The 56,305-nt window shown below is 74.2% G+C and carries 52 protein-coding genes and 2 pseudogenes (1 of these 54 cut by a window edge); 27 read left to right on the forward strand and 27 right to left on the reverse strand.

The window, feature by feature from the left end:
- The 5 genes and pseudogenes from BM414_RS28520 to BM414_RS17340 all read left to right on the forward strand — a co-directional run.
- Positions 1–153 (forward strand): annotated as a pseudogene (locus BM414_RS28520) (IS701 family transposase); the annotation flags it as partial.
- 549 nt (positions 154–702) lie between these two features.
- Complete coding sequence (locus BM414_RS17325) at positions 703–1,500, forward strand: AfsR/SARP family transcriptional regulator (protein WP_093581298.1); 798 nt, start codon at positions 703–705, stop codon at positions 1,498–1,500.
- Positions 1,501–1,787: 287 nt separating this feature from the next.
- A complete protein-coding gene (locus BM414_RS17330) occupies positions 1,788–2,012 on the forward strand; it encodes a hypothetical protein (RefSeq protein ID WP_093581300.1) in 225 nt (74 codons plus the stop codon).
- Between the two features lie 405 nt (positions 2,013–2,417).
- Entirely contained in the window at positions 2,418–2,852 is a 435-nt protein-coding gene (locus BM414_RS30905) for an AfsR/SARP family transcriptional regulator (RefSeq protein ID WP_245784797.1), read from the forward strand.
- A 310-nt stretch (positions 2,853–3,162) separates the two neighbouring features.
- Positions 3,163–4,314: a hypothetical protein gene (locus BM414_RS17340; RefSeq protein ID WP_093581302.1), complete on the forward strand. Its 1,152-nt coding sequence runs from the start codon at positions 3,163–3,165 to the stop codon at positions 4,312–4,314.
- Positions 4,315–4,565: 251 nt separating this feature from the next.
- On the opposite strand, the gene BM414_RS17345 is transcribed toward BM414_RS17340, so the two are convergent.
- The 8 genes from BM414_RS17345 to BM414_RS17375 form a co-directional block, all read right to left on the reverse strand.
- Entirely contained in the window at positions 4,566–4,796 is a 231-nt protein-coding gene (locus BM414_RS17345) for a hypothetical protein (RefSeq protein WP_139245927.1), read from the reverse strand.
- A gap of 119 nt (positions 4,797–4,915) precedes the next feature.
- Positions 4,916–5,092 (reverse strand): hypothetical protein, encoded by a 177-nt coding sequence (locus BM414_RS29500; RefSeq protein ID WP_175551651.1) that lies wholly within the window; start codon positions 5,090–5,092, stop codon positions 4,916–4,918.
- Between the two features lie 232 nt (positions 5,093–5,324).
- A complete protein-coding gene (locus tag BM414_RS17350; protein ID WP_175551652.1) occupies positions 5,325–5,816 on the reverse strand; it encodes a Gmad2 immunoglobulin-like domain-containing protein in 492 nt (163 codons plus the stop codon).
- A 131-nt stretch (positions 5,817–5,947) separates the two neighbouring features.
- The gene (locus BM414_RS17355) at positions 5,948–6,874 is read right to left on the reverse strand and encodes an acetoacetate decarboxylase family protein (RefSeq protein WP_093581306.1); all 927 of its coding nucleotides are present in this window, start codon (positions 6,872–6,874) and stop codon (positions 5,948–5,950) included.
- Positions 6,871–7,929, reverse strand: a complete 1,059-nt coding sequence (locus tag BM414_RS17360) for an alpha/beta fold hydrolase (RefSeq protein ID WP_093581308.1) — start codon at positions 7,927–7,929, stop codon at positions 6,871–6,873. Before BM414_RS17360 ends, BM414_RS17355 begins: the two co-directional genes overlap by 4 nt.
- On the reverse strand, positions 7,926–9,908 hold the full coding sequence (locus BM414_RS17365) for a metallophosphoesterase (RefSeq protein ID WP_093581310.1): 1,983 nt from the start codon (positions 9,906–9,908) through the stop codon (positions 7,926–7,928). Before BM414_RS17365 ends, BM414_RS17360 begins: the two co-directional genes overlap by 4 nt.
- Positions 9,905–12,325 carry a GMC oxidoreductase gene (locus tag BM414_RS17370; protein WP_093581312.1) on the reverse strand — a complete coding sequence of 807 codons (2,421 nt, stop codon included), beginning with the start codon at positions 12,323–12,325 and terminating at the stop codon, positions 9,905–9,907. Before BM414_RS17370 ends, BM414_RS17365 begins: the two co-directional genes overlap by 4 nt.
- 202 nt (positions 12,326–12,527) lie before the next feature.
- Positions 12,528–15,170: a galactose oxidase early set domain-containing protein gene (locus BM414_RS17375; protein WP_139245928.1), complete on the reverse strand. Its 2,643-nt coding sequence runs from the start codon at positions 15,168–15,170 to the stop codon at positions 12,528–12,530.
- Positions 15,171–15,417: 247 nt separating this feature from the next.
- Here BM414_RS17375 and BM414_RS17380 point away from each other — a divergent pair, with 247 nt between their 5' ends.
- Both BM414_RS17380 and BM414_RS17385 read left to right on the forward strand, forming a co-directional pair.
- Complete coding sequence (locus BM414_RS17380) at positions 15,418–15,675, forward strand: hypothetical protein (protein WP_139245929.1); 258 nt, start codon at positions 15,418–15,420, stop codon at positions 15,673–15,675.
- 129 nt (positions 15,676–15,804) lie between these two features.
- Positions 15,805–17,604, forward strand: coding sequence for a peroxidase family protein (locus BM414_RS17385; protein WP_093581318.1), 1,800 nt, complete (start codon positions 15,805–15,807; stop codon positions 17,602–17,604).
- A 370-nt stretch (positions 17,605–17,974) separates the two neighbouring features.
- On the opposite strand, the gene BM414_RS17390 is transcribed toward BM414_RS17385, so the two are convergent.
- Together BM414_RS17390 and BM414_RS17395 are read right to left on the reverse strand one after the other, a co-directional pair.
- A complete protein-coding gene (locus tag BM414_RS17390; RefSeq protein ID WP_093581514.1) occupies positions 17,975–19,648 on the reverse strand; it encodes a PHA/PHB synthase family protein in 1,674 nt (557 codons plus the stop codon).
- Between the two features lie 509 nt (positions 19,649–20,157).
- On the reverse strand, positions 20,158–20,517 hold the full coding sequence (locus BM414_RS17395; RefSeq protein WP_093581320.1) for a carboxymuconolactone decarboxylase family protein: 360 nt from the start codon (positions 20,515–20,517) through the stop codon (positions 20,158–20,160).
- 228 nt (positions 20,518–20,745) lie between these two features.
- Here BM414_RS17395 and BM414_RS17400 point away from each other — a divergent pair, with 228 nt between their 5' ends.
- On the forward strand, positions 20,746–20,988 hold the full coding sequence (locus tag BM414_RS17400; protein ID WP_093581322.1) for a hypothetical protein: 243 nt from the start codon (positions 20,746–20,748) through the stop codon (positions 20,986–20,988).
- Positions 20,989–21,025: 37 nt separating this feature from the next.
- Here BM414_RS17400 and BM414_RS17405 read toward each other — a convergent pair whose 3' ends face one another.
- A complete protein-coding gene (locus BM414_RS17405; protein WP_175551653.1) occupies positions 21,026–22,717 on the reverse strand; it encodes a cyclic nucleotide-binding domain-containing protein in 1,692 nt (563 codons plus the stop codon).
- A 162-nt stretch (positions 22,718–22,879) separates the two neighbouring features.
- Between BM414_RS17405 and BM414_RS28525 the strand changes: the two genes are divergently transcribed.
- Positions 22,880–24,049, forward strand: coding sequence for a PIG-L family deacetylase (locus tag BM414_RS28525; RefSeq protein WP_139245930.1), 1,170 nt, complete (start codon positions 22,880–22,882; stop codon positions 24,047–24,049).
- On the opposite strand, the gene BM414_RS17420 is transcribed toward BM414_RS28525, so the two are convergent.
- Positions 24,029–24,748, reverse strand: a complete 720-nt coding sequence (locus BM414_RS17420) for a DUF2652 domain-containing protein (protein ID WP_093581326.1) — start codon at positions 24,746–24,748, stop codon at positions 24,029–24,031. The two genes, BM414_RS28525 and BM414_RS17420, sit on opposite strands and share 21 nt — an antisense overlap.
- Before the next feature lie 231 nt (positions 24,749–24,979).
- Between BM414_RS17420 and BM414_RS31410 the strand changes: the two are divergent.
- The 3 genes and pseudogenes from BM414_RS31410 to BM414_RS17430 form a co-directional block, all read left to right on the forward strand.
- A pseudogene (locus BM414_RS31410) lies at positions 24,980–25,090 on the forward strand (VOC family protein); the annotation flags it as partial.
- A gap of 62 nt (positions 25,091–25,152) precedes the next feature.
- Entirely contained in the window at positions 25,153–25,347 is a 195-nt protein-coding gene (locus BM414_RS31415) for a VOC family protein (protein WP_281246748.1), read from the forward strand.
- Between the two features lie 146 nt (positions 25,348–25,493).
- Entirely contained in the window at positions 25,494–25,892 is a 399-nt protein-coding gene (locus BM414_RS17430; protein ID WP_093581328.1) for a nuclear transport factor 2 family protein, read from the forward strand.
- A gap of 49 nt (positions 25,893–25,941) precedes the next feature.
- On the opposite strand, the gene BM414_RS17435 is transcribed toward BM414_RS17430, so the two are convergent.
- The 3 genes from BM414_RS17435 to BM414_RS17445 all read right to left on the reverse strand — a co-directional run bounded on the left by BM414_RS17435 (position 25,942) and on the right by BM414_RS17445 (position 27,973).
- A complete protein-coding gene (locus BM414_RS17435) occupies positions 25,942–26,244 on the reverse strand; it encodes a hypothetical protein (RefSeq protein ID WP_093581330.1) in 303 nt (100 codons plus the stop codon).
- A gap of 361 nt (positions 26,245–26,605) precedes the next feature.
- Positions 26,606–26,791: an RGCVC family protein gene (locus BM414_RS17440; protein ID WP_093581332.1), complete on the reverse strand. Its 186-nt coding sequence runs from the start codon at positions 26,789–26,791 to the stop codon at positions 26,606–26,608.
- 300 nt (positions 26,792–27,091) lie between these two features.
- Complete coding sequence (locus BM414_RS17445) at positions 27,092–27,973, reverse strand: 3-hydroxyacyl-CoA dehydrogenase family protein (RefSeq protein WP_093581334.1); 882 nt, start codon at positions 27,971–27,973, stop codon at positions 27,092–27,094.
- A 384-nt stretch (positions 27,974–28,357) separates the two neighbouring features.
- Here BM414_RS17445 and BM414_RS17450 point away from each other — a divergent pair, with 384 nt between their 5' ends.
- Positions 28,358–29,722: a family 14 glycosylhydrolase gene (locus BM414_RS17450; RefSeq protein ID WP_245784798.1), complete on the forward strand. Its 1,365-nt coding sequence runs from the start codon at positions 28,358–28,360 to the stop codon at positions 29,720–29,722.
- 312 nt (positions 29,723–30,034) lie between these two features.
- Entirely contained in the window at positions 30,035–30,943 is a 909-nt protein-coding gene (locus tag BM414_RS17455; RefSeq protein ID WP_093581518.1) for an NAD-dependent epimerase/dehydratase family protein, read from the forward strand.
- 942 nt (positions 30,944–31,885) lie between these two features.
- Here BM414_RS17455 and BM414_RS17465 read toward each other — a convergent pair.
- Positions 31,886–32,845, reverse strand: a complete 960-nt coding sequence (locus BM414_RS17465; protein ID WP_093581340.1) for a DUF2867 domain-containing protein — start codon at positions 32,843–32,845, stop codon at positions 31,886–31,888.
- Positions 32,846–32,904: 59 nt separating this feature from the next.
- On the opposite strand from BM414_RS17465, the gene BM414_RS17470 reads away from it, so the two are divergent.
- The gene (locus tag BM414_RS17470; RefSeq protein WP_175551654.1) at positions 32,905–33,474 is read left to right on the forward strand and encodes a TetR/AcrR family transcriptional regulator; all 570 of its coding nucleotides are present in this window, start codon (positions 32,905–32,907) and stop codon (positions 33,472–33,474) included.
- A gap of 260 nt (positions 33,475–33,734) precedes the next feature.
- Here BM414_RS17470 and BM414_RS29505 read toward each other — a convergent pair whose 3' ends face one another.
- Complete coding sequence (locus tag BM414_RS29505; protein WP_175551655.1) at positions 33,735–33,908, reverse strand: hypothetical protein; 174 nt, start codon at positions 33,906–33,908, stop codon at positions 33,735–33,737.
- Positions 33,905–35,194, reverse strand: a complete 1,290-nt coding sequence (locus BM414_RS17480) for a glycerophosphodiester phosphodiesterase (protein ID WP_093581346.1) — start codon at positions 35,192–35,194, stop codon at positions 33,905–33,907. The genes BM414_RS29505 and BM414_RS17480 overlap by 4 nt, the downstream gene beginning before the upstream one ends.
- Before the next feature lie 980 nt (positions 35,195–36,174).
- On the opposite strand from BM414_RS17480, the gene BM414_RS17490 reads away from it, so the two are divergent.
- The 3 genes from BM414_RS17490 (at position 36,175) to BM414_RS17500 (ending at position 37,708) form a co-directional block, all read left to right on the forward strand.
- Complete coding sequence (locus BM414_RS17490; protein ID WP_245784799.1) at positions 36,175–36,879, forward strand: AfsR/SARP family transcriptional regulator; 705 nt, start codon at positions 36,175–36,177, stop codon at positions 36,877–36,879.
- 131 nt (positions 36,880–37,010) lie between these two features.
- On the forward strand, positions 37,011–37,214 hold the full coding sequence (locus BM414_RS17495) for a hypothetical protein (protein ID WP_093581352.1): 204 nt from the start codon (positions 37,011–37,013) through the stop codon (positions 37,212–37,214).
- A 71-nt stretch (positions 37,215–37,285) separates the two neighbouring features.
- The gene (locus BM414_RS17500; RefSeq protein ID WP_093581354.1) at positions 37,286–37,708 is read left to right on the forward strand and encodes a hypothetical protein; all 423 of its coding nucleotides are present in this window, start codon (positions 37,286–37,288) and stop codon (positions 37,706–37,708) included.
- Between the two features lie 15 nt (positions 37,709–37,723).
- On the opposite strand, the gene BM414_RS17505 is transcribed toward BM414_RS17500, so the two are convergent.
- The 3 genes from BM414_RS17505 to BM414_RS17515 are packed head-to-tail and all read right to left on the reverse strand — an operon-like array spanning position 37,724 to position 41,043.
- On the reverse strand, positions 37,724–39,616 hold the full coding sequence (locus BM414_RS17505; protein WP_093581356.1) for a M28 family peptidase: 1,893 nt from the start codon (positions 39,614–39,616) through the stop codon (positions 37,724–37,726).
- Positions 39,617–39,647: 31 nt separating this feature from the next.
- Positions 39,648–39,971, reverse strand: coding sequence for a protealysin inhibitor emfourin (locus tag BM414_RS17510; RefSeq protein ID WP_093581358.1), 324 nt, complete (start codon positions 39,969–39,971; stop codon positions 39,648–39,650).
- Positions 39,949–41,043, reverse strand: coding sequence for a M4 family metallopeptidase (locus BM414_RS17515; RefSeq protein ID WP_093581360.1), 1,095 nt, complete (start codon positions 41,041–41,043; stop codon positions 39,949–39,951). The genes BM414_RS17510 and BM414_RS17515 overlap by 23 nt, the downstream gene beginning before the upstream one ends.
- Before the next feature lie 324 nt (positions 41,044–41,367).
- On the opposite strand from BM414_RS17515, the gene BM414_RS17520 reads away from it, so the two are divergent.
- Positions 41,368–43,377: a cytochrome b5 domain-containing protein gene (locus tag BM414_RS17520; RefSeq protein ID WP_093581362.1), complete on the forward strand. Its 2,010-nt coding sequence runs from the start codon at positions 41,368–41,370 to the stop codon at positions 43,375–43,377.
- 56 nt (positions 43,378–43,433) lie between these two features.
- Here BM414_RS17520 and BM414_RS17525 read toward each other — a convergent pair whose 3' ends face one another.
- On the reverse strand, positions 43,434–44,846 hold the full coding sequence (locus BM414_RS17525; RefSeq protein WP_093581364.1) for a S8 family peptidase: 1,413 nt from the start codon (positions 44,844–44,846) through the stop codon (positions 43,434–43,436).
- Between the two features lie 47 nt (positions 44,847–44,893).
- On the opposite strand from BM414_RS17525, the gene BM414_RS17530 reads away from it, so the two are divergent.
- Positions 44,894–47,521 carry a CHAT domain-containing protein gene (locus BM414_RS17530; RefSeq protein ID WP_139245931.1) on the forward strand — a complete coding sequence of 876 codons (2,628 nt, stop codon included), beginning with the start codon at positions 44,894–44,896 and terminating at the stop codon, positions 47,519–47,521.
- A 140-nt stretch (positions 47,522–47,661) separates the two neighbouring features.
- Positions 47,662–48,114, forward strand: a complete 453-nt coding sequence (locus tag BM414_RS17535; RefSeq protein ID WP_139245932.1) for a hypothetical protein — start codon at positions 47,662–47,664, stop codon at positions 48,112–48,114.
- A 24-nt stretch (positions 48,115–48,138) separates the two neighbouring features.
- Here the strand turns inward: BM414_RS17535 and BM414_RS17540 are convergent, their stop codons facing one another.
- On the reverse strand, positions 48,139–48,711 hold the full coding sequence (locus BM414_RS17540; RefSeq protein ID WP_093581370.1) for an RNA polymerase sigma factor: 573 nt from the start codon (positions 48,709–48,711) through the stop codon (positions 48,139–48,141).
- Between the two features lie 145 nt (positions 48,712–48,856).
- Here BM414_RS17540 and BM414_RS17545 point away from each other — a divergent pair, with 145 nt between their 5' ends.
- On the forward strand, positions 48,857–49,423 hold the full coding sequence (locus BM414_RS17545) for a tyrosine-type recombinase/integrase (RefSeq protein ID WP_245784800.1): 567 nt from the start codon (positions 48,857–48,859) through the stop codon (positions 49,421–49,423).
- A 115-nt stretch (positions 49,424–49,538) separates the two neighbouring features.
- On the opposite strand, the gene BM414_RS17550 is transcribed toward BM414_RS17545, so the two are convergent.
- Positions 49,539–50,675 carry an ROK family transcriptional regulator gene (locus tag BM414_RS17550; protein WP_093581371.1) on the reverse strand — a complete coding sequence of 379 codons (1,137 nt, stop codon included), beginning with the start codon at positions 50,673–50,675 and terminating at the stop codon, positions 49,539–49,541.
- A gap of 92 nt (positions 50,676–50,767) precedes the next feature.
- Between BM414_RS17550 and BM414_RS17555 the strand changes: the two genes are divergently transcribed.
- The 5 genes from BM414_RS17555 to BM414_RS17575 all read left to right on the forward strand — a co-directional run bounded on the left by BM414_RS17555 (position 50,768) and on the right by BM414_RS17575 (position 53,887).
- Positions 50,768–52,072 (forward strand): DUF1479 domain-containing protein, encoded by a 1,305-nt coding sequence (locus BM414_RS17555; protein WP_093581373.1) that lies wholly within the window; start codon positions 50,768–50,770, stop codon positions 52,070–52,072.
- A gap of 71 nt (positions 52,073–52,143) precedes the next feature.
- On the forward strand, positions 52,144–52,500 hold the full coding sequence (locus tag BM414_RS17560) for a gamma-glutamylcyclotransferase family protein (RefSeq protein ID WP_093581522.1): 357 nt from the start codon (positions 52,144–52,146) through the stop codon (positions 52,498–52,500).
- A gap of 86 nt (positions 52,501–52,586) precedes the next feature.
- On the forward strand, positions 52,587–53,243 hold the full coding sequence (locus BM414_RS17565) for an HAD family hydrolase (RefSeq protein WP_281246755.1): 657 nt from the start codon (positions 52,587–52,589) through the stop codon (positions 53,241–53,243).
- 129 nt (positions 53,244–53,372) lie between these two features.
- Positions 53,373–53,702 carry an SDR family oxidoreductase gene (locus BM414_RS17570; RefSeq protein ID WP_093581377.1) on the forward strand — a complete coding sequence of 110 codons (330 nt, stop codon included), beginning with the start codon at positions 53,373–53,375 and terminating at the stop codon, positions 53,700–53,702.
- Positions 53,699–53,887, forward strand: a complete 189-nt coding sequence (locus tag BM414_RS17575; RefSeq protein WP_245784801.1) for a tyrosine-type recombinase/integrase — start codon at positions 53,699–53,701, stop codon at positions 53,885–53,887. The genes BM414_RS17570 and BM414_RS17575 overlap by 4 nt, the downstream gene beginning before the upstream one ends.
- A 740-nt stretch (positions 53,888–54,627) precedes the next feature.
- On the opposite strand, the gene BM414_RS17580 is transcribed toward BM414_RS17575, so the two are convergent.
- From BM414_RS17580 to BM414_RS17590, 3 genes are all read right to left on the reverse strand, one after another.
- Entirely contained in the window at positions 54,628–54,828 is a 201-nt protein-coding gene (locus BM414_RS17580; protein WP_093581379.1) for a DUF6186 family protein, read from the reverse strand.
- Positions 54,825–55,169: a hypothetical protein gene (locus BM414_RS17585; RefSeq protein ID WP_245784802.1), complete on the reverse strand. Its 345-nt coding sequence runs from the start codon at positions 55,167–55,169 to the stop codon at positions 54,825–54,827. The genes BM414_RS17580 and BM414_RS17585 overlap by 4 nt, the downstream gene beginning before the upstream one ends.
- Positions 55,170–56,087: 918 nt before the next feature.
- Positions 56,088–56,305, reverse strand: partial view of a hypothetical protein gene (locus BM414_RS17590; protein ID WP_093581381.1) — the 3' portion only. Its footprint extends 88 nt past the window's final position; only the last 218 of its 306 coding nucleotides appear in the window; the start codon falls outside the window, past its right edge; its stop codon occupies positions 56,088–56,090.

The following is a 56,305-nucleotide window of genomic DNA, read 5'->3' on the forward strand; positions in this document are numbered from 1 at the left end:
GAGGCCGGGCTGGCCTCCTACCAGGTGCGGGACTACACCGCCTGGTATCGGCACATCACCCTGGCGATGCTCGCCCACGCCTATCTGAGTGCCACCCGCGCCAGCGCGGAAAAGGGGGGTCTGCAGCCGCAACCGAGCAGCTCATCGCGCTGACCGTGCCCGAGCTCCGCCGCCTGCTCAACACCCTCATCCATACACCGCGGCCCGACCTCGACCACACCGCCGACTGGTCCTGGTGGCGCCGACGACGCCAGGCCCAGGCCCGCGCCGCCCACTACCGAGCCCGCGGACAGGCACCGCCATAACTGCCGTTGCAGTACTAGGGGGAGCCATGTCGGGCAGCGTCGGACACCCACGACCGAGGAGCACCATCGCGGACGGCAGCGACCCGGGTGGCCGGGCGCCCGGGTGTCGCATCACCTGAACCCGCCGGTCGTCCCCCGACACGGGGAGCGCGACCCCGTCCACGTGCGGCTGACGCCCACGTCCCGGAGCCGGCTGTGCCGCGACCGACGTGGCGCAGCACTGCTCCGGCATCTCCGGGTCCCCGCCGGCGGCGACGCCTGACCCGTGCGGGGCCCCGCACGGTCGGTGCCCGCGGCTGCCCCTGCACGGTCGTCCGAGCGGCGTCCTCAGGAGGCGGCCGAGGTGGCTCCGGCTCCCGCTCCCCGCCACTCGTCCCGCAGAGGGAGGACCACGTCCGTGGACCGTCCACCAGCCGCACGCGTCACGCTGCTCGGCGGCTTCGAGCTCGACCTGGTCGGCCGCGGGCGGTCGACCGCCGACGACCTGCCACGTGCGGTGCAGCGGCTGGTCGCCCACCTGTGCCTGTCGACCCGGGCGACCCGGACGGCGACAGCCGGTCACCTCTGGCCCGACGTCCCCGAGGACCACGCGCACGGCAGCCTGCGATCGGCCCTGTGGCGGCTCAACAAGGCAGCGCCCGGCCTGGTCGAGGTGTCGGGGAGTGCCCTGCACCTGGCGGCGGACGTCCGGGTCGACGTGCGTGACCTCGGTGCCTGGGCGCGGCGGGCGATGGCGCCGACCGGTGTCGAGGACGTCGTCCTGCCGGACGCGGCCCTCCTCGGCGACCTCCTCCCCGGGTGGTACGACGACTGGGTCCTCCTCGAACGGGAGCGACTGCGTCAGGTGCGCATGCAGGCGCTGGAGGCGGTGGCTGCCCGGCTCGCCTCCCTCGGCCGCCCCTGCGAGGCCCTGCAGGCGGCGCACGCAGCGGTCCGCGCCGAACCGCTGCGGGAGAGCGCCCACCGGATGGTGGTGAGGATCCACCTGGCCGAGGGGAACGTGGCCGAGGCGGTGCGGGCCTACGAGTTCTTCCGGACCATGCTGGAGGACGAGCTGGGCGTGGCCCCGACCGAGCAGATGACCCGGCTGGTCCAGCACGTCCCGCGGGTCCGCCGGGCGTCGTCGACCCAGCACCGGGACCGCCGGACGAGTTGCGACCCGGTCCGGGGCGGTGCGTCCTCGGAGGCCGGGTGACGTCCGAGGGCACGCTCAGGCGCTGACGAGCACAGCCCGGCACCCCCGCTCGTCCGGTCCTCCACCGGAGGGGCGCCGGCCGCGGACGAGGAGCGGCGGCACGTGCCCGGAGGTCCGGACGACGTCCGCGGTCGCCTGCGGTCCCCCGTCGTCACCGGCAGGTCATCCGTACGGGGGACTGCGCCACGCAGCGTGACCTCCGAGCATGGGTCGACGCACCTCGTCCGCGCCGCGGGTCCCCGGAGGGCGGGCAGTGCGACGCTGCGTGGTGTCCCATAGGAGATGACGTGGCCGACCGACCGAGTGCGACACTTCTCATCCGCGTCTGGCTCGAGGACGCCGGTGAGTTCCGGGCGCGGCTCCTGACCCTCGGGGACGTCACCGCGGGGACTCCGGCGGAGGAGGTGACGGTCGCCGTCGCGTCGACTCCCGGTGCCGTGCTCGACGCCGTCCGGACCTGGCTCGACGGCTTCGCCGGGCAGGCCACGGACCCGACGGACACGGACGCGTGACCCACCGGACTCGACGGCGCCGGGACGGATCCACCGAGCCGCAGCGGGGTCGATTGACACCGTTCAGGAACTGACAGGACCCTCTCGACACGGCTCGTCCCGGATCTCCGTCCTGCGGGCACGCACGAGGACGCGGAGGGGGAACTCGACGTGGGGTCAGCACCGGCTGCGCGCGTGCAGTTGCTCGACGGGTTCGCCCTCCGGGTCGGGACGTCGCAACAGGGAGCGGCCGACGTCCTCCCTCGCGGCATCCAGCGTCTGGTCGCCCACCTGAGCCTCGCCCCCCGACCGGCACGGGCGGTGATCGCCGGACAGCTCTGGCCGAACGTGCCGGAGCACCACGCCAACGGGAGTCTCCGTTCGGCCCTCTGGCGGCTCCAGAGGATCGCCCCGGGTCTCGTCCGCATGCACGGGGACACCCTGTCGCTCGCCGAGGGCGTCGCGGTCGACGTGCGTCAGCTCGCGGGCTGGGCCCGGCGGGTGCGCGACCCGGAGTCGGACCTGGACGAGCTGTCCACCACCGACCTGCGGCTCGGCGGGGAGCTGCTGCCCGGCTGGTTCGACGAGTGGGTGCTCCTGGAGCGGGAGCGTCTGCGGCAGTTGCGCATGCACGCGCTGGAGGCGCTGGCCGACAGGCTCGCCGTCGTCGGGCGGTACGGGGAGGCCCTCCAGGCGGCGTACGCGGCCGTCCGCGTCGAGCCGCTCCGTGAGAGCGCCCACCGGACCCTGATCCGCGTGCACCTCGCCGAGGGCAACACCCTCGAGGCGATGAGCGCCTACGAGGCCTGCAGGACACTGCTCGCGCCGATGAGCTGGGTGTCTTCCCGAGCAGGCAGCTGAGCGACCTGGTGCGTGACCTCCCCCTCCCACGGCGGCCGCGCCACCTCTTCCCCCTCCAGCGGGTCGCCGAGCGCGTGCCCTCGGATCGGCTCCCTGTGCCGCTGTCCACCGTGTTCCCTGGGGCGTCGCGGCTGTGACGGGACCGTGACGGCCCGTCCCTAGCGTCGGACGGGCCGAGCACGGAGGGTGAGCATGGACGTGGAACCGGTCGTGGTGCCGGGTGGGCCGCCGGCAGCAGGTGCTCCGGACGCGCACCTGGGGCGCGCTCCCGCAACGCCTGAGCGGACGACTCTCCCGGTGGGACCCTGACGTGCAGGGCGACACACGGACGGGACTGCTGGAGACGATCCGGGACAGGCGCGCCGCCATCGAGGTCTACGTCCGGGAGAAGGAGCCGGCCAGCCGACGACTGCTGACGATCAGCATCGTCAGCAGCGCGCTGGCCGCGGCCCTGACGGCAGGGCCGGCATTCGGAGGTGAGCCCTTCGCCGAGACCGTGCGAGCGGGACTGTCCCTCGACCGGCCGTCGAAGGTGTGGGGACTCCTGTGCCTGGGGGCGCTCGTGGTCTCCGTGACCGCGGCGGTGTCGGCGCAGTTGGACAAGTCGCACGACCTGAGGTCCCGGATCGGCGCCGCGGAGGCGGCCGGCGTGATGCTGGACGGACTGCGCACCCGGCTCGAGTTCGGCGGGATGTCGATCCCGGACGCCGCGCAGGAGTACCAGGACATCCTCGCCGGCATCCCCTTCGTCCACGAGTCGTCGGCCGATCCGACCGGCGACCCGCAGGGCGACGGAGGCTTCGGGTCGACGCGCCGCCGGGCGCGCCTCCGCGGATGGCAGTTCGGCATCGTGGCGGTCCTCGCCGCGCTCCTGCTGGCCGCCACGTTGGTCGGGTACGTCAGAGGCCTCGCCGGCCCGGCGGACGGCGATCCCGGGACGACCTCGACACCCACGGTGTCGGGGACCCCGAACCCCTCGCCCTCGCCCTCGCCCTCGGTGCAGGAGGCGGTGTTCGCCGGCCGGACGGGGGACGGGAGGGCCAGTCTGGCCATCGTCGTCCTCGCCGGGCGGGCGTCCGCCTACCTGTGCGACGGAAGGGAGCTCGAGGCCTGGTTGGAGGGCTCCGTCGACGACGGCCGACTCGACCTGACCGACGCAGCGGGCACGACCCTCACCGGCACCGTGGACGGCGACACCCTCGCCGGCGACCTCGTGGCGCCGACCCTGTCCACCCGGTTCGTGGCGACCGTCGCGACCGAGCCCGCAGGGGTGTACCGGGCACGGACGGTGATCGACGGCGTGGAGGCCCTGATCCGCTGGGTCGTGCTTCCCGACTGGAGCCAGGTCGGGATCACCAACCTGGACGGTGCCCCGAGCGACGCGCCTCCACTGCAGCTCCCGGGGGGCACCTTCACCACGGCGGACGGCACGACCCATCGAGCCGAACGCATCAGCCCTTGAGCGCCTCCCGCACAGCGCTGGTCGCCGTCGAACGCCGCGGCGACGAGTCGCGGGACCGGGCCGTCGTCACCGTCGCCGTCCACGCGGTTCCCTCGTCCCCCGGGTCTGCGACAGCGTGGTGGCCTCGCCGTGGCGGTCCGGGGCACGGCACCGGTGTCCCACCGGTCCGGGCCGGGGACGGCTCGGACCGGTGGGGACGACGGCTCAGGCCCGGGTCACGCACGGGCTCGGGGTGCGCGGCCGGCGACCGGTCACGAGACGGCGGACGCGTGACGGGACCGGGAGCCCCGGGACTCTCGACCCACGAGGACGAGGGCCGCGCTGATCAGCACCAGGTTCTCGACGACGAACGTGCCGTCGGCCGTGAGCAGGAGCGGGTTGCCGTCGACGGGCACGAACTCGGGAGCGGTGACGAACGACAGGAACGTCCCGGCGAGGTGCCCGGCGAGGACGAGGAGCACCACCCGGGGAGCCCTGCCCACGGCCGCCAGGTCCGGGGCATCGGAGGGTCGGGCCGAGTCGCGTCCTGAAGCCGACGCGCGGACCCGGGCCCACGTGACACCGCGGTCGTGGCGGTCGGGTCGCGGGCAGTGCCGGGGTGTCAGTCCACGCAGGGGAGCCGCGCCGGCCTGTGGTCCGCCGGGCGGACGAGCGCGGTCAGCCGGACGCTGACGCGGCCGGCCAGCTGCGCCCCGAAGCGGATCGGCTGGCCGTCGGCCCTGGCGTCCCCGACCGCGTGGCCCCGTTCGGCCGGGACGGCGTAGCTCGCGCGGAGCACGTGGCCCGGGCGCCCCGCTCGACGGTCCAGAAGGGCGCCGGTCTCGCCCCGTCGGGGGTCTCCATCCCGCCGACGAGGAACCGGTGGAGGTGGAGCCCCGTGGGGTCGGCGAGGGAGATCTCGGCACCCCGAGCCGCCGCGTCGTGGGCCGCGCTCGCGATCTGCGGGTCGCTGTTCCGGAGGGGTTCGCCCGGACCACCGCACTGGGTGGGGCGGCCCACGGGTGTGGTCCTCACAGCAGCGGGACGCGCAGGACCTGGCCGGGGAAGATGCGGTCCGGGTCCATCACCGTGTCCCGGTTGGCCTCGAAGACGTCGGTGGCCGTCGTGTCCTGCCCGTGGTCGCGCGCGATGGCGGTGAGCGTGTCCCCCCGGACGACCTCGTGCAGCCGGAAGCCGCTCAGCCCGGTGAACAGGGTCACCCGGACCTGGTCCAGGTCCGGCCCGGGCGGGTTCTCCCCGGACGGGTCGTCACCGAAGACCTGGAGGAGGACGTGGGTCCCCCGGGCGTCGGTCCCCGGGGGCAGGGAGACGTCGTGGCCGAAGTCGTCGACCACGCCCATCGACCCCGCCCCCTGGACCAGTCCCTCGCCCAGGACGTCGCCGTCGGTCTCGACCAGGCGCCAGAGCACCGTCCCCTCGAAGCCCGAGGCGAAGCCGGCGATCGTGAAGGTCCTCGCGACGAGGTCGTGCTGCCGGGGCTGGCGGACCTCGATGAGACGCACCACGGTCTCCTCCGTTCCTCGGCGTGGGACGGTCGTCCCGCGTGGGTCCCGTACACGGGGAAGCCTCGCGGCGGGGCGTCACCGGGCCGTCACCGGGCACCGGTCGGCCGCGCGACGGGTGGCGGGGTCGTTCAGGAGCGGCCCGGCACGGCCGTCGGCGGCTCGAGCCACGCCGTGGACAGCCCCAGTCCGACCACGCTCTCCAACGGCTCGCCGAACACCCGCCCGGGCTCCTCGGTGGTGACGAACCAGCACTCGAGGTGGTCGTCGAGGACTCCCCGGGTCGTGGGCAGGAAGGCGGTGAAGACCGGGTCCGCCGCGATCCCCAGGGAGTGCAGGGGGGCGACGTACGGGCTGTCGCCGAGGACCAGCCGGGCACTCGCCCGCCGGCCGAGCGCGACGTCCGCGGCACCCTCCACGTACACGGACGACCGCATGAGCATCCCGCGGAACACGCAGTAGTTCACCGCCCCCACCCGCAGGGGCAGGCCGGTCGGCTCCGGCCGGTCGACCTCGATCCGTGCACCCAGCAGGCCGTCGACGTCGTACTGGCTGCAGACGGTCGTGTCGGTGACCACGAAGTCGAGGTTGGCCTGGTGCTTCGGCATCCCCCAGATGCCCTTGCCGCCCTTCACCGAGATCTCGCTGCTGACCGGCAGGTCCAGCACGAACTGCCCGGTCCCGAAGGTGCCCGGCAGCAGGCCGGGCAGCAGGCGTGGCGCCGGGCGGGGGCCGTGGGTGCAGGCCAGGGCGAGCGAGAACTCCACGTAGGTGCCGATGTCGGTGCTGGTGTAGTCGACGACGGTCACCACGAGCAGTCCACGGCCGTCGAGCAGCCGCAGCGGGTGCACCTCGCCGCCGGGCAGCAACCGCGCCGCCGCTGCCGCCTCCACCGGGAAGCCGGCCATGAGCGCGGGGGTGTCGGTGGAGTCGACGGGCATCGTGAACGGGATGCCGTCGACCAGCGCGTGCCGGCCGGCCAGCCGTCGCTGGCGGCGCGGCACGGCCGACGGCAGCACCGACAGCGCGGCCCGGACGAGGGGGAGCACGGAGGTCATCGGGCGAGCTCCTCGAGGATCAGTGGGTGGGTGTCGCGCCAGGCGTCGCGGCCGAAGACGACGTCGAGGTGGCCGTAGCCCCGGATGCGGTGCAGCGTGTCGCGGCCCGGGCGGTGCCGGGCGAAGAACGCGTGCGAGCGGCGTTGGCTCTCGGGCAGGAAGCAGTGGTTGTCCTCACCGGCCAGGAAGACGAAGCGGGCGTCGGTGCGGGGCGCCTCCGCCACGTAGGACTCCGGCAGTCCCGGCAGCGCCGAGACGGGGACCAGGTGACCGGCGCGGATGCTCCGGTCCATCTGGGCGAAGAAGGTGAAGGGCACCTCGGCGAACTCGCCGCGCACCCAGTCGTGCGTCGCGTCGTCGAGGTTCGCGTGCGACCACAGCGCCGGCCAGCCGCTGCCGTAGGTGAAGCTCACCATCCGGCACACCGTGTTGTCGCACTCCCAGTGGGTGGCACGGACGAGGCCGACAAGCGCCCGGGACAGCGGTCCGGCGGGCCGGTCCCCCCAGCCCGGCGACACGTAGGGCAGGACGCGGCCGATCAGCGGTGACAGGCGGCCGATCTTGAGGGTGGACAGGCGGGGCACGACCGGGTGCAGTGACACGGCGTTGCTGACGACGGTGTCCACCTCGGGCATCAGCCCGGACACCGCCGCGATGGTGAACGACGCCGAGCCCTGGCAGTGGACGACGGCCTTGAGCCGGTCGGCGCCGGTGGCCCCGAGCACGTGGCGGACCGCCGCGGGGTGGTCGTAGGCCGCTGCCTGGTCCAGGGTCCACGGGACCGGGTCGAGGTCGATGGACGCCCGCCAGTTGAGCATCCACACGTCCCACCCGTCGTCGAGCAGGGCGTCGACGAGGGTGCGGGGGAGCGGGGGACGGAAGAGCTCGGCGCGGACCCCGGCGCCGTGCACGAGCAGCACCGGGCCGCGCGTCGGTGGGTGCCGGCCCTGCACGTGCACCACCGTGAGCGGCCGGCCGTCGAGCGCCGCGAGGGGGACGACCTCGGTGACGTGGTCGGCCCGGGTGGTGGGCCGTGCCGGTGCTGCGGTGGTCACGTGGCACCTCCGGTGGGGGCGATGACGACGGGGTCCTCGAGCAGGCGGGGGACCGGCAGGTCCCCGGCGGGCACCGCCCGGCGGCAGCGGGGGTCCTCCCCGCCGCGTGCGTCGACGTCCGGGACGAGCGTCCAGTCCCGGCACACCTCGTCCACGACCAGCGGGTGGAGGGTGAGGGTGCCGGTGTGGTCGACGTGCATCCGCACGAAGCCCTTGCCGTCCTCGACCGCCTGCCCGGACATCTGCCACCCGAAGACCTGGCCCGAGCCGGCCAGCAGGACGAAGACGGCGAAGGCCTCGCTCCCCAGGAACCAGCCCACCGCCGCGGCCCACGCGCAGCCGGCGGCCAGGACGAGCCATCCCGGGGCGGTCGCCGGGACGTCCACGGCCACCGCGGTGAGCAGGACGCCGTCGGCGACGAGCAGCTGCAGCAGCACGCCTGCGACGACCGGCGAGGGGGCACGCAGCGACCGGGTCCGCGCCGGCCGCCGGCCGGCGGCTCTCCCGGAAGGGGAGGACCGGGCGGCCGCCGGGGACCGGCGCGTCGGCCTGCGCAGCCAGGGGACCAGCAGGGCGACGACGGGGAGGACCGTGACCCAGGCGAGGAGGGGCAGCACGTCGGGGACCTCGGCCGTCCGCAGCGCGGAGACCGGGCCCTGCCGCGTGGTCCCGCCGAGCAGCCAGGAGAGGACGAGGAGGAGCACGACGTGCACCCCGGCGGCCAGCGCGCCGAAGTGGGGGTTGCGCCGCAGCAGCCAGTACCGCGACCACGGCAGGGCGAGCCGGCGGGACAAGCGTGCCGAGGTCGCGCGGTCGGGGTAGCAGACCTCGGCGCGGGCGAAGCCGGTCGGGTGGTCCTTCTCCCGCATGCGGGACCCCGCCGGCGGGAGGGCGAGGACCTCGGGCAGGCCGTGGGTCGCGGCGAGGTAGGCCCCGCCGAGGCCGCAGGTGACCAGCTGGCGCCGCCGCGGGTCCGGGCGGAGGGAGGGTGCCGTCCCGGTGTGACCCTCGGGCGGGTCGTCGGGATCGGTGGGCAGCCGCTCGGCGAACCGCGCGTAGTGGTGGCTGTCCCCCGTGATCCACAGCCGCACGCTCGCCCCGGTCTCTTCCCGGCCGCCGCGGCCGTCCGGGCGCCGGCGGACGTACTGGCGGTCGAACCAGTGCAGGGAGTTGAAGGCGTCGCGCCGCGCCTGTGCCTGCTCCTCGTCGTCCACCTCCTCCGCGCTCTCCACCCACGTGGGGGTGGCCGTGCAGAGGACGACGCTGTCGCCGGGCTCGAGGTGGCGCGAGACCTCCTCGTCGAACCAGCGCAGCTGCGGCTCGTCCAGGTCGTTGCCGAACTGGCTGTCCAGGCCCAGCAGCCACCACCCGTGCGGCAGCCGGACGGCGAAGTAGCTGCGCTTCTGCGCCGTGCGCCACCCGCCGATGAGCCGTTCCTGGGTGAACGTCCGCAGGAACGACGTGAGCCCGTCGTACCAGTCGTGGTTACCGGGGAGGACGACCATGAGCGGTCGATCGCCGTCCTGCCCGGCGCTGGACAGCGCGGACCGGTAGGGCCCCCGCATGCGGTCCTCGTAGGCGCGCGCGGACGCGGTGGGGTACACCTCGTCGCCGCCCAGCACGAGCAACCCCGCACGGGGCAGCGGCCCCGGGACCCCGGTCGCGCCCGGGGTGACCGTCGGCTCGAGCTTGTCCGCGGCGAGCAGCGAGGCGACGGTGCAGGTCGCGTCGAAGCCGTCGCCGAGGTCGGCGACGTAGTCGATCCAGAGGTCGGCGTCCGGCCCGCCCCGAAGGTCGAGCGCGGGTCCGGCGGGGAGCCCGGCCTGGATTTCGCGCTTGTCGGCGTAGTCGGCGAACAGCGAGGACAGCACGACCTTGACGCCGGCCCGCCACAGCTCGGCCGGCGAGAGCCACCGCACCGCCTCCTGCGGCCGGAAGCCGAGGGCGTCCTCGTGCTCACGGAGCTCGGTGACCCTCATCGCCCTGCCCTCTCCAGTTGCCGGCCGTAGACCTCCCACAGCTGGCCGAGGAACAACCGGCCGAAGGCCCCGACCGCTTCGAGCGGGTTCGGTCCCTCCGTGCGGAAGGTCGTCAGCTGCCGGGCGAAGTCCGCCGGGAGGATCTCGATCACGCCGGCGCCCACGACCCGCGCGCCGCCGTCACCGCCGGGTGCCACGTGCCCGGAGAGGACGCGGACGGACAGCGTCGAGGTGTCCCGCCACACGTCGAGGCCGGGGTCGTCGTGGACGTCCTTGACGCCCACCAGCGTGAGGGGGGAGCCGGTGCCGTCGGCGAAGTGCAGCCGGTAGAGCATCCGCCGGCGGGAGGGGTCGTCGTCCCGGGTGAAGAGGTTGAACCAGCCGCGGGTCACGGAGAGCCGGCCGCCCAGCACGTCGCTGTCCACCCAGCCCACCGCGACGCCCTCGTGGTCCCGGTCGGCGACGAACCGCTCGACGTCGTCCGCGGTGATCGTCAGGTGGAACGCGAGCCGCTGGCCGAGCTGCCGGCCGAGCGCGGCGCCCTCCACCGGGTCGTCGACGTCGAGGGCGAGGAAGCCCTTCATCTCCTCGGTGAACGACAGGCTGGTGGCCCCGACCCTCCGCCGGTCCGCCGGGGGGCCCGGCTCCGCGGACGGCGTCCCGCCGGCGGCGGTGGCGGCGACGGACCCCCGCTGCCGCGCCGGGGTCCACCGGGTCGACAGCAGGTGGTCGCAGGCACGGTCGGCCAGGGCGGCGATGGTCAGCGACGGGTTGGCGCCGACCGGACCCGGCATCGAGGAGCCGTCGAGGAGGAAGAGGCCGGGGAAGCCGAACACCTCCCCGTACGGGTCGCAGACCCCCTCCCCGGCGTGCCGGCCCATCGGCGCCCCGCCGAGCGGGTGGACGGTGACGACCCGTCGGCGCCACCACAGGGGGTTGTCCCGGAAGTCCGCTCCGAGGTCGTCGGCGATCCGGCGCATCGTGTCCCGGACGCCCTCGAAGTAGTCCCGGGACGTCGTGGTCGTCCAGTCCACGTCGAGGTGCCCGCCACGCAGCCGCATGACGCCGTCGGGGACGTCCCGTCCCATGCCGAGCAGGGGCAGGGAGCCGTCGGAGAGGCGGCCGGGTCCGAGCAGGGCGGCCAGTTCGGCGGACAGGCCGGTCTTGGGGGAGCCGCGCAGCCGCGCGCCCAGCCGGCTCAGGGCGAAGCGGGCGACCCGCCGGGCCGTGCCGGGCAGCTGGGTGGCCTCGACCAGCCAGTCGACGAAGACCGGGTAGCCGGCGTCCTGGACGTAGAACCCGCGGCCGCCGTCCCCCCGGCCGTCGACGGCGTCACCCACCCGGATGGCACTGGTGATCACCGGACCGCGGCTGGCCTCGATGCGGCGGTGCCGGTCGGGCGCGGACGGGTCCGAGGCGTCCAGCAGGAAGGTGAGCAGGTCGCCGTTGCCGCAGAACCGGGTGCCGAGCGCGCGGCTGAGGCCGGGCAGGGACGACCGGTTGCGCAGCAGCAGGTAGGTCGACCCGAAGGTGCCGGCAGCCAGCACCAGCCGGTCGCAGGTGACGCGGTGCTGGGGCAGCGCCCCGGTCCGCGTCCGGTGTCCCTCGGCGGCGGGGTCGTGGACCACGTAGCGGACCTCGTAGCCGCCGCCCACCCGGGGGGTGAAGCCGCGCACCTCGCAGCGTGTGCGGATCCGGGCACCGGCGTGCGCCGCCGCGGACAGGTACGTGTGGTCGAGGCTGTTCTTCGCGCCCTCGTTGCACCCGACGTCGCACTCACCGATCAGGCGGCAGGTGCGCCGGGGGAGGCCGTGCAGGTTCCCGTACGGCGGGTCGGGGACCGGTGCCCCGGGGACCGGCGGCTCGCCGGGGCCCGGGGCGAAGGTCACCGCCAGGTTCGGCAGCTGCCAGTCCAGGCCCAGCCGCCGCGCGCTGTCCCGCATCGCCGCCGTCTTGGGGGTGTCGGGGTAGGGGTGGGGCGTGGCGCCGAGCATCTGCTCGACGACGTCGTAGTGCGGGTCGAGGTCGGCCCGGCTCACGGGCCAGTTCTCGTACCCGCCGCCGGGGACGGGGGACTCGTGGACGAACCACTTCTCGTCCTTGCGCAGCAGCACGTTGGCGTAGACCAGCGATCCGCCGCCGAGCCCGCTGGAGACCACTCCCTCGAGGCCGCGGAAGGTCCAGACGTCGAACAGCCCGTGCAGACCCTGGCTGGGATCCCAGAGGTTGCGGCTCATGGCGGCCGGGGTCCGCGCGAAGCTCCCGGGCGGGTAAGCCTTCCCGCGCTCGAGCACGAGCACGCCGACCCCGGCCTCGGCGAGGCGGTACGCGGCGACGGAGCCGCCGAAGCCCGATCCCACGACCACGGTGTCGACGTGCTCGGGTGTACCCGGTGCCGGCGGGGCAGTGACCGTCATGGTCCCTCCACGACCTCTGGTCGGACCCGCGGCGACCGCTTCCGGTCGCCCGGGCGTGGCGGGGAGGCTCCTCCGGTCCCGTCGTCGCGGACAAGGGGCTTTGCGCCCTCCCGTCCCGAACCCAGGGTGCGTCCGGGCACGGCCACCTCCGTGGTGCTCCTGGCCCGGCTGCCGCCGGGTCCCGTCCTGTCAGAGGGCCCGGTCAGGGCGGTGATACGGGTGCGGCCGGACGGTGACGGGTGTCCCCGCCGGATCCCGGCCGCTGCGCTGCCACCACCGACCTCACGGCGAGCACGTACTCCGCGCCCTCCCTGGCCAGGGGTCCGGTGACCGTGGCGGTCGTGCCGGCGTCGAGCCGGTCGTGGGCCGCCAGCTCCTCGGGAGTCGCCGTCGCAGGCGAGCCGGTGGTGGTGTCCCACTGGACGACCGCAGCAGGGGTGAGGGGGACGAGGCGTACCGGAGGCCGCGGTCCGCCACTGTCCAGGACGAGCCCTCCTGCTCCGCCGGAGACCACGCCGGTGAGCTCGACCTCGACGCCGCGGAGCCGGTAGCTGCCGTTGGCCGAGGCGGCGAACTGCTCCCGCCAGCGGTCCAGCTCCGGCAGCCGCCCGTCCGCGAGGTGGACGACGGCCGTGGAGGTCGCCGAGTCGGGGTGGGGGTCCACCACCCGGACGCCGTCGAGGCGGCGCAGTGCCTCGTCCGCCCCTCCCCAGCACGCGCCGATCCCGTAGGGGCAGGTGCCCGTGATGCCGACGACCACGCGGGTGGCGCCCGGCGCCGGTGCGGGCCTGGTGTCCTCGACGACCGTCGCTCCCGGGGTCACCGTCGGCACCGCCGGGGCCAGCGGCGAGGCGGCGGGACCCACGGTGCCGCGTCCGGCGGGGAGCGCGATGCGCACCATCGCGGCCTCCGACGGGACGCCGGCGGCGTCCAGCACGAAGAGCATGTGCGGCCCCGGGGGGCAGGTCGTGGGCAGCGCGGGCGCGGTGACGGCGAGGGCGCCGTCGCGCACCGTGGACGCGAGGACGTCGATCCGCTGGCTCATGTCGTTGGTGTGCGTGACCGACGGCAGCCGGATCCAGGTCACCCGCCGGACGTCCTCGGGGGCGTCGGTCTCCACCCGGAAGGTCTCCCCGTAGGTCACCGAGGCCGGGGCGGAGACGATGGCGGGACGCGGGCCGCGGAACAGGTAGGGCGGCGAGAAGACCTGGGCGTCGCGGTGGCTGTCCAGCGGGTCGTTCGGCCCGCCCCCCGGGCCCGGCCCGTACTCGCCGCCGCCGGCGCTGAGCACCCGGCCGTCGGGGAGCAGGACCGCGGTGGAGTGGTAGCAGCGGTCCACCTCCTCCGCGGCCGGCTCGGTCCAGCTGCCCACCTGGCCGTCGGGCGCGGGGTCGGGCCCCGGGTCCCACAGCTCCGCCCGGTGCACGGGCTGCCCGGGGCGCAGGTCGTTGAAGCCGGGCAGGGCCTCCGAGGCGTCGCCCTCCCCGCGGGTCCCGCCGGTGACGAGGACCGTGCCGTCGGGCAGCAGCGTGGCGTCGTGCTGACGCCGGGGCACGTGCATCGGGGCGCCGTCCCGCCACCGCGGGTCGGCGTCGCGCAGGTCGACGACCTCCACGTCCGCGGTCGGCCGCGTCACGCCCTCGTCGGTCCCGCCGCCGATGTAGACGACGCGGTCGACGGCGTGGGTCACCGCCGGCGCGTAGTCCCGGCGGTGACCGTCGCGGGTCGGCCCCCGGGTCCAGGTCCCGCCGTCGGGGAGGGCGAGCGACCAGCTGTCGGCCAGCGGGCCGGACATGAAGACGGTGCCGTCGGAGCGCACGTGCATCCGGGGGTAGAGCTCCAGCGCCTGCCCGTCGGGCATGGCGGACAGGGAGGTCCAGGTGCCGTCCTTCCAGACCTGGGGCACGCGGTTGTTCTCGAACGGGGGCCGGCCGTCGCCGTTGACCGAGAAGCTCCCGGACACCAGGAGCACGCTGCCGTCCGGCAGGGCGGTCGCGGTGGGGTACCAGCGGCCGCGGTTCATCCTCGCCGTGGGGGTCCAGCGGCCGAGCCCGCCGGTGGCGTCGTCCCGGTCGCCGGGCTCGTAGAGCCATGCGGTGTCGAGTCCGGCGCTGTCGGTGACGTGCCCCCCGGCGACGAGCAGGCGCCCGTCGGGGAGGAAGGCGTGCCCCGCGCAGAAGAGGTTGTCCCGGGCACCGGTGCCGTCGTCCGGGAGGGGCACCTGGCCGACCTCCTGGCCCGTGGCGGGGTCCCAGAGGAAGGGCGTGCTGGGCGCCCGGTCGAACCCCCCGTCCGGGTCGTCGCGCCGGCCCCACATCAGCACCAGGCCGTTCGGGAGCACGGTGGTGTGGATGGCGACGTTCGACAGCGGGAACACCGGCCCGCACTGGCCGCTCGCGGCGGGTGAATCCAGGGTGAAGCGGAAGGGGGCGGCTTGCGCCGTCGCCTCGTCGGCCGTGGTCGCCGTTCCGGTGGTGTCGTCGGCGTGCACGAAGGTCGTGTCCCGGTCGTTGTAGGCGATCCGGAGGTAGTACTCGACGGCGTCGCCCGGTGAGGCGGTCTCAGGGACCTGGAACCTCGCGGCGAAGAACTCGTCGTTCCCCTCGTCCCGCAGGAACTCCAGCTGCACCGGGTCCCAGGTGGCGTCGCCCTGCGGTCGCACGAGGACGACGCTGCCGTCCTGCAGCTGGTCGCCGGGGACGCCGCCTCCGCCGGTGGACTGGTTGCCACTGATCACGGTGACGTGGGTCCCGTCCAGGATCGGCCCGACGGGATCGAGCATCCCGCCGCGGCCCCGCGGGCGGGGGTCCGAGGGGAGGTGCCAGGCGTTTCCGAGACTGGGCATGCGATCAGCCGATCCGGGTGACGGTCGGGCCCCGGGCGCCGTGTCGTCGCCGCGAGCGGAGCCGGGCGGGCTGCGAGATCGACGTCGGGACGGATGGCACCAGCACCTGCTCGTGCCTGCCCGAGCACCCAGCATCGCGAGCCGCACGCACCCGGTCAACGGACTCTGACGTCCGGTGACGGATCGGTGACGCCTGCTCGTCGACCATCGCTCCTGGCTCCGGTGAGCCCCGAGGAGAGGAGTGGTCATGTCAGCGCCCGTCGGGACAGAGCAGGGCACGGATCAGGGTGGGACGGGCCGGACGACGGCCGCGAAGGCCTGGGTGGCGGCTCTGTACAGCGCCGTCCTCGCGTTCCTGTCCGCGCTCGTCACCGCACTGGGTGGTGCGGAGACGGGCTTCGACTCCATCACCGCCGGCCAGTGGCTCACGGCTGTGGTGTCCGCACTCGTAGCCCTGGGCGGAGCCGCCGGTCTGACCTACTACGTCCCGAACAAGCCGCGCTGACCGGACGCGACCGTCCTCCCGTGACGGAGAGGTGACGCCGTCGTGACGGGGCCGCAGCACCCTCGGCGACGAACTCGGCCGCCAGCCGTCGAGGACACCTCCACCACCGACAGGACAGCGAGGTCACCCATGACCACGACACCGGACCGCCAGCGCGTGCTCGAGGGCATCCCCGGACAGCGCGAGGGGGCTGTCGAACGGCCGGAGGGCGGAGGCGGCGCGCCGGCGCGGACCTCCGAGGTCCCCCGCGTGCTGACCGACGTCCACCACGGCGGACACGTCCTCGCCGACGAGGTCCCCAGGGTCGACCCCGACCGCCGTTCTGCCGACGGCATGCGGTGGGTCGCGGTCGAGGAGAGGTCCACGCCGTTCGGGTACATGTTCAAGGACCTGCAGGGTCTCTACCCGGCCGCGCACCTGCCGGTCGAACCCTCGGCGGCCGTGGTCGCCTCGCTCAAGGCCCTCGGGGCCGCGATGGTCGAGCAACCGCCCTCGGCGGCCGGGGACTCCACCGTCCCGCCGATCTACACCTACTGGGGTCAGTTCGTCGACCACGACCTGACCGCGAACACCGACCGCGACGACGACCTCAGCATCACCGACCTCCCGCTGCAGCCCCTGCAGCCGGAGAAGGTCGTGCACAAGCTGCGCAACCTCCGCGAGCCCCAGCTCAACCTGGACTCCGTCTACGGCAACGGCCCCGACGCCTCCGGGAAGGAGGACCAAGTCCCCTACGAGGAAGACGGCCGACTCGCGATCGAGACCGGGTTGAGCCCGGTGGCGCCCGTGGCCGGACAGTCCGATCAGGCGCAGGTGCCTGGCGCCGACCTCAAGCGTGTGAACAAGAAGGCCCAGATCGGCGACGCCCGCAACGACGAGAACCTCATCATCGCCCAGCTGCACCTGGCCTTCCTCAAGTTCCACAACGAGGTCCTGAGGTGGTTGCCGGAGCACCCCGAGGTCACGGTCCCCGGAAACGGGACCTTCGCACGAACGCGGCAGCTCGTGGAGTGGCACTACCAGTGGATCACCGTGCACGACTTCCTGAAGAGGCTCACCGACGAGGAGGTCTTCACGGGGCTCGTGGTGGACAGGACCATCAAGCCGAAGCTGGAGCTGGACGAGGCCACCCTGCCCGACGAGGTCTTCATGCCGCTGGAGTTCTCGGTTGCCGCCTACCGCTTCGGGCACAGCATGATCCGCGGCGCGTACGACTGGAACGAGAACTTCGGCGCTCCGGGCACGCGATCCCCGTCCTCCCCGTTCGGGTTGCTCTTCCTCTTCACGGGCAACGGCGGTCTCGGCGGCAATCCGACGCTCCCGGACAACTGGCCGGCCAGGTTCGAGCGGCTCACTGGGGCCGAGCCGCGTCCGAGCGGTACGCCCGACAACGTGCCGGTGCGACTGGCTCGCAAGATCGACACCCGCATCGCCTCGCCGCTGGCCGACCTGTCCAACGAGGGCGCGAACGAGATCTCCGACCGCACCCGGCGGCTGCTCAAGCGACTGGCCGTCCGCAACCTGCTCCGCGGGTACCGGCTCGCGATCCCGACCGGCCAGGCGGTGGCGCGGTCGCTGGGGATCACACCGCTCACGCGGGAGCAGCTGATCACGGTCCCCGTCCCCGGCCAACGCCCTGTTCCGCCTTCACCGGTCGACGACGCGCTGATCGACGGGGGCTTCCTCGAGGACACCCCGCTGTGGTTCTACGTGCTCAAGGAAGCCGAGGTCATCGGGAAGGGCGAGCGGCTGGGACCCGTGGGCAGCCGGATCGTCGCCGAGACCATCCTCGGCCAGCTCCGCGCGGACCCGACGTCCTTCCTCAACCAGACCCCGGAATGGGACCCGAGCCAGGGCGTCACCCTCGACGGCGGCGCGCAGGTCGACAGCATCACCACCTTCCTGCAGTTCGCGAAGGTGCACCCCTGATCGGCCGGCGCACCGGCTGACCCGGGTCGCGTCCCCTCCGACGGCCACCCGGTCGGAGGGGACGCGGGAGACCGGCGCCTGCCCCGACCCGGACAGCGTGCCCCGGTCCTCGCTCGACAGCATCGACGTGATCGTCCCCACCAGGCGGACGAGACGATGGTGCTGCAGCTCGCTGAGCAGGCCAGGCTCGGTGCCGGTTACGCCGTGACGGGGCGGATCCTGCGTGGTGGAGGTCCAGGGGCGCCTCCGCCTCGGGCGCCTCCGCCTCGGGCGCCGCCGCGGAGGGGCCGGCGTACACCGCCGCGACCGAGCGGGGGCCGGCGTCCGGGAGATGCGCGAGGCGTTCACCTGGCGGAGCCGGCGACCGCCCTCAGCGCGGTCGACGGTCCAGGACGTAGGAGCCCGGGGCCGGTTCCAGGGGCGGGTGCGCCACGCTGCCCCGGGCCGTCGGCGCCGGCACCTCCTCGCCGGACCGCTCGAGCATCCACTCCGCCCACGGTTCCCACCAGCTGCCGGAGTGCCGTTCCGCCGAGGCGCGCCAGGCCTCGGGATCCGGTCCCGGCTCCCCGCCGGTCCAGTAGTGCGCCTTCGGGTTGTCCGGCGGGTTGACCAGGCTCTGGATGTGCCCGCTGTAGCTGAGCACGAAGGTGCTCGGTCCGGACAGCAGCTGCGTCGTTCGGTAGCAGCCGTCCCAGGGGGTGAGGTGGTCGGTGAGAGCCCCGGTGACGAAGGTCGGCACGGTGATCCGGCTCAGGTGGACCGGCGTGCCGAGCACGCGCATCGCTCCCGGCCGGATCAGGGCGTTGGTGCCGAAGATCTCCAGGAACTGCTCGTGCAGCCGCGCGGGGAGGTTGGTGCCGTCGGCGTTCCAGGCGAGGATGTCGAACGCCGGCGGGTCCTCGCCCATCAGCCACTGGTTGACCAGGTAGTTGAAGATCAGGTCGTCGGGGCGCATCCAGCTGAACACCGACCCCATCTCGCGGGCGCTGATGACCCCGCGCCGGCGTGAGTTCCGGCGGGCGAGCTCGATCAGCCGGGGGCCGGAGAAGGCGCCGAGCGGCGCCCGTCTGGAGAAGTCCAGGAGCGTCACCGCGTAGCCGGCGGCGGCCACCCGGTCGTCGCCGGTCGCGGCGAGGTGGTTGAGCGCCGTGGTCATCACCTGGCCGCCGGCGCACAGGCCGAGCACGGTTACGTCGGGGGAGCCGGTGATCTCGGTCGCGACGTCGATCGAGTCGACGACGCGCTGCGCATAGGTGTCCAGGCTCCAGTCCGCCTGCTCCCTGGTGGGGTTGCGCCAGCTGATCATGAAGACCTGCAGGCCCCGGCTCACCGCGTACTCGACCAGGCTGCGTCCCGGCCGCAGGTCCAGGAAGTAGAACCGGCCGATCGGTGGCGGCACGATGACCACCGGGCGCTGCCGGACACGCGGGGTCGTCGGCGTGTACTGGATGAGCTCGATGACCTCGTCGCGGTGGACGACCGCGCCCGGTGAGATCCCCAGGTCCTTGCCGACGGTGAACGCGCTGCGGTCGGTCTGGGTCGGCAGGCCGCCGTTGTGCCGCAGGTCGTGGAGCATGTGGCCGAGTCCGCGCAGGACGCTGCGGCCACCGGTGTCGAAGGCCCGCTTCACCGCGGCCGGGTTGCCGAGCAGCGTGTTGGTCGGCGCCAGTGCGCTGGTCAGTGCGTTGAGGGCGAACCGCGCCTGCTCCACCTCGCGCCAGTCGGCTCCGCCGGCCTCGTACGCGTCGACGAGGCCGTCCAGCGACCGGGTCACCGCCAGGTACGACTGGGCCAGCCGGCGGTAACCGGGATGGGTCGACCAGGCCGGATCGGCGAAGCGCTTGTCCCTGGGGGAGGGCGCGATCTCGTCGGTGCCGCGGACGATGCGCACCGAGTCCCGTCCGAGCCGGGCGGCCTCCCGGGCGAGGGGTCCCGGCTGGGCGAGGGTGGAGAGCACCGCCCGCGCCATGCCGCGCGAGGTGGGGACGCCGACCGGCTCGGCGCTCTCGACCGAGGCCAGCGCCTCGGACTCGGACTGCGGCACCCACGGCACCGGAGCAGCCCGTCCCCGGGCAGATCCGGCGTGGCGCGGTGCTGGCGTCGTGGTCGTCACGGAGGCCCCCTTGTGACGTGCGTCACTCGATGCCCTCGACGGTAGCCGGTGCGGCGGCGCTCGCGGACGGCACGCGGCGTGCGTCTCACCGTGGGTACCGAAGACGGCACACCACACGACTCGCGCCGCCGAGGCCATGCCCCTCGGACGGTCCCGGTGCTGCTGACGGCCCCACCGCCGACGACGAGAGCCACCGGCCGGGACCGCGGGACCGTCTCCGTGCACAGGGATCCCGGGTACCGGGCGGCCACCCGCGTCGGGCTCCGGGACGCCGCGCCACCACCGCGCTCACCGTCCGGCAGCACGTGCCCCCCGGCATGGGCCGCGAGGCCGCCGAGGGCCCCGCCGCAGTCCTCGACGGCTGACCCGCCCCGCGGAGTGTCCGACGGATCGTGGCGCCGATGGCACACGGCCCCGCCCCTGCCGAGGAGGTCACCGGGTCATCCCTGCGAGGGGGCGGCCTCCTCGGCGAACTCCCGGAAGGCGGCGAAGGCGCGTGCGCCGTACACGGTGCCCGGTCCGCCGTTCATCGCGATGGCGACGCCGAGCGCCTCGGCCACCTCGGACTCGGTGGCGCCGGTGCGAACGGCGCCACGAGCGTGCGACGCGATGCAACCGTCGCACTCCTTGCCGACCGCGATCGCGAGCGCGATCAGTTCCTTCGTCTTCTGGTCCAGCGCACCGGCGGCGTACGCGGCGGCGTGCATCGTGCGGTAGCCGTCGTAGACCTCGGGGATCGCGCGGCGCAGCGCGCGGCCCGGTTCGCGGAGTTCCTCCTGGACGGCGTGGCCGTGACCCATGACGCGATGGTGGCAGGCGGCGTACCGCAGGGCGCGGTGGCGCGGAACCCGGCATGATCCGCGTCCGGATCCGCCTCGCGCGCCGTGCTGCCCGGCGCTCCTCCCAGCCGCGTCGCCGGCGCGGGGGACCTCTGCATCGCGGGTGCCTGGTGACTTCCTGCGCGCGCAGGAACCGCCCGATCGGCGTCACGGTGTGTGACAGTCCTCCGCTGCGACGGGAGGAGTGACATGCGGACGCGGACGGTGTGGGGCGTCATGGGGATCGTGGTGGGACTGGTGGTGTCGATCGGCGGCATGGTGCTGGCGATCGTCGACCCCGGACGCGCCGCGCTGGGCGGGATCGGCTTCGGGGTCGGGATCCTGCCGTTCGTGGCCGGTCTGTTCCTGGTGCGGCACGCGCTGCCGGAGCCGGGGAACGGCGCCGGGCGGCCGTGGGACACGTCGGGCAGCTTCTGGGACCTCTTCCGATGAGGCGCTCGATCGCCGGCCGCTGAGCGGGCGCAGCCCGTCAGGGCGGAGCCGTTCCGCGCTCGGGGTCGGGGTCGGCCCGCGGTGGGTCCGCGTGCCGCTCGCGGTCCTCCGAGAGGTAGCCGATGACGAGCTGCTCGGCGGTCGAGGAGGTGGCGGAGGAGCCGGTGACCGCCGAGACGAACTGGGGTCCGCTGAGGGTGGCGAGCACGGTGTCCTCGAGGGCACGGACGGTCGCCGTCCGCGCGACCGCGCGGAGCAGCGCGATCTCGCCGAACGCATCACCGGGGCCCAGCCGGCGGATCTCGCGCCCGTCGTCGATCACGGCCACGCGGCCGGACTCGATGACGTAGAACCCGTCGCCGGGGTCCCCCTTCCGGAACACGTCGGTCTGCGCCGGGACGCGTGACCGCCCCAGGCGTTGCGCCAGGCTCTCGATGGCCGGGACGGGCAGGAGGCGGAACATGCCGACCCGGCGCAGCAGCACGATCCGGTCCTTGCGCACGCCGATGTCGGCATCGATGGCCCGCAGTCCGGCCCATCGCACCGCGACGGCCAGCGGCAGGAGGCAGCCGGTGGCGACGAGCGCACCGGTGTCGCCCAGCGCGGTGAGGACGAACGGGATCGCCAGGGAGCCGAGTGCCAGGGCCAGCGAGAACACCGCCTCGGTCAGGGCGAGGACGCGCGCCAGCGTCTGGTCGGGGACGAGGCGCTGCAGCAGGGTGAACCCGGCGACGTCGACGAGGGCGTTGGCGGCGCCGATGACCACGAACGCCGCGACCGCCACGGAGCTGCCCGTCAGCAGGCCGACGAGGACGATCGGCACACCCCACATCGCGATCCCGGCACCGAACAGCGTGCCGAGCCGGGCGCTCCCCGCGGCGCCGATCGACGCCATCGCCGCCACGAACCCGCCGACCCCGAACGCCGCCCAGAGGACCCCGACCCCCGGGCGGCCCAGGTCGGTGACCTGCACGGCGACCACCACCGCCAGCACGGTCACCGCTCCGCGGACCAGGCACTGCCCGCCACCCAGCACGATCACGTCCAGCGCCCGTGGGTGCCGACGGAGTTCTCGCAGGCCCTCGGCCACGTCGGCGACGACACCGGCCCGGTCGCCCTGGTCGTCGGCTGCCGCCGGGCGCGGCGACTCGTAGCGCAGCCCGGCAGCGAGCACGCCGGCGGCACCGGCGAGCAGGGCGACCGCGACGAACGCGGCTGCCGGGTCGTACGCCGCGAGCAGCGCGGCCGCGGCGAGGGGGCCGACGAGCGCGGCCGCACCGTCGAGGATGGCCCGGACCGCGTTCACCCCCGTGAGCTCGTCCGGTGTGGTGCACAGCGTGGGGAACAGGGCGGCGAGCACCGGCCGGTAGGCGGCATGGCAGACCGTCGAGAGGGTCAGCAGCGTGTACACCACCGCCGGCTGCGCGATGGCAGCCGCCGCCCCGGCCGCGGTCAGCGCCCGGAGAGCGCACGAGATCACCAGCAGCCGGCGGCGCGAGACCCGGTCGGCCAGCGCGCCCAGCCAGGGGAGCGCGACGGTCGCCGGCAGCACCCGCAGGAACCCGATGAGGCCCACACCGGCCGCGCCGTCCTGGTCGAAGGCGTACACCGTCATCGCCGACAGGAACAGGAACTCGCCCGTCCAGGCCGACAGCGACGACAGCTGCGCGAGCCGGAGGTTGCGATTGCGGGTCACCGATGCCCAGGCCTCGCGGTAGGAACCCGGCACGGCGCGCACGCTAACAGCGGAACCGGGCCACGGACGTCGACTCGGACGTGGCCAGCCCGCGCGGCGAGACGGTACGGTGCGCCCTCGACCGGCCGGCCCGATCGACAGGTCCCCCTCGGAACTGCCGGCGGTGGACTCGACGGGAATCGGTTGGCGCACGACATGTCGGTGAATCGCCTCGGTGGGAGGCCTCCGCGTCTGCTGGGGGTCTTCGCCCATCCGGACGACGAGACGATTTGTGCCGGCGGCACCCTCGCCAAGTACGCGAGATCAGGCGCCGAGGTCAGTGTGGTCGCGCTCACCAAGGGTGGAGCGGGCCAGATCCGAGACGCCGGCGTCGCGACCCGGGCGACCCTGAGGGCGGTTCGGGAGCGGGAACTCGACGCGGCCGGCAAGGAACTCGGGCTCACCCTGACGCGCTGTCTCGACCATCCGGACGGCGGCCTCTCCGAGGTCGGCGGTGAGCCCCTGCTCGAGCAGGCGTCGGAGCTCATCACCGAGTTCGATCCCGACGTGGTGATCACGTTCGGGCCCGATGGGTTCTCCGGTCACCCCGACCACGTGGCCGTCGGAGCAGCGGTCACCGCGGCCTGCTACCGGCTGCGTTCGGCCACGTCGCCCCGGCTCTTCCACTGCCACCTGCCGCGCAGCGGCATGCTGCTGCGCGACCGTCTGGCCGCGTGGGTCGTCGAGCTGACGACCCGCTTCAAGGGCACCAGGGAGTTCGTCCGCGCACTGTCGGTCTTCTCGCGCGAGACGGCAGCGCTGGGATACGCGGCCGACTTCGTCAGCGTCGAGTGGTACCCGGCCGGGTCCTACCTCGTCGAACAGGGTGAGGAGGCCACGGTGATGCACTTCCTCCTGTCCGGTTCCGTGGAGATCCGGCGCGAGGGTGCGGACGGTCGCGTGCGGGTCGTCGACCGGTCCGGACCGGGGGAGTTCATCGGGGAGGAGGGCATCGCCACAGGCCGGCCGCGCAACGCGCACGTGGTGGCCCTGGACGACGTCACGAGCCTGACGTTCCTGGCGTCCGGGCCCCTCTCCGTCGACGGACACCGGGACCAGGCGCTCCCGCTGCTGACGAGGACGCTGCCGTCAGGGGATCGGATCGACGCCAGGGTGAGCACCTGCATCGACGTCTCGGACTTCGTCGGCCACAAGATCCGGGCGACGGCCGCCCATCGCTCCCAGTACCCGATCGACCCGACGATGTTCCCCGACTCGATCCTCCGCGAGATGTTCGGCGTCGAGTACTTCATCCAGGTCCTGCCGGAGCGGGAGCTGGACTCGTTCCTCCTCGACGACGAGGCCTCAGCCGGCCGCGGCGAGTGACCGTGGGTGCCGACGGGGGAGGACGTGCGGGAGGCCCCGCCCGACCATGTCGAGGGTGGCGCCGATGCGCACGAGGAACGACGGCTCCGACGCGGGCGCAAGCGGTGCGGGGATGTCCTCGACGTCGACGTAGAAGGTCTGCACCCGCCCGATGCCCTCGAGGTCCTGCGCGACCTCCTGGGCCACCAGCTCGGCGGAGGCGGTGCCACCGTTGCGGAAGAGGTCGTCGGAGACCAGGAGGTACTCCGGCACCGTGACGGAGTTCTTGAGCAGGCGGTGGACGTAGATCACGTCCATGCCGACGAGCTTTTTCCGGCGCCTGATCGTCTGGGTCGCGACGTCGCCGACGTGCGCGACGAACTTCAGCTTCAGGTCGCTGGTCTGCGTGCAGCTCTGACAGGGGCACAGGTTCAGCTCGACGAGCCGGCGCTGCGTGTGGAACGCGCGGTGCATCGCGACGGCCGCACGGGTGACGGCGGACAGCGTTGCCGCTCCGTCCAGTCCCTCGGCGTCGCGCGAGAGGAAGGCCGCGTCGCCCTCGATCTCGATCAGGTCGAAGTCCCGCGCGGCTCCGACGATCTTGTCGAGCATGCGTCTCGTGGCCGCCTCCGCGTGCCCCAGCATGCTCCGGTGGTACTGCATGTACTCCGTGTAGCCGCCGATGTCGGCGATCAGGAGCAGCGCACGCCGGGTCGCCATGGGGGAGGCTAGCGCGGCACAGCGGTCGGTGGCGGTCTCCGATGTGTGCCGGCCCACCCGGCGTGGGATCGAGGCAGGGGGATCCGGACCCTCGCAGCAACACACCCGAGCGGATCCGACCCGGTGCCGGCACGCGGTGCCGGTCCCCTCAGGACTCCTGTCGCCATGGCCGGCCCGTCGGCGGTTCGGGCTAGCCCCCCCGCCATGCCGGAGCAGGTGACCTCCTTCCTGATGTCCACGGGCGACGCGGAGCGCGCCATCGAGCTCTACACGTCGCTCTTCGACGACGCGCGCGTCCTGAGCCCCACCCGGTTCGGGGCGGACGGGACGGGCGTGGAGGGGACGGTGCAGCAGGCCACCTTCTCCATCGCCGGCCAGGTGTTCCGCTGCTTCGACAGCCCCCGGTGCACGACTTCACCTTCACACCGTCGTTCTCGGTCTTCGTCGACGTCGCATCGGCCGAGGAGCTCGACCGGCGGTTCGCGGGCCTCTCCGACGGCGGTGGCGTGCTGATGCCGCTGGACGACTACGGCTTCAGCCGCCGCTTCGGCTGGGTGAACGACCGCTTCGGCGTCTCGTGGCAGTTGAACCTCGCGTAGCAGCGGGGAGGAGCGACGCGCTGTGTCGGACCGGACCGACGTCCTGGGCACGAGGGCCCCGCGGTCGGCGACCGCAGGCCGTCCCCGAGGGGCAGGATCCGTGCCGGGGCGCGACCGCGCGCCGCTGGGGACGACGAGGAGGCTCCGTGATCGACGACGCGATCGCCCGCTGGCACCGGTACCTGGGAGGGGAGCTCCCCGGCGGTCTCGACGAACTGCTCGCCGACGACGTCGTCTTCTACTCGCCGGTGGTCTACACGCCGCAGCGCGGGAAGCCCATCACGACGCAGTACCTCGAGGCAGCGTCCCGGACCTTGGTCGGTGGGGCCGAGGGGGCCTTCCAGTACACGAAGCAGGTCCTCTCCGGGGACACCGCGGTGCTCGAGTTCGAGACGAGCGTGGAGGGCAGGTACGTGAACGGCGTCGACATCATCCGGTGCGACGACGCGGGCCGGATCGTCGAGTTCCGCGTCATGATGCGGCCCTTGCAGGGGATCCGGGCCGTGCACGAGCAGATGGGCCGACGTCTGGCCGCCGGCGGCTGACGGCCAGGCCGGTTCCAGGAGCCACCGGCGGCGAGGACCCGCTGGGTCATCACAGCCTCGCGAGCAGTGCCCTCGCGAAGGCCTCGGCCGCCGGGTCGATCGGCTCGTGCGTCGCCGCGGCCCGCAGCCAGCTCGCCAGAGGCGCGGCCAACGCGGGGGACACAGTCGCGATCCACGCAGCGGTGCCGGCCCGCGCCTCGGCCACGTGCTGGGTGCTCCCCTCGGGGGAGTGCGCGACCACCTCGGGGCGGGTCGCCAGCAGTCCGGCGGTCCGCCAGTCGCCAGGAGTCGTCCGCGCGGCCAGCGCGTCCAGCCGGTCGGCTGCCGTCCGCAGCAGCTGCTCGGGGTCCACGGCCGGATGGTGCCCGACCCGGCGGTCACCCGGAGAGGGCCGGGGGTCAGGGCCTCCCACGGCGGCCCGCCGTGGTGGCCCGACGAGCACGCCGTGGAGGCCCGTCGCTCGCCCCTTCGGCCGGCGGCGCCGCTGCAGACCCGTCCGAGGAGTCGCCGGGCGCCGGGTGCGGGAGCTGTGTGCCGCGTGGTCCTGCGCTCCGGCAGTGCCGCCGACGCCGGACGTGGTGCCGGCCGACAGCGCTGCAGGCGCCCGACACGTCAGAGCCCGCGTCCCGTGTCCCGCCGTGCGGCCACCGGCAACTGCGGGCGATCGACCGGATCAGCGAGGTGGTCTCCAGTGACGACCCGACGACGTCTGGTCAGGACCGGCAGACGCACCCTCGCGCGATGGCGCCGTTGCCCGTTGCCGAGCAGAACCGCGCCGCGATCGCGTCGTGGTCGGCACGGACGTGCGGGCACACGCCGCACGCGGCGTCGGGTGACGACGCCTGCTCGAGGTCCCGGAGGTCGGCGGAGGTCGTGGTCAGGAGCAGGGGGGAGGTCATGGCGAACGGCCTGACTCCACCGCAGAGCGGCGGGATAGTGGTACGTCGGTCCCGGCGCTGCCATAGGGCAGTGAACGAGGAGGGACCGGCAACCCGACGCTACGCCCGGCACCGCGACCGGCGGCTGGACCAGCGAGCTCGCCGTCCGCGATGTGGCCGGTCGGGGGCGCTGTGGACGTGCAGTCGGTGGCGACGTGCTCGCCCGGATCGGGTGCCGGGAGCGCCTGTGATCCGGTCGATGACCGGAGTGGAACGAGCGAGGCTCAGACGGACCGTGTCCGCCGGCTCACGTCTGCCGGCTCACGTCTGCCCAGGAGTGGGGGCGGGGTAGTCGTCGTAGAAGCCGCGCCCGCTCTTCGCGCCGAGGTGGCCGGCGTCGACGTACCGGTGCAGCAACTCCCGCGGGGCGGCCGGCAGGTGGGGGTTCTCCGCGGCGTAGTGGTCCTCGATGTCCAGGACGACGTCGAGGCCGACGTGGTCCATCATCCGGAACGGTCCACTCCGGGTGCCCGTGTTGAGCACCCACATGCGGTCGAACTCCTCCGGCGTGGTCACGCCCTCGGCGACCACCGCGAGCGCCTCGCGCTTGATGGCGGCCCAGACCCGGTTGTAGATGAACCCGGTGCTCTCGCGGCGGGCCTCGAACGGGTGGACACCGAAGCGGGGCAGCTCAGCGAGCAGCAGGTCCAGCACCGCCCGGTCGGTGTGCCCGCTGGACATCAGGTCGACCGCGTTCATCCGCGGTGGCATGTAGAAGTGCATGTTCAGCACCCGCTCGGGCCGGCGCACGCGGTCGAGGAACCGGCGGCTCGGGTGCGAGGAGGAGTTGCTGGCGAGGATCGCGTCGTCGTCGGCGAGCCGGTCGAGGTCCCCGAACAGCTGCACCTTCAGGTCCAGGCGTTCGGGCACCGCCTCGACCACCAGCCAGGCTCCCCGGACGGCGGTGGCGAGGTCGTCATGGGCCTCCACCGTGCCCGCGCTGCCGCCGTCGACGGTCGCCAGGACCTCCGGCAGGGTCGTGCGGACGTAGTCGACCGCCGCGGTGCGGGCCTCGGCGGAGGGGTCGACGATCCGGGTCGTCCCGCCGCGGGTGCTGAACACCAGGGCGATCCGGCGCCCGAGGGTGCCGGCACCGACGACGGTGACCGGACGGGCGGCGCGATCGGCCGGGATGGTGGTCATGGGCTCTCCTCGGCGGACGGGTGGAGGCGGGCGGTCCGGGGTCGGACGCGTGTGGCAGGAGGTGCCCGGTCGCGAGTCGGTACCCCGCGGCGTCCGCTCAGGACCGGGGCGTGTCCGCGGTGCCGTGCACGACGACCGTGGGGACGCGTCAGTCGGCCCACCCGAGCAACGCCGGGCCTGCAGCGAGCGCAGGTCGACGGCGGTCGAGACCGCGCGTCCGGTTGGACACGCCGAGCGGACGATGCCGACCGGGAACTCCCCTGGGATGCGGAGCGACGCGCTGGCAGCATGGCTGGTGTGAGGCACGCCACAGTCACGCTGGCCGTCCTGAGTCTGCTCCTATCCGGCGCCGGTACCGCCCAGGCCACTCCTGCGGACGGCCCCGTGCCGCCCGGACCCGTGGCGCTGGACGACCCGGAGTTCACCGCCAACGTCATGGCACCGCTGAAGGTGACCGACTGGGCGGCGTTCGAGGCCGACCTCGAGACCGTGGCCGCCTACGGCGTGGACGCGGTGAGCGTCGACGTGTGGTGGGGCGACGTCGAGGGTGCGGCCGACAACCGGTTCGACTGGAGCTACTACGACCAGGTCTTCGAGGTGATCACGTCCAAGGGGCTGGAGCTCGCGCCGATCCTGTCCTTCCACCAGGCCGGCGGCAACGTCGGTGACGACTACACCAGCCTGCTGCCGTCGTGGTTGTGGACGAAGTACGCCGACCGGACGTACCGAGGCGTCGAGCTCGGCCCGACCGGGCTCCAGCACCGGAGCGAGCAGGGCAACCACAGCCCCGAGAGCGTGCAGGGCTGGGCCGACCGGGTGGTGATGAACGAGTACCGGGACTTCACCCGGGCGTTCGAGCGGCAGTACGGGGACGTGTACGCCGACGAGGTGGTGGAGGTCAACGTCTCACTCGGCCCGTCCGGTGAGCTGCGCTACCCCTCCTACAACCAGCACGACGAGGGCACCGGCTACCCGACGCGGGGCGCCCTGCAGGCGTACTCCCCGCTGGCCGTGCGCGACTTCCAGCAGCAGATGCTGTACCGGTACGGCTCACTGGAGGCGGTCAACAGCGCCTGGGGCACCGACCTCGGGTCGGCGGACCAGATCGGCCCGCCCGCGGACGCCGAGGCGTTCTTCACCAGCCGGGCGTACCTGGACACGCAGTACGGCCGCGACTTCGTGGACTGGTACAACGGCTCCCTGGTCGACCACGGCGAGCGGGTGCTGCGGACGGTCATCCGCGCGCTGGGCAGGGACTTCCCCGAGGCCGACATCGGCTACAAGGTCCCGGGCATCCACTGGCAGATGACCCACCCGGTCCACCCGCGGGCCACCGAGGTGACCACCGGCCTGATCCAGACCAGCGTCGACCTCGACTCCTGGGCGACCGGCCACGGCTACCAGCGGATCGTCGAACTGGCCAACCGCTTCGACAGGGGCCCGCGCGAGGTGGTCATGCACTTCACCGCGCTCGAGATGGACGACCAGCCCGGTCCGGAGGCGTACTCGCTGGCCCAGACCCTCGTGCAGTGGATCGGCGACTACGCGTTCCGCGCCGGCGTCGAGCTCAAGGGCGAGAACGCGCTCGCCGGCGGGGTCGGATCCGACGAGGGCTGGGACAACATCAACGAGGCCTTCGAGACGTGGGGGTACCTCGGGCTGACCGTGCTGCGGATCGGTGACGTGTCTTCGGGCACCGGCGCGCGCCGGTACGCGGAGTTCATCGCGACGTACAGCCCCGACATCTGAACCGCGAGGCGGATGGATCCGGCAGCGACGCAGATGGAGGCGCCCCGGGCTCGTGACCTGTAGGGACACCGGGGCAGTGCTGTGACCGAGGGCGACTCGCTCAGGACCCCCGATGGTCCGAGCACCGTGGGGATTCGGGTCGGTGTCCGGGGATGCGACGAAGTCCATGCGCCCACGCCCCGGGGCGCAGAGCGCCGCCCGCTGGAGGCCGACCGTCCGGCCGGGTGGGTCCCGGGCGGTCAGGGGGCCCGACGCTGTGACGACGTGTCGGGCAGCGGGCGCCATCGTGTGGTCGCTGGCACTGTGGACGACATGGCCGCTCCCTCTCCCGTCGTCGTGGTGACCGGTGCGAACGGACTGGTGGGCGCCGCGGTGTGCCGGGCGCTCGTCGAGCGCTCGGCGCGGGTGCGCGCCGTCGTGCGCCGCGCCGGCAGCGCCCCTGCGCTCGACGGGGTCACCGAGCACATCGGCGACTTCGCCGACGAGGACCTCGCCCGCGCGGTCACCGACGGCGCCGACGCGGTCGTCACGACGGTCCACCCGATGGGCTCGTCCCGGGAGGTGCAGCACCGGGTGGCCGTCGAGGGCACACCGGTCCTCGCGCGGGCCGCCCGCGACGCCGGCGTCGCCCGGTTCGTGCACCTGTCCACCGCCGGGGTCTACGACCGCTCGGCCGGCGTCGGCGACGTGGCCGAGGACGGCGTCCTCGCGCCCGAGGGCAGCGGCGCCTACGCCGACACCAAGAACGCCGCCGACGCCGCGCTGGCGCAGGTCGGCGGGCTCACGACCGTGCTGGTCCGCCCGCCGGCGATCCTGGGCGCCGGCGAGACGTCGGTGTGGAACACGCTCCGGCCGCAGGCGGTCCGCGACGGCGAGCGCCGGGCGAACCCGGAGCAGACCTGGGCCTGGGTGCACGTGGACGACCTCGCGGCGTTCGTCGCGGACGTCGCCACCGGCGCCGTGGCGACCGCCGACGATCCCGAGCGGGGCCCCGTGGCCGGCGGCACGACTCCGGTGATCGTCGCGGGTGAGCCTGCGACGTGGCGGGACTACCTCGGCACGGTGACCGGAGCGCTGGGCGTCGCGCCCGAGTGGACCGACGAGCCGGTCTGGACCGGCCGGCTGCTCACCGACCGCGCACGCAGGTGGGGCTGGGTGCCGCGGGTGACCCTCGCGCAGGCCATGGACGAGCTACGGCAGGGCCTGACGACGCGGGTGTGACCGCCGCGCAGTCCCTCGGAGCCTTCCGAGGAACTCGGGAGGAGGACGCACCGTCATCGGCTGTGCGCTCGAGGAACTCGCGCCGATCGCCGGAGGTGCGCACGGCCATCGGCGGGCCGACCGTCGGCACGAGGTCCCCGCAGCCGATGACGGGCGGGTGGCGACCTGCGCCGGCCTCGACGCCGGAGCGTTCCGCGGCGCCCGCCGTCCGGGGGAGCACGAGCAGGTGCCAGCAGCCGCCGCACACGCGGACCAGGCGTGCGCACCGACGACGGTCACTGGCGAGCCGCCTTCGACGTGTGCCGCGCCCCGGGCCCGGACCGCCGGCATCGAGCGGTGGGCCTCGCCGCCGTATCGACCGCCGTCCTGGCGGCTGGACACGGGATGCCGGGTGACGAGAACGAGCCGACGACGTGCAGGTCCGCCCCTCGAGGGAGGCTGCCCGGAGCCTCCCGGACGCGGCGACCCGGTGGTACGAGGCCTCGCGAGCCGGGGAGGGGGCGACGCTCGCGGCCTGCCTGCCGGCCACGCAGCGTGCGGAGGACGGGGAGCTGCGCGACATCCTCGCGTCGGCGCAGGAGTCGGGGGACCAGGGCGTCGGAGCGCGCGCCGCGGCCGCTCTCCTCGCAGCCCGCCTGGCGTCAGCGGAGCTGGCCTGCGGGCTGACGATCGTCGTGGCGTTCCTGGTGTCGCAGGTGGCGGCGCTCCAAGGGGGCCGCCGCGTGGGGCGGGGCCCCAGGGCCCGACATCTGCGTCGATCCGGCGTTCGGCGAACTCGGGTCGCGGGTCGTGGGTTCACCACCGTGGCCCGGACTCGATCCGCTTCCACGCGGCTCGGTCAGGCCGACGATCTGTTCGTGGCCGTCGCGCCGGCGTACCCGGCGCCGATGACCAGGACGGACGGTCCGTCCACGTCGGCTCCCTCGGCGGCCGGTGGAGGCGTCATCCGGGCGCCCCGGACCGGGCACGCCGGAGCAGGGTCGGCACGATCCGTCGGTGGAACGGCTTCACGACGGTGAAGTACGCCCTGCCGATGGCGTTGTGCTCGTGCACGACGGTGGCGCACTGCAGGTCGTCACCGACCACGCGCAGGACGCCGCGGAAGTCGAGGTGCTCGTCGTCGGCGCCGACGACGAGGGTGTCGCCGATCCGCGTGAGCAACGTGAACGGAGAGGTGTCGCTCGACCCTCCCGCGGTGTCCAGACCCAGCCACTGCGCCACGCGGTTCCGCACGGTCATCAGGGCGGCCACCCAGGCGGGGTTGCCTGCACTGACGAGCGCGCGGTGCCAGTCCTCGACGTCGCGGCTGGATCCCGGCGGCAGGCGCAGGGCGAAGGTGTCGGTGAAGTCGACGCGGGGGAGCCCCGCCGCGCTGATGAGTCCGGCCGGTGTCTCCACCTGGCGCACGTCGGCCCGGTCGGTGGCCGCGGGCAGTGCCGTGCGCAGCAGCCGGATCCAGGGGGACCACCGAGCGGTCACCGTCGGGCCCACGCCGAGGGCAGCCTCGACGAGGTCGAAGGCATCCTCGACCAGGGCGTCGTGCGCCCAGCGCACCGCCAGCGGCCAGAGCAGGACCATCGCGCCGTGCGCCCGGCCCTCGAGCACGTGACGCATGAGGGATGCGCCGTCGCCCAGGTCGACCACGGTGAAGGCGTGGGTGCCGTCGATGCCGGTCGTCCGGTCGAAGGCGAACTCCACCAGGCGTCCCGCTTCGTGCGCCGTCACGGTGTACCGGATCCCGTCGTGCCCGCCGCGCGATCCCGGCTCGAGACCGCGGTCGAGCACCATCGGCGCCCAGGTCGCGCCCGGCCACACCTGGTCGTGGTCGGTAGCGAGGGTCTCGAGCACTGCCCCCACTCGCTCGGCCGAGGCCGCGACGTGCCGTTCGTGGATGTTGCGCATGACCCACCCTGCTTTCCGTACGCTGCCGTATGGAGCTTCCCGTACGCTACCGTACGGTCATGCCGCCCCGTCAACGTCTGTCGCGTGAGGCGTGGGCCACGGCAGGGCTGCGGGCGCTCACCGCCGGGGGGGTCGCCGCTGTCGCCGTCGAGCCGCTCGCCGCTGCCCTCGGCGCCACCAAGGGCAGCTTCTACTGGCACTTCTCCGATCGGGGGGAGCTCGTCCGGGCCGCCCTCGAGCTGTGGGAGGCCGAGCAGACGAGCGCCGTGATCGACGAGCTGGGCAACCTGGAGGAGCCGCGCGAGCGGTTGCGGGTCCTGCTCACCCTCGTCCTGACCCACCGGGAAGGCCCGGATCCGGTCGCCCAGCTGTTCCGCGACATCGCCCACCCCGAGGTCGCCGCCGCCGTCCGCCGGGTCACCTCCCGGCGCATCGACTTCGTCGCCGGGGAACTGCACAGCACCGGCATGCCGCGAGCAGAGGCCCGGCGCCGCGCGGCCGTCGCGGTCGCGGCCTACGTCGGCTGGTGGCAGCTGAACGCCGTCCTCCCGGAGGACGCACCTGTGGGCCGCGACGGCCGTCAGCACGCCGAGGTGCTGTGGCTCGTCTGCGAGGCCGCGCTGCCCTGAGCTGTCAGGCGTGCCGGCGGCTCGACCGGGACGGGACGGACAGAGCAGCCGCCCGGGCCCTCAGGGCAGCAGCCCCCTGGTGTGCTGCGGTCCGGTCTCCACGAGCGGTCGGTCACCGTCACCGTCCCCGCTCCGGCCGACCGGCAGCACGGGCGGTTCCGCGCGTTCGCCGGGTTCGTGCCGACCGCCGGTGTCGGCGCGGTCGGCCAGGCCAACGACCACGGAGCCGCCGGGCTCGCGCACACCAGACCCTCGGTGCATCAGGCGGTCCGGTCCACCTCGGCGGAGACGACGGCTTCCTCGCGACTGGGAAACGGCCCCGCGGTGCGGCCGTCAGCGCGGCACGTCCACCTGTAGCCCTCCGGCGCCTGCTCGATGAGGTAGCCGTCCGGGTCGGCGGTGCCGTGGCCCGGGCGTTCGTGTGAGTCGGTCATGCGAACACCACGTTCTTGAAGCGCACCCCGGCGAACGCGCTGCCGAGGTGGACGACGGGCACGGGTCGGTAGGTGGTGTCCGCCACGGTCAGGGTCTCGCTGGGGGTGTCCGTGCGCGTGAAGGAGACCTCCGAGCCGGTGACGGTGATCCGCAGCTGGACGTAGGTGCCCGTCGTCGGTGCCGTTCTCCCCGTCGAGGACGCCAGCGTGGTGGCGACACCCTCGACGACCCGATGGACGTCCAGGGTGCCGTCTCCCCGCAGGAGGAAGAGGTACCCGTCGGCGCCGGGCGACGGGCCGGACGTGGGTCGGTACGGGTGGTCGTCGGTGCTCAGGAAGACCGACCCGCAGCACCGGCGGCTGTCCGCGCACGTCTGCTCCACCCGCACGTCGAGGTGCAGCGTGAACGTCTCCGGGTCCGGTGGTGCGAGGAAGCCCATGAGCGTGGAGGTGACGGTGTCGGAGACGTCGAAGCCCCAGGAGGAGTCGTCCGGGTAGAACCGGCCGCGGCCGGTGTCCGGCAGCATCCCGGGCAGCCAGACCTGACGGGCGAACAGGTCCGAGGCGCGGCGGCCCGCGTCCCCAGCGATGTACAGGGGGTCGTCGGAGAAGATCGCGTCCACGCCATCGGCGATGACGGCATCCCGCTGGTGTCGGCGGTTCACCGTGTAGCAGGCCACCTCGATCCCCGCCGCGTGTGCCGCCGTGCAGACCGTCGAGCTGACGTGGCCCGCCTCTGGGCCGATCCAGCCGATGCCGTCGGCCGCCGCCCGGGCGATGTCGGTGCTGCCGAGCCAGATGACGTCCCACCCCCGCGAGCGCGCCAGCCGGCAGTCGGCGAGGGCGAAGGACTGGAGCAGCACGGACGCCCGGCTGACACCGCGTCGCTCGAGGGCGGCGATCATCGGGCCCATCGCATCGATGCTCTTGGCCTCGGCGCAGAGGAGCACGCGGTTCCCGAACTCGGTGAGCACCTCCTCGAACAACGGAGGACGCAGTCCGTCGGGCCAGCCTCCGCCGAGGGTGACCGAGGCGTCGATGCCGAGCTGTTTCCAGGACACCGACGTGTGATCCGCGACGTTCCCGCTGGAGGTGGTCATACGGTCCACGGTGCCGTCGTGCATGACGCCGAGACCGCCGTCGGCGAGTGTCGACACGTCCTGCTCGATGACGTCGAGGCCCTGGCCCACCGCGACCCGATAGCCCTCCATCGTGTGCTCGGGCACCTGCAGGGATCCGCCGCGGTGGGCGATGACGAACGGCCGACCCAGGTCGGCGAAGGACACGGACGCCCCTGGGGATGCGCCCTCGGGCCTGCGCGCCGCGGTGGTCAGCGGACGGCCGATGCGGAGGAACGTCCGAGGGGCAGGGGACGGTTCGAGTCGAGCAACGATGTCATGTCTCGGGCGACCGCCCCTCCGGCTCACCTGCCGGCATCCGAGCGGTCCGCCGGCCGAGCACCAGCCTCGCACGGGCGCTGGGGGAGGAGCATCGCGACCCGGACCGGGGCGGTGCTGGGCCCGGACGCCGGGGGACGTCCGAGGTGGCGCGCAGGCACCGACCCGGGCGGCGCACCGGAGCGACCGGCCGGCCGCGGCCGGCTCGACGTCTCGATGCCCGGCGAGGCACTCCGGGGGAGAGCTCCTCCCCGGATGGCACGAGCCCCGGGTGCCGCTCGAGCGGGAACGACTGCGTCAACTGCGGGAACACGCGCTGGAGGCGCTGGGCCGACGGAGCTCATCCGCACCGGGCGGTCCGGCCTGGCGGTCAAGGCCGCCCGTGCCGCGGTCCACGGGGAACCGCTCCGCGAGAGCGCCCGCTGACTCGTCGTCAGCGCTCGCGTGGCGGGGCGCGACGTGGCCGAGGCGCGCCGCGCCTACGAGTCGTTCCGTCGGGCGCTCGCGGACACGCCGGGTGCCGCGCCCCACCCGTCCACGACCGCCCTGTCCGCCGGCCTCCGGCCCTGCGCCGACGACGTGCGGCCGACGCCCACGCCCCACGTCCCTCCGGAGGCGCCCGGGATGGCGCACGGCAGCGGCTGACCCGCTCCGCCTCCCCCGTGTCCCCGTTCTCACCGCCCCGGTATCAGCGACGTCCGCGCGTACCTCCTCTGGCCGACGTCCTCACTCGTGATCGGGGAACGCGGATGGACCAGACACTGCTCACGAGCGCGCAGAGCGGATCGCGAGTCACGCTGCTCGACGGGTTCTCCGTCCGGGCCGGCCGGGCTGCGGGCCAGCCGGTTCCGGAGGAGCTGCCCCGGTCCGTGCAGCGTGTCGTGGCCCACGTGTGCCTGGCCGGCCGGCCGGCACGTGCCGCGGTCTCCGGCGACCTGTGGCCCGACGTCCCGGAGGACAGGGCCCAGGCCAGCCTGCGGTCCGCGCTGTGGCGGCTACGCCGGTCCGCCCCCGAGCTCGTCGACGCGTCGCACGACACGCTCCGCCTGGCCGTCGGCGTCCGGATCGACGTGCACGAGATGACCACGTGGGCCGAGCTGGTGTGCGACCCCCGGACCGAGGCCGACCGGGTCTCGCTGCCGCGCCCGGACCTCCTCGGCGACCTGCTCCCGGGCTGGTACGACGACTGGGTCCTCCTGGAGCGGGACCGGCTGCACCAGTTGCGGCTGCACGCCCTGGAGACCGTGGCGACCCGCCTCTGCACGGCCGGCCGGCATGCCGAGGCGCTCCAGGCCGCGCACCTGGCGATCCGGGCCGAACCGCTGCGCGAGAGCGCCCACCGCACCGTCGTGCGGATCCACCTCGCCGAGGGCAACCTCGCCGAGGCGATGCGGGCTCACGCCACCTTCCGGGACCTGCTCCTGCGGGAGCTCGGCGTCCCGCCCACCCTGCAGATGCAGGAGCTGGTGTCCCGGTGGCAGGTGCCTGCGACGGCCGGTGCCCCGGGCACGACGCGCGTCGCGCGGCCCCGTCCGGTGGCCGCCGCCGCGACGGCCGGGGCGCTCCGCGCATGACCGGGCGACCACGGAGCTCTGAGCTCCACCGCAGGACGCGCCGGACCGGTGCCCGGCCCCGTGCCGGCAGCAGCCCACCTGCCCATCGACCGGCTCGTCGACACCGTCCCATCGACCCGAGGAGGCTCCCGGTGTCCACCGACACGACCGGCGTGCGGGTGCACGGGAGGAGCCGACCGGCGCGCCTGCCGGCCGGGGAGCTGCTCACCACGCTCGGCCGGCTCCTGCGGGACGGAGGCGCAGCGCCGCTGGCAGACCCGGACGTCTCCGCCGTCGGGATCGAGTACGGGACCGTCGAGGGCGGCTCCGTCCGTATCAGGCGTCCCGGCTGCTGACTCCTCTGTGTGACCGCCGCGGCTCCTCCCCGGGTCCGCGGGCACCTCCCGAGAAGTCCTGGAGGCCGGCCGTGACCGTGCACCAGCAGGAGTCGCCGTCGTCGTACCGGCGCGCCCTCGAGACGGCCCACGCACTGGGCCGCGCCGACGGGTGCCAAGCGGCCGACCTCGAGGCCGACCTCGAGGCCGACCTCGCCGTCGACCTCGGGCCGGCGTCGGTCGGCCCGTGGTGCCGGGGGCTCGACCCCGAGCGCTTCGCCGCCCTCGTGTGGGGCACCGCGGGAGGGGCCGCACCGGCCGGGGTCGTCCTGAACGCCCCCCTCTGGTACGCGCAGGGCTTCGGTGAGGCCCTGGCGCGGACGCCGAGCCGGCAGGGCCGCCACCCGGCGGCATCGACGCATCCCTCGGGGTCCTGCACTCCGCCCGCCAGGGGCAGGACCCCCGGGCCGTCGGCGCGGAACGCGGTGCCACGGCCCCGGTCCGAGCCGACCTGATCGGGTGGGTGGCCGTCAGCGCGTGGCGGTGACCCAGGCGGCGGCGGTCACCAGACGGGCGATGTCCGCCGCGTACCCCGCGTCGATCGAGACGTCGGACGGCAGGTGGTACTGCGGGTTCATGTCGGCCGGCGGGGCACTGGGCCCGGGACCGGCGAACAGGTCCTCCGACACCAGGCAGGCGGGGTAGCCGACGGCCTGGAAGCTGTGGTGGTCGCTGCGCGCCTCGCCCGGGTCCACCTCGCCGTCGTGCGGGTAGAGCTGGGGAGCCGGCAACGCGGGGGAGACCTGCGCGACCAGCGCGGCGACGGTCCGGGCGAGGGCCAGTGACCGCTGCTGCACCGCCTGCGAGCCGCTGAAGCCGGCGTGCAGCTCGAAGGTCCGCCCGGACCCCGAGTCCCAGCCGATCATGTCCATCTGCAGGACGGCGACGATCGGGGTGCCCAGGCGGGCCTGGTCCCGGGCGTAGGCGGAGCTGCCCACCAGGCCCTGCTCCTCGGCGTTGAACAGGACGAACCGCACGGTCCGCCGAGGCGCACCCGAGGCGCCGTCCAGCGTGCCGAACACCTCCGCGGCAGCGAGGACCCCGGCGACCCCGCTGGCGTCGTCGTCCGCGCCGGGAGCGGGGTCGGCCTCGGGCCGGTAGTCCGGTTGCCGGGCCCCGGTGGAGTCCATGTGCGCGGTCACCAGCACGACGCCGTCCAGCCCGCGGCCGGGGAACTCCGCCTCGACGTTCTCCGGCCGCCGTCCCTCGTGCGGGAAGGCGTGCCGGCGGACGAGGAACCGACCCCGGCCGATCCGCGCCAGGTCGGCGACGAGGGCGGTGACGGCCGCGCGGTTGTCCGGGTGCCGGACGTGCCGGCTGGTGATCACCGCGCCGCCTCCGCGAGCCGGCGCGGCTCCGGTGTAGCGCGCGAGGTGCTCGGTGAGGTGCTCCGGCCGGATCCCGGCGTCGAGGACCTCCCGCTCCGCGGGCGTGACCGTGGCCGGGACGGCGGCCGCCGGGGCCGCCGCCAGGCCCGTCCCGGTGCGGTCGGCTCCGGCCGGCCAGGCGATCGGCGACAGCTTCAGGTCGTGTCCGTGCCGGGTGGCGCCGCCGTGGAACGCCTCGACCGACCGGCCGGCGGGGACGGCGACGAGGAGGCCGTCGTCCGTGGCGGCGAGGACGGCGGGTGCGGCGGGAGCCGTCGCGGACGGGGGTCGCCGGTCGCCGTCAGGGACGAGGAAGCCGCTGTCGACCCGGCGGTCGTCGCGCAGCAGGTACAGGTCCGCCGTGAGCGGCTCGTCCTCGGCGCCGAGACGGTCCACCTCCAACCCCAGGTCGCCGAGGCGCGCGGCGGCCGACGTCGTCCCGATGGCGTGGACCGTGGTGCCGGTCCGGCCGGTGACGTGGAGGGGGAGCAGCGGCAGGTCGCCGAGCGCGGCCCGCCAGTCCTCGCCGGCGTGGGCCGGGGGCACGCTCACCCGGAGGTAGCGCAGGTGGTCTCCCTCGAGCACGGCGACCGCCAGCCGTGGGTGCGGCGCCACCAGCAACCCGGCCCGCAGGGCGTGTGCCCGTTCGCCGGCGTCCTCGCCGACGAAGAGGGCGCGGTCCACCGCGCCGGCCCGCGCCACGGCCTGCTCGAAGACGCCCGGGGAGTCCTTGCGGTCGTAGACGAGGAGGTCGGGGTCGAGGAGGCTCCGGAGGCCGGCCTCCTCGAGAGCCCGGTCGACCTCCTCGTGGGGGACGGGACCGGGATCCGAGACGATCCCCCCCCGGGCGCCGCGCCGCCGGAGGTCTGCGAGCACCTCGGGGACGTCGGCGTAGACGGTGAGGTCCGCGATCCGGTCCCCGTCCGGGGAGAGGGCGACGGAGGCCAGTGTGCCGCCGAGGTCGAAGAACGCGACCGTGCCGGTCAGAGAGCTCATCGTCGCTCCTCACGACTGGAGCTGCGGGGGGTCACCCTCGACGGTCGAGGGCCCGCTGCTCGAGCGCGTCGACCAGCGGGACCAGCTCGGGCGGCAGTCCGCTCTCGTCGAGGCGCAGGGACACGACCTCCTCGCCGCGGCGGACGGTGAGGTCGTACTGGTAGCCGTCGGCCGCGCCGGCCGGGGCGGGCGGGGCCTCCGGCCGGGGCCCGTCGAGCACCCGGTCGAGGGCCTCGGCGGCGGCCGGGTCGAGGTCCTCCCGGCCGACGTCGACCTCGAGGCGGTTGCCCGCGAAGAGGCCCCCGCTGCGCCGGAAGTGCACGCGTACGTGCTCAGAGCTGGACTCCGACGCCATCCCAGGCCTCCTCGACGGCCGACACCTGTCGGCTGCCGGCGCCGAACAACGTCGATGCCACGTACCTGGTGATGCGGGCGAACTGGCGGAACGTCGCGGTCGGCAGCAGCCGTTCGTGTCCCAGCGAGGCATACCAGATCCGACCGGCGTCCTCCCAGGCCCTGCCCCCCAGGCGCTGCGCGACCAGGGTGAACGCCCGGTTGGGGATGCCGGAGTTGATGTGCACGCCCCCGTTGTCCTCGTCGGTCTCGACGTAGCCGTCCATGTGACCGGGCTGTGGGTCCCGGCCGAGCACGTCGTCGTCGTAGGCGGTGCCGGGTTCGGCGAGCGAGCGCAGTGCCTTGCCGGTCACCCCGGGTGCGAGGATCTCGCGCCCCACGAGCCAGTCGGCCTGTCCGACGGGCTGGTCCAGCGACCACTGCTCCACGAGCACGCCGAGGACGTCGGCCATCGACTCGTTGAGCGCGCCCGACTGCCCCTGGTAGACCAGCGGCCCGTCGTACTGCACCACGCCGTGGCTGACCTCGTGGGCGCACACCGTCAGCGAGTGCGCCAGACCGGTGAAGAGCCGTCCGCTGCCGTCGCCGAAGATCATCTGCGTGCCGTTCCACAGCGCGTTGTCGTAACCCCGGCGGTAGTGGACGACGCCCTCGATCGGCATGCCGGCCTTGTCGATGGAGTTGCGCGCGAACACCTGGAAGTAGAAGTCCCACGTGGCGCCGAGGCGCTCGAAGGCCGCCTCGGCCGTCTCGTCGGCACTCGCCGGTCCGGCCTCGGTCCGGATGATCGGCCCACGCAGGTTCGCCGTGTTCTCCGCATCCCGGATGAGCCGTTCCTTCGTCGGCGGCGCCAGTGCGGTGGTGATCTCCGGCATCGCCGACCTCGGCAGGACCGACCGGCGTGCCTCCGCCTGCACGCGCAGCGAGCGCATCGTCCCCGACGTCGCCAGGGCCTGGAGCGCCGCCCGGCGATCGTCGTCGCCACCGCGTTCGGCGACGTTGCGGAGGACGTAGTCGGGGATGAACGAGCAGACGGCGACCGGTGCGGGCGGCACCGCGGGCGTGGTGGTCATGGGGATCCGACCTCCGGCGTGAGGTGAGCGGCCTGTTCTGGGTCGCCGGTCAGCGTCGTCGGGGGGCCGTCACCGCAGCGTCACCCGATCTTCCGGCGGCGGCGGACCACGAGGCCCCTCGATGCGGCCACGATCCGGGCCGCCTGAGGGCGGGCCGTCGAGCGCGCCGCACCGGTGCCCTGGCGACGTGACAGGCGTTCGGGTCCCGGGGTGCAGGTCGGTGCGTATCAGCGTCGACGTCAGGGGTCTCTGGTCGGGAGAGCACGGATCCACCCGTCGAGGCGGCCCGCCGGTCGCCTCCGGGCCGCTACCCGAGGAGCCGCCATGGGTGCGCACCGGACCCCACCCGCCGCGCGGGTGCTCGCCTCCGCGCAGGAGGCCAGCGCGCGTCTGGGCCACGAGAACCTCGGCCCGCTGTCCGCGGACCGTGGCTTCCTGCCCACCCGCCCACCGCTGCTCTGCCTGCCGGAGAGCCACGCCGGATGGGACGAGGCAGCGGCTCGGCTGCCGGCCCTCTTCCGCGACCTCGCCGTCCGCGAGGCGCTGGACCGGCTGCCCGTGCTGTCCGCCGGCCCGGATGTGCTCCCCGACGCCGCCCTGCAGCGCGCGGCCACGGTGCTGGGTCTCCTCGGCCACGCCTACGTGCACTGCCGCGCGCCACAGCCCGCCGGCCTCCCCGCGAGCATCGCCGGGCCCTGGGCGGAGGTCCGTCGCCGGCTGGGGCGCTCACCCGAACCCGTGCTGGCCTATCCGGACCTCATCGTGCACAACTGGCGGTCCACCGACGGTCGGAACGCCCTCCCGCTCGTGTCGGACGACCTCCGCCTGCTCGTGCCGGTCGTCGACGACGAGGAGGAGCGCGTCTTCTACCTCACGCAGGTCGAGATCCTGGCGCGCTGTGCGCCGCTCGTCGGAGCGGTCGTCGACGCCCAGGCGGCAGTGCTCGACGACGACGCCGAGGCGCTGCGCGATGCGCTCGACACGGTCGCGGCCGTGCTGGGGACCGCGACCCGGGCGCTGCGGCTCATCGATCCGCGCCCCGGCGGCCGCACCCACGTCGACCCGGTCGTCTGGGCGAAGACGGTGGCCCCGCTCGCGGTGCCCTTCGCCGCCGGCGTCCTCGGGCCGAGCGGCACGGCGTCCCCGGTCTTCAACCTGCTCGACGCCTTCCTCGGCAGGCGGCGACACGACAGCCAGCTGGGCCGGGAGATCCTGCTCCACCGTCGCAGCTACCCGCCGCACTGGCGCCGGTTCCTGGACGCCGTCGAGGAGGTCCCGGTGCCCGGGTACCTCGCCTCGCGGTCCCGGCCGGACCTCGTGGCCTCGTTCGAGGCGGCACGGGAGGCGTACGCCGGGACGGACGGCTTCCTCGGCCGGCACCGGCGCAGGGTCTCGGGGTACCTCGCCGTCGCCTTCATGGTCGGGCGGGGCCTGACCATCGGCGGCTTCGCGGGGTCGCCACGGGAGCTGACCTGGCAGACGGTCGACAGCGCCCTCACCGGGTCCCGCGGCGAGCGGGGCTCCGGGCGGGTAGTTCGTCCTCCGGTCGGCAGGCCCGTGCGCCCGACCGGCCGGGGGATCTCGGTGGCCGACCTCGCCGAGCACAACGACGGCGAGCACGGCTGGTGGGTCGCCATCGACGGCCGAGTACACGACGTGACCGGGTTCCTGCGCCGCCACCCCGGCGGACCGGCGGTGCTGCGGGCGCACGCCGGGCTCGACGCCACGAGTGCCTTCGGCCGTGCGCACACCGACGGCCAGGGGCTGCGGAACGTCCTCGGGACCACCGACATCGGGCCGCTGACGCGCCCCGTCCTGGTCCGGGCCCGGGCACTGCACGACGCCTGGGCCGGCGCCCTCACCGGCCTCGTCCACCTGCAGAACGCCTTCCGGCTGGACCGCTCGTTCGGGCGTGGCACCGACCTGTGCGTGGCCGACGGCGATCGGCCCTCCGCACTGCAGGCCGACCGGGCCGCGGACGCCGCGGCGCGCTTCGCGGACGAGTACCTGCCGCAGTTCGCCGCCGACGTCCTCGCCCCCCTGGCCGGGCTGGTGCTGCGCGAGCGGCAGGTGCCCCTCGGCGGGATCCGGGCCCTCCCGGGTCGGCAGGGGCCGGGGTTGCGACCGGACTGCCCGGTCCGGTGCCGGCTGGACCTCGTGGAGCGGCGGATCGCCGCCGCCAAGGCGCTGCTCGTCGCCGGCGCCCGGTGCTTCGACACCTGGGGCGAGGCCGTCCTCGACCGGGGTGACCTGTGGCGGCTGGCCGCGGAGGCGGTCCCGCCGTGCGCCGGCGCGGCGACCGTCGCCGTGCACCGGGCGCGGCCCGCGTGCTGAGGACCGGTCTCCCGGTAGCGGGTCCCGGGAGACCGGTCCTCGGAGGGGTCGAGGGCTCAGACGGGCAGGATCCGCAGGGGGACGCCGTAGCCGTCCAGGGTGGGCGCCCCGTTCTCGGTCTCGGAGTGCTTGCGCGCCTCGTCGAGGAGGGTGTCGAGCGCCTCCCGGGCCGTCGCCGCCCGCCCGTCCCGCACCATCTGGACCACCGCGCCCGCCACCTGGGGTGCCGCGAAGGAGGTCCCGCTCCAGGTGGCCCACGAGTTGGGCCCGAAGGTGTCCGGGTCGAGCAGGTCCGATGCCGGCGCCTCCCGGCCGACCACGTACGTCGAGACCACGCCCTGGCCCAGGGTGGAGCAGGTCACCCAGTCGCCGTGCGTGGACCACTCTGCGCCGACGACCTGACGCTCGTCCGCGTCGTCCAGGCGCAGCGCGGCCACGGAGACCACGTGCCGCTCGAACCCGGGGACGGCGGAGAAGGCCGCGGGCCAGCACGGGTTGCGGTCGCCGTAGTTGCCGGCGGCGCAGACGACGAGCAGGTGACGGCCCTCCGCCTCGGCGATCGCGATCGCCGTGCGGAGCGCCTCCTCGATCGCGAGCGGCGGCCGGTCGCCCGCCGTGAGGAAGCCCAGGGACAGGTTGACGACCTCCGCGCCGTCCTGCGCCGCGCGGACGATCTCCCGCGCGACGTCCACCTCGTCGCCGTCACCTTCGGTGTTGAGCGCGCGCAGCACGAGCACGTCCGCTCCGGGCGCGACCTGTTGCACGATGCCGGCGGCGAAGGTGCCGTGTCCCGCCGCGCGGTCGAGATAGGCGTCCGCCGGGACGACGTCGAGCGGGTCGAGGTTGTCGGTACGGGCGAGCCCGCTCAGCCAGCCGTCGGCGCGCTGCTCGGCGCTCACCCCGTTGTCGATGACCGCGATGCGCGGGCCGCCCTGCTCCGCCTCCGCGGGAGGGAAGTCCCACAGGCCGGTCCCGCCCGGCCCGGAGGGCTCCGGGCCACCTGCGGCCTTCCGGATGGCACCGAGCAGGGAGACGTGACTGGGCGCTGCCCGGTCGCCGGCCACGGCCCGGGCCACGGCTCCGGATGCGCGCAGGCTCCGTGCGCCCGCGCCGACGGTCGTGAGCACGCGGAGTCCGTCGAGCCCGGGGACGGACACCGTCTGCGGCGCGTAGTACCGGGCCTGGAGCTCAGCGACGACCCGAGGGACGTCGTCACGGCGCACGACCAGCCGGTTCGGGGTGACGGCGATCCCGTCCTCGTCGAGCTGGATCCGCGCCGGCCCGAGTCCGCTGCTGCGCTCCTGCAGGTCGGTGAGCGCACCCACCCGGTCCGCCCGACGCGCGTCCTCGGTGGCCGTGTCGGCGAGCCAGGCGGCGATCTGCTCCCTGACCGCGAGGCGCTGGGCGTCGATCTGTTCCCGGGAACGCCGTTCCGGGGGAACCGGCCGGAACTGGTGGGCATCCGCCATCGGAAATCTCCTCCTCGATGTGCCGGGTCCGGAGCAGAATCGTCCCGATGACCGGCGTCACACGGGAAGAGCCGAGCGGCTCCCTCCTGATACGCGCGCAGCAGGCCTACGACGGGGTCGTCGGGGACCCGCGGCGCTTCGACCGGGCCGCGGCCGACGTCGTCGAGGCGGCCCGCAGCGCCGCTGACCGCGAGGCGCTGGTGGTCGGCCTGCGGGCGGTGGCCTGGGCGGCTCGGGCCCGGCGGGAGAACCGGCAGGCCCTGCGGCTGCTCGACGAGGCGGTCCGGCTGGCCCGGCGGGCCGGGCTCGCCCACCGGCTCGCCGAGCTGCACGTCACGCGGGCGGCGGTCGCCCTCGAGCTCGGTCAGGTCGCCGTCGCGCTGCGCGACCTGGACCGGGCCGTGGCCGGCGACGGCCGGGCGGTCCCCGAGGCCGAGTTCATGCGCGCCGTGCTGCTGCACAACCTCGGGCGGCTGGAGCCGGCGGCCGCGTCCTACCGCCGCGTCGTCGCCGACCCGGCCGCGACGCTGGACAACCGGGGGAGCGCGGCCAACAACCTCGCCCTGGTGGCCGCCTCCCGGGGACGGTTCGACGAGAGCCTGCGGCACCTCGACCGCGCCGAGGAGCTCGCCGCCGGGATCGGGCCCTCGATGTACGCGTTCGTGGCACACAACCGCGGGCTCGTCCTGGCCCAGAGCGGACGGCTCGCGGAGGCGCTGTCCCAGCTCGACCGCGCGACGGAGCTGTTCACCGAGACCGGCGTGCCGCTGGGCGAGTACCACATGGAGTACGCCGACGTCCTCGCCGAGCTGCGGCTGCTGCCGGAGGCGCGGGACCTGGCCGGTCGCGCCGCGGCCGACCTCGACGCCCAGGGCGTCCTGCTCCTCGCCGCCGAGGCCCGGCTGACCGTGGCGCAGACCGCGCTGCTCGCCGGGGACGCCGGGGCGGCGCGGTTCGCCGCCGACGAGGCCGAGCGGCTGTTCCGCCGGCAGCGCCGCACCGCCTGGGCTGCCCGGGCCACCGTGCTCGCCGCCGAGGCAGCCCTCCTCGACGGGACCGCCGACGTGCAGATGGTGCGGCGCGCGGCGCGGGCCGCCGGGTACCTCGACCGGTCGGGCACGCCGTCGGTCGCGGCGGCCGCGCACCTGGCCGCCGGCCGGCTGGCCGCGCGGCTGGGGCGCCCCCGGGTCGCCCGGCGCTGCCTGGAGACGGCGCGGGACCGCAGTCGGCGGGGTCCGGTGCTGCTGCGCCTGCGCGGGCACCTCGCCGCCGCCTCCGCCGAGCGGCTGGCCGGCCGGGACGACGCCGCCCTGCGGCACTGCCGTGCCGGGCTCGCCGACCTGGCCCGGCACCGCGCCGCGCTCGGGTCCACGGAGCTCCGGGCGCTCGCCTCCGGGCACGGGGTGGAGCTCGGCCGCCTCGGGCTCGAGACGCTGCTGCACACCGGCTCCCCGCTGCGGGTGCTGGGCTGGATGGAGCAGACCCGCGCCGCGGCCCTGCTGAGCGTCGAGCCGCCGGCGTCCGACGGGCTGCAGGACGAGCTCGCCGAGCTCCGGCTCGTCCATGCCGAGCTGGCCCAGGCGCTGCGCGACACCGGCGAGGAGCCGGCGGAGCTGCGCGCCCGCCAGACCGCCGCGGAGGCCCGCCTGCGGCGCAGCACGTGGCAGCGGTCCGGGTCGGGGGCCGGCCGGGCACCCGTGTGCACGCCCGGCGAGCTGCGCCGACGGCTCGACGGCCGCGCGCTGGCGTCGTTCGCCACGGTGGGGGACGAGCTCGTCGCCGTCGTGCTGCACGGCCGCCGCAGTCGCCTGGTCCCCCTGGGTCCGGCTCGGGCCGTACGGGCCGAGTGCGACAGCCTGCTGTTCGCGCTGCGGCGCCTCGTCCGCCCCGGCCGGGCGGCCGCGGTCGCCGCCGCGCGGGCGAGCGCCGACCACGGGCTGCGGCGGCTGGCGGGACTACTGCTGCACCCGCTGGAGGTGCCCGCGGACGTGCCGCTGGTCGTCGTGCCAGACGGGCGGACCCACCGCCTGCCCTGGGCGGCGCTGCACGGCGCGCCGGTGACCACGGCACCGTCGGCCGCGCTGTGGGCACGCACGCGGGCCGCCGCGCCGCGGGACGCCGGTGCGGTGGTGCTCGTGGCCGGCCCCCGGCTCCCGGGTGCGGTCGCCGAGGTCGAGGCCGTGCGCCGGTGCCACGAGCGGCCGGCCGTCCTGGCCGGAGAGGCGGCCACGGTGGCCGCGACCACCGACGCACTGGCCGGCGCGGGGCTGGCCCACCTGGCCTGCCACGGTCGGCTGCGCGCGGACAACCCGACCTTCTCCGCCCTGGAGCTGGCCGATGGACGGCTGACCGTGCACGAGCTCGACCGCCGGGGGATCGCGCCCCGGAGGGTCGTCCTCGCCGCCTGCGACTCCGCCGCCGACGTCGCCTACGCCGGGGACGAACTGCTCGGGTTCGTCAGCGCCCTCCTGGCGCGGGGGACGACGGGGGTCCTGGCGAGCACGGTCGCCGTCGGCGACGTCGAGTCCGTCGACCTCATGCGGCAGGTGCACTGCGGGCTGGCCGACGGCCGGACCGTGGCCGACGCGCTGCACGACGCCCGCACCCGGCTGGACACCGCCGACCCGCGCCAGTTCGTCCACTGGTGTGCCTTTGGCGCCTACGGGGCCGGCTGAATCCGGCCGCGCGCGTATCAGGAGCCCGTGCACGGCATCTGATGAGGAGCGGCACCGCCGCGGCCGCTGCTGGCAGCCTGCCGCGCCGCGGGGCACCATGCCCGTGCAGGACCACTGCGGTGGGCGGGGAGGTGGGGGAGATGACGGCAGCGGGACCGGGTGAGGACGACGACCTGATCGACGAGCTGCGCGCGGCGGTACGCGCGGCCGGTACCCCCACCGCGGCGATGGCCGACGCCGCCCGCGCCGCCTTCTCGTGGCGGACCGTCGACGCCGAGCTCGCCGCCCTGATCTCCGATTCGCTCGTCGACGAGCCGGCGGGCGTGCGCGGGAGCTCCACCGGCCCCCGCGACCTGGTCTTCGAGGGCCGGGGGTCGTCCGTCGAGGTGGCGCGGGACGAGGACTGCCTGGTCGGTCAGCTGGTCCCGGCCGGTCCCGGGCAGGTGTCGCTGCTGCGCCCCGACGGCGAGGTGGACCGCACGGACGTCGACGAGTTCGGCCGGTTCCGGTTCGAGCGGTCGGTCACCGGTCCGGCCCGGCTGCGCTGTACGACCTCGTCGGGCGTCCTGGTCACCGAGTGGGTGCGCTTCTGAGGCGGGCGCCGCACACCTCGAGCCTCACACCTCCAGCAGCGCCTGCACCGCCCGGTGCGACCGGATCCGCGCGATCGCCCGGGCCCGCGTCGGCCCGATGCTGCCGATCGGCATCCCGAGACGCCGGCCGATCTCCTCATAGGGCAGGGGAGGGTCCTCGATCAGGAGCAGCAGCAGCTCGCGCTGCCGCTCGGGCAGCTCGGCGAGCGCGGCGAGCAGGGCCTCGTGCCGCTCGCCCTCCAGGAGGGCCCGGTCGGGAGCGGGCGCGGCGTCGTCCGGCCGTCCCCGGGCGTCGAGGTCGGCGGAGGGGACCGGGCGGTGCCCCCCGGTGACGTGGTGGCACTCGTTGCGGGTGGTGGTCGCGATCCAGCCAGGCAGGGCCCGGGGCTCCCGGATGGCGCCGAGGTGCTCCACCAGGCGCAGCCACACCGTCTGGACGACGTCCTGCGCCTCCGCGTCCTGCAGCCGGTTCCGGCGCACGATCGACAGGACGAGGGGCGTGAACCGCTCGACGAGGCGGTCCCAGGAGGCGGAGTCCCCGTCGAGGGCCCCGGCGACCAGGTCGGAGACGGTGTCCTCGTCCGCATCGGGGTCCACGTACCGTCCCCCTCACGTTCCGGCTGCCGGAGCAGGCCTCAGCGTAGTGACGGGATCACGGACGGCGCGGCGCGATCCCGGACCGACGGGTCACCGGCCAGCTCGCGGACGGTCCACCCTGGATCTGCTGCGCGACACGGCGTCGGTGCTGGGCAACTGCGACGGCACCCACCGGCACGCACAACGGTCCTCTCGCCGTCTCACCGCCCAGGTGACCGGGGCGCGCACGGTGCTGGGGGAGAACCAGCTGCCGACGATCCGGCTGCACGACCTCCGCCACACCCACGCCGCGCTGCTGCTGGCCGACGGCGTGCCGGTCAAGGTCGTCTCCGAGCGGCTCGGGAACGCGAACGCCACCATCACGCTCACGGTCTACCAGCACGTGCATCCCGGCATGGGGCGGCGTCGGCCGACCGCTTCGCCATCCGGCTTCGGGGCTGAGATGGTCCGCGAAGTGTCGAACGACTGCCACGAGGCCGATCCGGCCCCGACATGGGTGCGCCCCGGGCTTCGGACCTGCAGGAACACCGGGGCGATGCTGTGTCCGAAGGCCGACTCGCTGCATGCGCACACGACGCGACGGCTGGAGATGAGCCGTCACCTCGTGTGCGAGGGGGGACGTGGGCGCCGGGATGTGGGAGCCGTCCCACCTGAAGTATTCGGGGCGAAGGAGCGCGGTGTACGCGGCTTCGTGGTCGTCGTCGGAACGTAGCGCGCCGGTCGGACCAGACGAGATCGTCAGAAGCGGTGGCGCCCGCGGCACTCAGCCGTCGAGGAGTCCGTCAGCGCCCCGTGTGCCGATGGCCGGAGCGCGCGCCGACGTCCTCTCAGGTCGGCTGTTGTCGGCGGGTCGAGATCGCCGCCCGGAGATCGCGGAGCGCCTCTGCGCGGGCTCCGCTGAGGGCGGGTTGAGTCGTGATCTGGGCAGGCCGGAGGGGGACGCTCCGGGGGAGTTCAGCAGCACGGTCGGAGACAGCCTGCAGCACGGCCGGGTGGGTGCCCCAGGCGCCGCCGACGACGACCAACTGGGGATCGGTCACCGCAACGAGGGCCGAGATGACGCCGCAGACGGCCTCGGCCAGGGCGGCCAGAGTCTCGTCGGCCCTGTCGCCGTCGGTGTCGACGGCGGACAGCAGGCGGTCCACGTCCAGCGCCGTGGAGTGATGCTGCCGCAGGCGCAGGTCGGCGAAGACGTCGGTGAAGGCGACGGCGTGGCCCCCCGGTCCGCGGGTGAGCACGTGGGCGATCTCCCCGGCGAGCCCGCCCGACCCGCGCCGGACCTCGCCGTCGGCGACGACGGCGCAGCCGAGTCCCTCGCCCAGGTACAGGTACACGAAGTCGTCGAGGCTCTCCGGACCCGAGGCTGCCCGCTCGGCGCGGGCCGCCCAGTTGACGTCGTTGTCCACGGTCACCGGACCGGCGAGCAGCGAGGCGAGGACCTCGACCGGGGAGAGCTCGCCGACCAGGAAGGGCGCGTCGGGCAGGTGCACCAGCCGGCCGGACGCGCGGTCGACCGGGTCCGCGGCGCTGACGACGGCCAGCCGGGCCCGCCCAGTGTCGGCCAGGACCCGCTCGGCGACCGCCCGCAGGGCCTGAGCCACCTGCTCGGGACGCGCCGGCCGCCCGACCTCCTCGTGCTCCCGGGCGACCAGCTGACCACGCACGTCCATCGCCTCCGCGACGACGCCCTCGGGTGCGATGCCGACGACGAGCGCGACCCCGAGGTCCGGGGCGAGCGCGTAGTAGCTGCCGATCCGGCCGCGACCCGTGGTGCGCTCGCCGGTGTCACGCAGCAGCCCGGCCTCGGTCAGCCGACGCACGCTCTCGCCGACGGTGGGCTTGGAGATGCCGGTCCGGGCGGCGATCTCTGCCCGCGTCAGCCGCTGTTCGCAGATGAGCGCCTGGAGCACGTGCTCGTCGGTCAGCGACCGGAGCAGCTCCAGCGACGGCTTGGCCGGGGGCATGGGGACAACTCTAGTCAGGAGTGTTGCCCAAACTGCGGCGATGCCTTACCGTTGCCATCAGTAAGGAGTCCTTCCTGAATGGAGTCAACGCCGTGACCCTCACCGTCCCCGAGACCCCGCGGACAGCCCAGCTGCCGCCGCTGCCGCACTGGGAGTCCACGCCCGACGACCTCAAGGCCGCCATCCGGGAGATCAAGCCCGCCATCCGAGCACGGATCGCCGCCTCCGGCCGCACCGTGGAAGAGGTCTTCGCCGTCGTCGAGGCCCGCATCGCCACCGCGGTCGCCCAGATCGAGACCGCCAAGACGCGCGGTGAGGAGATCTGGCCGGTCATCGACTACGCCGACATCGCCGCCGGCACCGTCTCGGCCGAGCAGCTGGCCGAGCTCCGCCGCCGCGGCTGCCTGATCGTGCGCGGCCACTTCCCCCGCGAGCAGGCTCTCGCCTGGGACGCCGGCATCGTGGACTACGTCGAGAGCAACCAGTTCTTCGAGAACTACCGCGGCCCTGGCGACGACTTCTTCGGCAGCGTCGGGTCCAAGCCCGAGATCTACCCGATCTACTGGTCCCCGGCCCAGATGGAGGCCCGCCAGAGCGACCGGATGGCCGACGTGCAGGCCTTCCTCAACGCCCAGTGGACGTCCGAGTCCGACGGCGTGCAGTGGTTCGACCCCAACCGCGACTCGCTGTACCCCGACCGCATCCGGCGCCGCCCGCCGGGCGCGGACTCCGGCGGCCTGGGAACCCACCTGGACCCCGGCACCCTGGACCTGTGGATGACCGAGGCCTACCAGAAGGCCTTCCGGCACCTGTTCGACGGCACCGTCGAGTCCTACGACCCGTGGGACGCCGCCCACCGCACCGCCGGCCCGCAGTACCCCGGCTCCACCATGTGCTCGGCGTTCCGCACCTTCCAGGGCTGGACCGCGCTGTCGGACATGGCCAACGACCAGGGCGTGCTGCACACCGTCCCGATCCCCGAGGCGATGGCCTACCTCATGCTGCGCCCGCTGCTGGCCGACGTGCCGGAGGACAACATGTGCGGGGTCACCACCAACCGGGTCTTCCCGGCCACCCAGAAGTGGCACTCACTGCTGCTCCGCGCGGTCACCCCCATCCCCGACGTGCAGGCCGGTGACTCCGTCTGGTGGCACGCCGACATGATCCACGGCGTCGACCCGGTCAAGGACCAGCAGGGCTGGGGCAACGTCATGTACATCCCCGCCGCCCCCTGGTGCCCCCGCAACGAGACCTACGCCGCCTCCGTCCGCGACGCGTTCCTCACCGGCTCCAGCCCGACCGACTTCCCCGCCGAGCACTACGAGCGCACGTGGGACAACCGGTTCCCCGCCGACCGGCTCAACGACACCGGACGCCGTGGCCTCGGCCTCGACTGAGCCGCCGTGGGTCAGGGTGTGATGAGGATGGCGCGACAGACCGCCGTGGCGCCGTGCCAGGGGCTGGCCCGGTGACGACCGGGACGAACGCATGCCACCGGCTCGCGATCTACGGCAGCCTCGCACCCGGTCGCCCCAACCACCACCAGGTCGCCGGGCTCGACGGGCTCTGGTTCCCCGGGAGAGTGCACGGGCGGCTCGTCGAGGCCGGCTGGGGCGCCTCCCTCGGCTACCCAGCGCTGATCGTCGATCCGGACGGCTGGGTGATCGACGTCGACGTCCTGGAGTCGGAAGACCTTCCCGGACAATGGTCCCGCCTCGACGACTTCGAGGGGCCAGGCTACGAGCGGGTCCTCACGACGGTCCACACGGCCGCCGGAGAGCTCGAGGCGCATGTCTACGTGCTCAGCGCAACCGACGAGAGCTGATCCGGGGCCCTGCTTCACCAGCCCGATCCGGCTGCATCACGGTCTCGTGAGGGAGTCGCCGTTCTGCTGTGCCGGCCGCCGCACCTGTGTGCGGCGGCCGGTCGCGTTCCCCGGAGGTTCCCACCATCAGCACCACACTGTCCCCGGACGCCGCCACCACGCCGGACACTGCGCAAGCCCTGCTCTTCGACTGCGACGGCACCCTCGTGGACTCCGTCGCCGCGTGGGAGCAGGCCTGGATCCGGGCCCTCGCGGAGTACGGCGTACCGATCACGTCGGACTGGTACCGCGCCCGCGCCGGGCTCAGTCCTCGCGACCTCGTCCACGCTGCCGAACGGGACGCTGGCGCGCCGCTGGACCTCGACGTCGTCCTGGCCCGGGGGATCGCGTTGTACGTCGACTCTGCCGCCACCGTCCGCCCGAACCAACCGGTTCTCGAGGTCGCGCGGACCCATCACGGCCGCGTCCCGCTGGCCGTGGTCTCCGGCGGCCCCCGTAGTGGCGTCGATGCCGCGCTGGCCGCTGTCGGCGCACGACATCTGTTCGACCACGTCATCACCATCGACGACGTCAGCCGAGGAAAGCCCGCCCCCGACCTCTACCTCCGAGCGCTGGAGGTCCTGGGCCGAACCGCTCGCAGCTGCCTGGCCTACGAGGACTCCGACGAGGGACTGCGGGCCGCCGCGGCTGCGGGCATCCCGGTCATCGACGTCCGCCGCGGCACCGTGGCCTCCGCCCCCTGACGTCCGGGGTCGGTGTGCCAACTCCACACCAAGACGCGCGTCACGGTGTCCCGGCATGTGCTGGGGAGCGCCGGCTCGGCTCCGTGGCGTCGGCTGTGGCTCAGAGCAGAACCAGGAAGTACCGAGTGGATGCAGATCACCAACCGCGTCGCGGTGGTGACCGGTGCCGGCGGAGGACTGGGCCCGGCCACCGCGCGCCGTCTCATCGCCGCCGGTGGCCGTGTCGCCCTCCCCGACGCCAAGACCGAGTCCCTCGAGAAGGCACAGGCGGAACTGGGGGATCGGGCCTTGTCGATCTCTGTCGACGTCACCGACGCCTCGGCCGTCGAGGCGGCCGTCGACACCACGGTGACCGCCTTCGGCGCCGTCCACGTCTGCGTCAACGGCGCAGGGATCGCTCCGGCTGCCAAGGTCGTCAGCAGGGGCCGACCGTGCTGGGGGAGGACCAGTTGCCGGTGATCCGGCTGCACGACCTCCGGCACACCCACGCCACGCTGCTGCTGGCCGACGGCGTGCCGGTGAAGGTCGTCTCGGAGCGCCTCGGGCACGCGAGCGCCACCCTCACGCTCACCGTCTACCAGCACGTTCACCCCGGCATGGGCCGTGAGGCCGCCGACCGCTTCGCTGCCCTGCTGGAGGGCTGAGATCAGGCGACGAGTACCACATGGGTGTCACGAGGGCCATCGGCGCCGGACATGGAAGCGCCCCGGGCTCCTGACCTGGAGGAACACCGGAGCGATGCTGTGTCCGAGGGGGGACACGCTACATACGCACACCGTTCCGGGTGTTCCGATGAGCGATCAGTCGGTGTCCGGGCTGGCCACCGGGATCGGCATCCGGGTCGTCGCCCCCTCGCCCTTCGCGCACGGCCTGGCTGTACTGCAGAGAGGCGTTGTCGACGGTCGGTGTGGTGGCTCGATCACATGGAAGCTTCCCGATGGAGGGTGTCGACGACGGCCGAGAGCTGACTCTGGCAACGACTGCGAATCGACCCCTCGTGATCATGCGTCTTCGGCGGCGGCCGAGGCGGTGCGGCCTGAGTTGCGGTCTCGGAGCCGGTTGCTGTCGCCTTCGGGGAGCTCGTCGACGCTTCGTGCCAATCCTGTCTGATGTCGACCGGATGGACGTGACCATGCCGGGCGGAGACGGCATCGAGGCGGCGCGCCGGCTGCTGGAGGCTTGGCCTCGCGTGCGTGGTGCTGCTCGGCACCACCAAGTCCGTGGCCGGGATGCGCCAGGCACCTGGTCCCGGGGCGGTCGGGTACCTGCCGAGGCAGAGGTGTTCGAGCTGCCCGGCCGGCTCCGGCGCGTCGCCTCCGGCCGTGCGGCCGGGTGCTGACCCGGGTCCGCCGACCCGCAGTCCTCGAGGGCCCGTGCGGCCGCATCAACGGGCCAGGAAGTGCACCCCGATCCAGAGCCATGCGAGCAGGACGACTGCGCGGCCGGGCGTCGTCCGCATCGCGGCGCCCAGAGCTTGACTCGCGGTGGCCGGACCGAGTCCCAGGCGGGCGCAGACCTCGACCGCCAGACCGACGACGAGCAGACCCAGGAAGCCGGCAGAGCTGGTGAGGACGCCGTTCGTCATCGCTGTGGCCGGCGCCGCGGGCGATCGAGCAGCCAGACGCCGACAGCCAGCCAGCACACGGTGGCGGCGCCACGCAGCAGCGGTTCGGCGAGAAAGGGATCCGCGAGATCGCTTGCCGTCGGTAGCTCGCCGTCGGCGAGCGTCACGAGTTCCCAGGACACGGCGGCGGTTGCGAGGGCGAGCCACGACAGCCCTCGTCGCCCCACCGGTGGGGCGGTCTCGCCCGACTGCCGGACCAACGCCGCCACGACGAAGGCGGTACCGGCGGTGCCGATCGCGAGGAGCGCACCCACCGACAGTTCGCCCCACGCCGTCACAGCGGCGACGCAGGACAGCGCCATGGCCGCGAAGGGGAGCCGGCGCGCGAAAGGGGAAGACCTCACGCGTGCATGCTCGCGCGGCAGGCCGCCGGAGCGCGCTCCTGTTCGCCGCCTCCGTGGCCGTGCTCCTCGGCGCCTGCAACAACGTCGTCATCACCCGGATGCCGGGCCATCCGCAGTCCTGTGTCGCGGTGAACCTGGCGGCGACGGGCCTGGTCCTCGTGGGGGCTCGGTCTGTCGGTTTCACCTGGAAGGAACTGGGATTCGATCCGCGTAGGGCTCGGGCCGGACTGCGATGGGGTGGCGCGTGCTTCGCCGTGGTCGCCGCCGGCTACGCGGCCGGCCTCACGGTCCGGCGGTCCGCCCCCTGTTGGCGGACGCACGACTCGCGATCACGCCGCTGGACCGCGCCGGTGAGGCCTCGGACCCGTGCCAGATCGTGAGGTACTCACCCTCGACCTGCCGGAGCGCTCGAGGCGCGGGGGTGATCCTCGCCCGTCGCCGGGCCAGACGGGATGGTCATCTCGACCCTGCCGCGCGGGTTGTCCGCGTGGCTCCGTCGTGACCTGCCGGCGGGCGTGGGGAGGAGTTGCACCATCCCGGTCCAGCCATGTCGTCGGCGAGGCCAGTGCCGACGCGCGCGGGTGAATGCAGACGGTCGACGGTCGACGGTCGGGCCGGACGTCCGCGGTCGCGATGCCAGCACATGACGCCTGCCCGAGCCGGATCACGCGCCCTGCCAAGAGGGCCGGATCGTCCTGACTCCTCCCTGACGGCGTGTGATCGCGGTGCGATCGACGTGGGGGCGCTGGATCCAGCGCACCTGCTCCATCGCGTCGTTCGGCCGCTACGGCGCGTAGCGGTGACGCGCGCGTCTTCCGATCGGCTCACAGGGACACGGCCGCGCTGCGCGACCGCAACGAGGGCTGGGCCGCGGCATCACAGCTCACGCCCCCGGCCGCGCGGGACGGAGATCCGTACGGGGCCGGCCGTGACGACCAAACCCAGTTCCGTGTCTCGCTGTCGAAGGCTCGGCGCCGACCAGCGCAGCGGTGTGATGCGCACGTCGACGGTGACCGTCTCCGGCTCGGTGTGATCCGATCGCTCCGCCCGCACGGACGCCGAGTCGTGCGCCTCCGGTCGCGCGATCGGCATCG

The organism is Geodermatophilus amargosae (assembly GCF_900116515.1).
Classification (GTDB): Bacteria; Actinomycetota; Actinomycetes; order Mycobacteriales; family Geodermatophilaceae; genus Geodermatophilus; species Geodermatophilus amargosae.

Bases quoted from the DNA above. Each gene is read 5' to 3' on its own strand.
- BM414_RS17355 (WP_093581306.1), bottom strand. From the start codon at position 6,874: ATGACCTCCGTGCTCCCCCTCGTCCGGGCCGCGCTGTCGGTGCTGCCG.
- BM414_RS30905 (WP_245784797.1), top strand. From the start codon at position 2,418: ATGCACGGGGACACCCTGTCGCTCGCCGAGGGCGTCGCGGTCGACGTG.
- BM414_RS17580 (WP_093581379.1), bottom strand. From the start codon at position 54,828: ATGACGAACGGCGTCCTCACCAGCTCTGCCGGCTTCCTGGGTCTGCTC.
- BM414_RS17550 (WP_093581371.1), bottom strand. From the start codon at position 50,675: ATGCCCCCGGCCAAGCCGTCGCTGGAGCTGCTCCGGTCGCTGACCGAC.
- BM414_RS17530 (WP_139245931.1), top strand. From the start codon at position 44,894: ATGACCGGCGTCACACGGGAAGAGCCGAGCGGCTCCCTCCTGATACGC.
- BM414_RS17525 (WP_093581364.1), bottom strand. From the start codon at position 44,846: ATGGCGGATGCCCACCAGTTCCGGCCGGTTCCCCCGGAACGGCGTTCC.
- BM414_RS17470 (WP_175551654.1), top strand. From the start codon at position 32,905: ATGCCGCCCCGTCAACGTCTGTCGCGTGAGGCGTGGGCCACGGCAGGG.
- BM414_RS17570 (WP_093581377.1), top strand. From the start codon at position 53,373: ATGCAGATCACCAACCGCGTCGCGGTGGTGACCGGTGCCGGCGGAGGA.
- BM414_RS17395 (WP_093581320.1), bottom strand. From the start codon at position 20,517: ATGGGTCACGGCCACGCCGTCCAGGAGGAACTCCGCGAACCGGGCCGC.
- BM414_RS17375 (WP_139245928.1), bottom strand. From the start codon at position 15,170: ATGCCCAGTCTCGGAAACGCCTGGCACCTCCCCTCGGACCCCCGCCCG.
- BM414_RS17420 (WP_093581326.1), bottom strand. From the start codon at position 24,748: ATGGCGACCCGGCGTGCGCTGCTCCTGATCGCCGACATCGGCGGCTAC.
- BM414_RS28525 (WP_139245930.1), top strand. From the start codon at position 22,880: ATGTCGGTGAATCGCCTCGGTGGGAGGCCTCCGCGTCTGCTGGGGGTC.
- BM414_RS17445 (WP_093581334.1), bottom strand. From the start codon at position 27,973: ATGACCACCATCCCGGCCGATCGCGCCGCCCGTCCGGTCACCGTCGTC.
- BM414_RS17520 (WP_093581362.1), top strand. From the start codon at position 41,368: ATGGGTGCGCACCGGACCCCACCCGCCGCGCGGGTGCTCGCCTCCGCG.
- BM414_RS17515 (WP_093581360.1), bottom strand. From the start codon at position 41,043: ATGACCACCACGCCCGCGGTGCCGCCCGCACCGGTCGCCGTCTGCTCG.
- BM414_RS17400 (WP_093581322.1), top strand. From the start codon at position 20,746: ATGCGGACGCGGACGGTGTGGGGCGTCATGGGGATCGTGGTGGGACTG.
- BM414_RS17510 (WP_093581358.1), bottom strand. From the start codon at position 39,971: ATGGCGTCGGAGTCCAGCTCTGAGCACGTACGCGTGCACTTCCGGCGC.
- BM414_RS17365 (WP_093581310.1), bottom strand. From the start codon at position 9,908: ATGAGGGTCACCGAGCTCCGTGAGCACGAGGACGCCCTCGGCTTCCGG.
- BM414_RS17440 (WP_093581332.1), bottom strand. From the start codon at position 26,791: ATGACCTCCCCCCTGCTCCTGACCACGACCTCCGCCGACCTCCGGGAC.
- BM414_RS17535 (WP_139245932.1), top strand. From the start codon at position 47,662: ATGACGGCAGCGGGACCGGGTGAGGACGACGACCTGATCGACGAGCTG.
- BM414_RS17370 (WP_093581312.1), bottom strand. From the start codon at position 12,325: ATGACGGTCACTGCCCCGCCGGCACCGGGTACACCCGAGCACGTCGAC.
- BM414_RS29505 (WP_175551655.1), bottom strand. From the start codon at position 33,908: ATGACCGACTCACACGAACGCCCGGGCCACGGCACCGCCGACCCGGAC.
- BM414_RS17585 (WP_245784802.1), bottom strand. From the start codon at position 55,169: ATGGCGCTGTCCTGCGTCGCCGCTGTGACGGCGTGGGGCGAACTGTCG.
- BM414_RS17455 (WP_093581518.1), top strand. From the start codon at position 30,035: ATGGCCGCTCCCTCTCCCGTCGTCGTGGTGACCGGTGCGAACGGACTG.
- BM414_RS17385 (WP_093581318.1), top strand. From the start codon at position 15,805: ATGACCACGACACCGGACCGCCAGCGCGTGCTCGAGGGCATCCCCGGA.
- BM414_RS17465 (WP_093581340.1), bottom strand. From the start codon at position 32,845: ATGCGCAACATCCACGAACGGCACGTCGCGGCCTCGGCCGAGCGAGTG.
- BM414_RS17505 (WP_093581356.1), bottom strand. From the start codon at position 39,616: ATGAGCTCTCTGACCGGCACGGTCGCGTTCTTCGACCTCGGCGGCACA.
- BM414_RS17380 (WP_139245929.1), top strand. From the start codon at position 15,418: ATGTCAGCGCCCGTCGGGACAGAGCAGGGCACGGATCAGGGTGGGACG.